Genomic DNA, 57,352 nt, shown 5'->3' on the forward strand with positions numbered 1-57,352 from the left:
ATGGTGGATGGGAGAGCTGTATTAACGGACTTACAACTTATTTAAAACAAGAAGTGAATGCAGGATAAAATCACTCAGGTATTTAAAGCTATTGCCGATCCAACAAGGCGTGAGATTTTCCACGCCTTGGTCATAGCAAGTTCCGCCTTATCAATTACACAAATCGCGAGTCAGTTTGATATGAGCCGACAAGGCGTCACCAAACATATCAAAACCTTAGAAGGTGCTGGTTTAGTATCCCTCGACACTCAAGGGCGAGAACGCTTTTGTAATGCTAATGCAAAACCGCTTAAAGAAATTAATAAATGGATGACGTTCTATGAGCAATTCTGGGATGACTCATTAGAAAACCTAGGCAGTTATTTAGATGATAAAACCTCTTAAGATGGTATGGTATCTTGATGCTTTAACTGGAAATAACCATAAATTAAACTAGCACCACATACTAAAGTCATCAAATGATCTATAAAGGCATCTCCGTTGAACAATCCGTAAAAGGCTGCAGACAAACCTGCAATACCAACAAATAATAACGCATATCTTGTCGCTTTCATATCTGTAATTGATTTACTTTTTGATAGGTAGCGATTTAGAGGATATTGTTACATTTAATTCAACTTATACATCACATCGTTGCTTTCTAATTCCTGTAGCAATTCTTGAGAAATCTTGATTTTTTGCTTACGACTCGGCATGTTTAGTTTAATTTTTTCAAGATTGTCATAAATCACAAAATTAAGTGCTTTGTCACCTTGATGTATTCTAAATAAATCTTTAAGAGCCGTAATACGTTCTTGCTGTAAGTCCTTTATATTTAATTGTATTGATAGCTTTTTTGCATATGTATCCATGACATCATGAAGTAGTTGAAAACTATTAAACTGTAATCTTGGATCACTCTTTTTTCCTGTATCTCTATTTACCCAGCCTTCTCTAATAAAAGCTTTTACATATACAAAACTGTTTTTTACCAAAAAGTGTCGGTACTTGAGGTACTCTTCTCCAAATATCCTAAACTCATAACTATCGGTATAATCTTCAACCATAAACAAAGCCCAGCCTTTACCTTGTTTACTCACACGATGTTGTACATCGGTAACAACACCTCCAAAGGTGATTTCACGATTGACATAGTTTTCCAACTCGTTAAAAAGTGCCAGATTTCCATTACAAAAGGTTTTCATTTCTACTTTAAAATCATCTAAAGGATGACCAGAAATATAGACACCAACAACTTCCTTTTCCTGAGCTAATTTTTCCATAGTTCCCCATTCTTCACATGGAGGAACAACAGGCTCAGCAATTTGAACTTCACTGGTAGCTCCAAACAAACTCACCTGTGCCGAATTCTCGTTTTCCTGGTGTTTTGCTCCATATTTGATGGCTTTTTCTAAAAAGGTAATGCCATCACCATCATCATGGAAATATTGAGCACGATGGGTATCTCCAAATCCGTCAAAACCTCCAGCCAAAGCTAAATTTTCAAAGGCTTTTTTATTAGCAGCCCGCAAATCGATACGTTTGGCCAAATCAAAAATCGATTTATAATGACCGTCTTTTTTACGATTTTCAACTATGGTCATTACAGCGCCATGTCCAACACCTTTAATCGCTCCCATTCCAAAACGAACCGCATAATCTTGATTTACCGAAAACTTATAATATGACTCATTAACATCAGGTCCTAAAACATCTAAACGCATGCGTTTACACTCTTCCATAAAGAAGGTGACCTGCTTAATATCGTTCATATTGTTAGATAGAACGGCAGCCATATATTCGGCAGGATAATGTGCCTTTAAATAAGCGGTTTGATAAGCAATCCATGCATAACAAGTAGAGTGCGATTTATTAAAGGCATAACTAGCAAAGGCTTCCCAGTCTTTCCAGACTTTTTCTAAAATTTTAGCATCATGGCCATTCGCACTAGCCTGCTCAATAAACTTTGGCTTCATTTTATCCAAAACCGCAATTTGCTTTTTACCCATAGCTTTACGCAAAACATCGGCTTCACCTTTTGTAAAACCAGCAAGCTTTTGAGACAAAAGCATCACCTGCTCCTGGTATACTGTAATTCCGTAAGTTTCTTTGAGATACTCTTCCATTGCTGGTAAATCGTAAGCAATCTCCTCGTCACCATGTTTTCGTCTGGTAAAACTCGGAATGTATTCCATAGGTCCCGGACGATACAATGCGTTCATAGCAATAAGATCCTCAAAAACTGTTGGTTTTAACTCTTTTAAATGCTTTTGCATTCCGGGAGATTCATATTGAAATACACCAACCGTTTCTCCTCTTTGGAATAACGCATAGGTTTTTTCATCATCTAACGGAAAGCTATCTGGATCAAGCTCAATACCGTGTTTTGCTTTCACAATTTTAACGGTATCTTTAATTAAGGTTAAGGTCTTTAATCCTAAGAAATCCATTTTTAACAATCCAGCATCCTCAACCACCGAGTTATCAAATTGAGTGACATACAAATCTGAATCTTTTGCTGTTGCCACAGGGACAAACTTAGTAATATCATCGGGTGTGATAATCACACCACAGGCATGAATACCTGTATTTCGAACAGAGCCTTCCAGTGTTCTGGCCAGATTTACCGTTTCAGATTCTAAATCGCTACCATCTGCAATATTGAGGAGTTGATTAACTTTTTCTAAATCTTCAGCTCTAAATTTCTTCCCTAATTCCTTTTCATCTAGACCAAAAATTTTATTGAGTTTAGACATGGTCGGAATCAACTTAGCAATTCTATCGGCATCAAATAAAGGTAAATCTAAAACCCTTGCCGTATCTCTAATAGATGACTTTGCGGCCATGGTTCCGTAGGTAATAATTTGAGCGACCTGATTACTGCCGTATTTTTTAATCACATAATCCATAACACGACTACGACCTTCATCATCAAAATCGATATCAATATCTGGCATGCTTACACGATCTGGATTTAAAAAACGCTCAAAAAGCAAATCATACTTTAAAGGGTCGATATTTGTAATCCAAAGACAATAGGCAACTACCGAACCAGCTGCCGAACCACGTCCAGGTCCAACCGACACATCCATATTTCTTGCCTCTCTAATAAAATCTTCAACTATTAAAAAGTAACCAGGATATCCCGTGTTTTCAATAACACTCAGTTCAAAATCAAGACGTTCTATGACTTCTTCAGAAAGTTCTTCACCATAACGTTTTTTAGCACCTTGATAGGTTAAATGTTTTAAGTAAGCATTTTCTCCACGTTTTCCGCCATCGTCTAAATCGGCTGCATCTTTAAATTCTTCTGGAATATCAAAAGCAGGTAATAATACATCACGAGCCAATTGAAAGGCTTCAACTTTATCAACAACTTCCTGAATATTAATAATGGCTTCAGGAATGTCTCTGAAAAGTGCTTTCATCTCTTCCGAAGACTTAAAATAGTACTCCTGATTTGGTAAGCCATAGCGATAGCCGCGACCTCTTCCAATAGGAGTTGCTTGTTTTTCACCGTCTTTTACACATAGTAAAATATCATGAGCATTGGCATCATCTTGATGGCAATAATACGTATTGTTGGTAGCAACGAGTTTCACATCATGCTTTTGAGCAAGCTTAATTAATACTGGGTTAACACGGTTTTCATCCTCTTGATCGTGTCGCATAAGTTCTACATAAAGATCATCTCCAAATGTAGATTTCCACCATATTAAAGCTTCTTCGGCTTGATTTTCTCCAACATTTAATACTTTGCTTGGCACTTCACCATACAGGTTTCCTGTCAAACAAATTAAATCGTCTTTATACTGTTCAATGAGCTTTTTGTCAATTCGCGGTAAGTAGTAAAACCCATCTACGAAAGCATGAGATGACAACTTTGCTAAATTGTGATATCCGTTTTTGTTTTTAGCAATAAGAACAATTTGGTAGCCATTATCTTTTCTAGTCTTATCGGTATGATTTTCACACACAAAAAACTCACAACCTAAAATTGGCTTAATTTCTCTTAAGTTAGATTGTTCGCCTTTAGCTTCTGCTTCTGAAATTTTAGCTTTAACCGATTTGTTATGATTGTTAACAGCTTTTACAAAGTGAAAAGCTCCCATCATATTAGCATGATCGGTAAGTGCCACAGCTGGCATATTGTGCTCTGCTGCTACAGCTACTAAATCTGTAATACTAATTGTAGATTGTAATACTGAAAACTGAGAATGATTATGAAGATGAACAAAATCGACGGTTTTTAAATCTGAAATGTTCTCTTTTATTTCAGCTTCTGAAATATCATTAGTTTGAAGCTTTTGGAGTCGCTCATTTATTTTAGCACTTTCTCTTTTGAGATTGATATGCCGTAACCCGATAAGTTGGATGGGTTGAGGATTCGCCTTATTGAAGTTTTCAAAGTAGTTTGGCTGAACATCTAATTGTTCTTTGGTATACTCCCCTAATCTAACCAATTCAAAAAAGCAACGTGTTGTGGCTTCAACATCGGCTGTCGCATTGTGAGCTTCGGCAAAAGGAATGTTAAATAAATGCTGGTGTAATTCGGTTAAGGTAGGAAGTTTAAACTTTCCGCCTCGTCCACCAGGAATTTGACAAAGCTCTGCTGTATGTTCTGTACAGGTATCTAAAACCTGAAGCTCCTGAAGTTGATTAGCAATATCTTCTCTTACAAATTCGGCTCCCATAATATTGAGATCGAAGGTCACATTTTGACCAACTACAAATTTGGTTTTAGATAATGCGTCATTAAATTTTTCTAATACCTCTTGAAGTGGCACACCTTGCTCTTGAGCTAATTCGGTAGAGATTCCATGAATCTTCTCAGCATCATAAGGGATGTTAAATCCTTCAGGCTGCACTAAATAATCCTGATGATCGATACAGTGTCCCATCGCGTCATGAAGTTGCCATGCAATTTGTATGCATCTTGGCCAATTATCAACATCTGTAATTGGTGCATCCCAGCGTTTAGGTAGTCCTGTGGTCTCGGTATCAAAAATTAAATACATGTAATTCTATTTCAATTTTAGTTGAATTCTTTAGCTAAAAGAATCAAAAAGTAAGTCAATAAAATTACGAAGAAACTCGGCTTTTTTAAAAGGAAAGTTATAAACAGTTTTAAACAAAAAAAGTCAGCTTATAAAAGCTGACTTTTAACTATTAACTTATAGGTATTAGGATACTAATTCCTCATGAACTTTCTCTGTATTAATTGCTGATTGAATTGCATTTCTATGTTTCAATAGCATACGATCAATTGTTGGAGGCAAATTAGGCTCGTTAATCAGTTCGTTATAAACTTCTAAACTTGCTTCCTCACCGCGAATAGCCTCTTCTAAAACCGGCTCTTCACTATTAGAACTGAACGTCGATTTTAAAGTCGTCCAATTACGATGCATTGTACCTTTAAAACTACCTGAATCTTCTGGGATTTCTCCATATTGTAAGATTTCGGTTCTCAACTCCTTAGCAAATTCGCTTCGCTCTGAAGCCCTTCGTTTAAAAAACATTTTTAATTTATCACTTTCAACATTATTAATGGCATTTAAATACCCTTTCTCGGCATCATAGTTTTTTACTAATAATTCATTTAACTTGTTTGAAATTTTTTCTGAATACTTCATATTATCTTTTACATTTTTAAATTTCAATACCTTCTTTTGGGATGCGTATTGTTTCACATCTTGTTATATATAGTATACTAAAAATTGTAGGAAAAATCAAACAAATTAACATCTTTAACAAAGACTTAAGACTATTTAACAAAAAAACCCAGACAACTGTTGTCTGGGTTTCATATTATAATCGTTTATAGCAGATAATTACATATCATCTAAATAGTCTGGCAATCCATCCATGTCTGTGTCTAATGCATCAGCAGGATCTCCATCAAGGTTAGGATCGGCATTTTCATTGATGGTTAAAATAGTATCATCATCATCATCGGTATCTAAATAATTAGGAATCCCATCGCCATCAGTATCACCTGGTTCAAATTGTGTAAACAGTCCGTCACCATCATCATCATTATCTAAATAATCTACATCAGTATCACCATCAGTATCGATTGGATTTCCATCAGCATCTTTAGCTTCATCTATAGTTAAAACACCGTCACCATCATCGTCATCATCAAGATAATTAGCAATCCCGTCATTATCTGTATCATCATTTGTTAAATCACCATCACCATCAAAGTCTTCAAAAGCATTTGGTACGCCATCATTATCATCATCACCGCAATCTAAATTATCTAGAGCCAATTGAATACTTCCATCGTCATCTCCACAAGTTTCTAATTGTTGTTCTAAGTAAAATCTATAATTATCACAAGCTACAGCGTAGTTAGCAATAGTTGCTGCTTCGATAGCTGCTTGTGCTGTATTTCTGTTTTGTGTAGCGAAAGTACATCTAAACGGACACACGTTTAATTCATCTATAGCTTGCTGAAGTTCACCATCTAAATCACCACAATAGTCACGTTGAACTCTTAGAGCTTCTCTGTACGTATTACAAGTACTTTGGTAAGTATCTTGATCTATATATTCTAAACTAGGATCAAAAGAAGCCAGCCAATTCGCTCTTGCTTCAAGTGCAATTTCTTCGGTATCATCACAAGTTATCACTACAGCAGGAATACTTCCAGACACTAATGGAACTCTATAAAAGATTCCACCAGTTATTGGATCTTGTTCTGTAATGCCTCCAAAATTTATCACATTTAAGCCAGATTCATCAAAAGCATTAAATTCAAAACTACCAGTAAATGTATTGTTATTAATTTCATCCAATTTCACAAAGCCGTATTCAGGATATATTGAGACTGTTGGATCAGGTCTGTTATTCGTAGAGTAAACCGTTCCGTTAGCATCGACATAACGTCCTTCCATAGAATTCACGTCACCAAGAATATAAGTTCCAACAGCAACCGAAGGTATTGTAAGCGAAACTGTTTCTACATTATTTCCGGCATTGATTGTTAAATATCCGTTTTCATCGATAGATGCGTTAGTAAATTCAGCTTTCCAAAGCACTTCATTTCTATTGCCTTGAAATGCAGGCGAGTTGAATTCTACTTCATCACCACAGCTTACTAAAGTTAATACAGTTATAAAAAGTACAGCTAATCTTTTCATTGCTTTATTTTTCTACCTCAAAATATAAAGAGGTACATTTTAGGTTAAACATAACGTTTTAGAACTCCCAAAAGTATAATAAAATTTCAATATGTCTTAATTTGAAATAAAATGTTGAGAATTAAATTATTGTATTATCTTTGCGCCTCATTAATAATCGAGGTCGAGAACCTCACAAATTAATTACACATATGCCTGTAAAAATTAGATTACAAAGACACGGTAAAAAAGGGAAACCTTATTATTGGATCGTTGCAGCAGATGCAAGATCAAAAAGAGATGGTAAATACTTAGAAAAATTAGGTGCTTACAATCCAAACACTAATCCAGCAACTATTGAATTAAATGTTGATGGAGCAGTACAATGGCTACAAAATGGTGCACAACCAACTGACACAGCCAGAGCAATTTTATCTTACAAAGGTGCATTGCTTAAAAACCACTTAGCTGGTGGAGTTACTAAAGGTGCTTTAACTGAAGAGCAAGCAGAAGCTAAATTTAATGCTTGGTTAGAAGATAAAGCTGCTAAAGTACAAGCTAAAGAAGCTGGATTATCTGATGCTCAAGCGAAAGCTAAAGCTGAAGCATTAGCAGCTGAAAAAGCTGTCAACGAAGCTAGAATTGCAGCCGCAGCTCCTGTTGTTGAAGAAGCAACTGAAGAAGCTGAAGGTGAAGGTGAAGTTACAGCTTCAAACGAAGAAGAATAGAAATTTATTTTTTTATACTTTTAAACTCCGATACGCTGTGTCGGAGTTTTTTAGTTTTATAACTTATATGTTCCAATACTTAGGAAAATAAAATTACACGCTACATGCAAAAAAAAGACTGCTTCTTTCTTGGTAAAATTGTAAAAAAATACAGTTTTAAAGGTGAGTTACTCGTTAAGCTAGATACCGATGAGCCTGAGCTTTACGAACAGATGGACTCTGTATTTGTAGAGGTTAGAAATAATCTCGTTCCGTTTTTTATTGAGTCCTCTCAATTACATAAATCTGAATTGTTACGAATTAAGTTTGAAGATGTTGATACCGAGGCAGATGCAGATGCTCTTATTAAAAGCGAATTGTATTTACCTCTGGAATTCTTACCAAAACTAGATGATGATAAGTTTTATTTTCATGAAATTATCGGCTTTAAAGTCGAGGACAAAAATTTTGGACATGTAGGCATTATTACATCTGTTAATGATTCTACGGCGCAATCCCTTTTTGAAATTGACAGAGATGGTATTGAAATCCTGATTCCGATGAATGACGAGTTTATCTCTAAAGTCGATAAACCAAATAAGACCATTTTTGTTGATACACCTGAAGGTTTGATAGATTTGTACTTGGAAGAAAACTAGTTTTTGTCATGCTGAATTTATATCAGCATCACATCACGCATAACAATAATGAGATACTAAATCATGTTCAGGACAACATAATGAATAAACCTTTTCAATTCAAACAATTTACGGTTAATCAGGATCAATGTGCCATGAAAATTGGTACTGATGGTGTTTTGTTAGGTGCATGGACTTCAGTAGAACAACATCCGTTTTCAATTTTAGATATTGGTGCAGGCACTGGTGTTTTATCCTTAATGTTAGCACAACGAAGCCATGCTGAAGTTATAGAAGCTTTAGAAATTGACGATAGCGCCTATGAGCAATGTGTTGACAATTTTGAGCAATCCCCTTGGAATGATCGCCTTTTTTGCTATCACGCCTCTTTAGAAGAATTTGCCGAAGAAATTGAAGACCAATACGATGTCATTATTTGCAATCCGCCTTTCTATTCTGAAACCTTTAAAACCAAGAGCAAGCAACGTGACTTAGCACGGTTTCAAGATGCGATGCCTTTTGAACACCTCATAGAAAGTGTTGCTGTTTTACTTTCAGAAAGCGGACTGTTTTCGGTAGTAATTCCTTTTTCTGAAGAACAACAATTTATAGCAATGGCTTCAAACGCTGGTCTTTTTCCGAAGCGAATCACACGAGTTAAAGGAAGTCCGGCTTCAGAACTTAAACGCAGTCTTATCGAATTTACATATTCAAAAACCGAAGTTGAAACGTCAGAATTAATCATTGAAACTGAGCGTCATCACTATACGAAAGACTACATTGAACTTACCAAAGATTTTTATATGAAAATGTAAGATAGCTTTTGCTCTATGAAAACGTTTTCGTTACTTTTGCTTTAAACTTTGCAAACAACAATATGAAGCCAGATTTATTCGAAGCACCAGATTATTACAACTTAGATGAATTACTAACTGAAGAGCACAAATTAGTGCGTGATGCAGCCAGAGATTGGGTAAAACGCGATGTCTCTCCAATCATTGAAGAGGCTGCCCAAAATGCTGAATTTCCTAAATCAATTATTGGAGGTTTAGCTGAAATTGGCGCATTCGGACCTTATATTCCTGTAGAATATGGAGGTGCTGGTTTGGATCAAATTTCTTATGGATTAATCATGCAAGAGATTGAACGTGGTGACTCTGGAGTACGTAGTACAGCCTCAGTACAATCCTCATTAGTGATGTACCCTATCTGGAAATATGGAAACGAAGCACAACGTCAAAAATATTTACCAAAATTAGCCTCTGGAGAATGGATAGGTTCCTTTGGTTTAACCGAACCAGACCATGGAAGTAATCCTGGCGGAATGACTACTAATTTTAAAGATATGGGTGATCATTATCTTTTAAATGGTGCAAAAATGTGGATCTCTAATGCTCCTTTTTGTCAAATCGCAGTGGTTTGGGCTAAAAATGAAGAAGGTCGAATTCACGGCTTAATTGTTGAACGTGGCATGGAAGGCTTTACAACGCCTGAAACACATAATAAATGGTCGTTGAGAGCATCTGCTACAGGTGAACTTATTTTTGATAATGTAAAAATTCCTAAAGAGAATTTACTCCCAAACAAATCTGGTCTTGGCGCACCACTTGGATGCCTAGATTCTGCACGTTTTGGTATTGCTTGGGGCGCCATTGGTGCTGCAATGGATTGTTACGATACCGCACTTCGTTATAGTAAAGAGCGTATTCAATTTGGAAAACCCATAGGACAGTTTCAATTACAACAAAAGAAATTAGCCGAAATGATTACCGAAATTACGAAAGCGCAATTATTAGCTTGGCGACTCGGTGTGATGCGTGAAAACGGCACAGCAACATCTGCTCAAATTTCTATGGCGAAACGTAATAATGTTGATATGGCAATTAACATTGCTCGTGAAGCAAGACAAATGTTAGGCGGCATGGGAATTACAGGAGAATACAGTATTATGCGTCATTCAATGAACCTGGAAAGTGTAATTACTTATGAAGGAACTCACGATATTCATTTATTGATTACTGGTTTAGATATTACAGGTCTAAACGCATTTAAATAAACTTAGCGTCTTAGTTGCTTATTTAACTAAATATGCTTTAAAAATTTTTATGCCTCTCTACTTGGAGAGGCTTTTTTATGACAAGCATTTTAATCGTATCTTTATAAGAATGAAAAACACCTATATCCTTTTTCTTCTTTTAATGTTTTCGTTATCCTGTAGTTCAACAGATATTACAAATAGCGATATAGTAACTATTGAAGAAACCGAAACTACAGACACTGAAGACACAAATGAAGATACTGATTCTACATCAGAAACCTCAAAAAGCTATAAGCTTCTTTCGCTTGGAGACAGTTATACTATTGGACAAAGTGTTTGCGCTACTTGCAGATTTCCGGAGCAATTAAAAGACAGCTTGCTTAATCGTATAAACAATAGTGAATTCTCCCTGAATGTTATTGCGCAAACTGGATGGACAACACGTAACTTAATAGAAGCTATTGAAAGTAACCTATTGGATAACGATTATGATATAGTCACGTTATTAATCGGTGTCAATAACCAATATCAAAACAAACCGTTTTCATTGTATCAATCTGAATTTCCACTATTAGTTCAAACAGCTATTACAGCAGCTCAAGGTGATAAAACAAATGTGGTTGTACTATCTATTCCAGATTATGCCTATACTACTTTTGGACAAAATAACGGCAATCCTGAAGAAACCTCAAGCGAGATTGATATGTACAATGCTTTTGCTGAAAACTATTGTAATCAGCAAGACATCATATTTTTAAATATTACCGATATTACAAGGCTGGGTTTAGAAAATACCAGTTTAGTAGCTTCTGATGGCTTACACCCTTCTGAGTTAGCTTATAGTAAATTTGTTGAACGTCTGCTTCCCATTGTTATCGAAAAAATTGAATGAGATATTACAGGTTGACTAATTTCTGCTTATTTTAGTTGAAAGTTTATTCATGTCATCAAAATCCAGACTAGATCGCGCTTATAAAACTGCAAAAGTTGTCAACTTTGACGACTCTAGTAAAATTGTTCTGTTTAGTGATTGCCATAGAGGCGATAATAGTTTCGCTGATGATTTTGCTAATAATCGCAACATATATTTTCATGCTTTAAAGCATTATTATGCTGAAGGTTTTAGCTATTGTGAATTAGGTGATGGCGATGAACTCTGGGAAAACCTTTCTTTTGAATCTATATTAAACGCTCATAAAAATGTGTATATGCTTATGAAGTTATTTCATGAGCAAGATCGCCTCCATATGATTTGGGGAAATCATGATATGGTGTATCGCGATCCTAAGTATGTAGAAAAAAACTTATCGACTTATTTTGATCCAAAAATAGGTGAAGATGTAGAACTGTTTTGCGATATTAAATATCATGAAGGTGTGGTTTTAAAACATTCGGAAACAGGACAAGAATTATTTTTAACGCATGGTCATCAAGCCGATTGGTGGAATTATCTCTTTTGGAAATGGAGTCGTTTTATGGTTCGTATTCTGTGGAAACCGTTAAACGTCATGGGCATTGCCGATCCTACCAGTCCAGCTAAAAACTACAAAGAATTAATTAAAGTTGAGCGTCGCACAAAAAAATGGATTATTGAAAATAACAACCTTATCACCATAGTTGGTCATACTCACAGACCACGTTTTCCGGAGCCTGGGGATATCGCATTTTTTAACGACGGAAGTTGTGTACACCCTCGAAGTATTACAGGTATTGAAATTGAAAATGGTGAGATTTCTCTCATTAAATGGCAAATTGCAACCACAGATGATGGCACGTTAAAGATAGTTAGAGTGTTATTAGAAGGTCCGCGAAAATTGATAGATTATAAAACAGATTAGCTTTCGGGAGCTAGTTCTACTTCTAAGCCTTCCATATCTGGAGTCATTTGAATTTGACAGCCTAAACGCGAGTTGTCTTTAACATAAAAGGCTTCACTTAGCATCGCCTCTTCATCATCTTGCATTTCTGGTAATTGGGTATCACTCAATACATAACACTGACAAGACGCACACATGGCCATTCCGCCACAAACACCAATTGTGCCTTCAGGAGCAAGCTCGTATGAACGTACAACTTCCATAAGGTTCATAGCCATATCTGTAGGTGCCTGAATCTCATGAGTCACGCCTTCCCTATCGGTTATTTTTATATTGATGTCTTGTTCCATGAGTTATTCTATTGCTTTTACAACTGCTTTTGGTGCTTCTTTTCGCGTGCCATCAAATCCGTCTACTCCTGCAACCGTCGTGTATTTCATTACATAGCGTTTTCCTGGGTTGATTATTTGATATGCCGCTTGACACATTAAAGTAGCTTCGTGGAAGCCACATAAAATTAATTTTAATTTTCCAGGATAGGTATTTACATCACCAATAGCAAAAATGCCTGGAATATTGGTTTGGTAATCTAATGCATTGTTAACAACAATCGCATTTTTTTCGATCTCTAATCCCCAATTTGCAATAGGGCCGAGTTTAGGTGATAAACCAAAGAGTGGAATAAAATGATCGCACTCTATTTCAAACTCTTTTTCGATATGTTGTGCTTGCTTTACTACAACCGCTTTTACTTTTTCATCACCAACAATAACAATGACCTCAGCAGGTGTTACCAGATTTATTTTCTTTTTATTTTTTAAATCCTGTACTTTTTCTACAGAATCTAAGTGCCCACGAAACTCATTACGTCTATGAATTAAGGTGACTTCTTTTGCTACATCACTCAAAAAGATACTCCAGTCTAGAGCCGAATCGCCGCCTCCAGCAATAACCACTTTTTTATTTCTATACATTTCAGGGTCTTTGATGATGTACTCCACCCCTTTGTCTTCAAAATGAGCAATATTATGAATTAAAGGTTTGCGTGGCTCAAAGCTCCCCAATCCGCCAGCAATTGCCACGACAGGCGCATGATGTTGTGTCCCTTTATTGGTTGTAACAATAAAGCTGCCATCATCTTGCTTATCGATAGTTTCGGCGCGTTCACCCAGTGTAAAACTAGGTTCAAATTGTTTGCATTGCTCTAATAACTTATCGGTTAAATCGCCAGCGAGAATCTCAGGATAAGCAGGTATATCATAGATAGGTTTTTTAGGATATATCTCTGAACATTGTCCGCCAGGTTGCGGTAAAGCATCAATTAAGTGGCATTTTAACTTGAGAAGACCCGCTTCAAACACAGTAAATAACCCTGTTGGTCCAGCTCCTATGATAAGTATATCGGTTTTAATCATAATTTAACCCACAAAAGTGGGTGTCTCTTTAATTTAACTTTGCGCTTCCAAAGTTCGTATATTCAACATGTATTTTTTATGATATTTGTCAGTTTGCGTGAAGGATTGAGCGGCTTGTTTGAGCTCCTCGAAGAGAGCGAGTAGTGAAAGCCTGACCCTTGTGGTCACGCCCAACTAAATTTCAATATTAATAACTTGTTCTATTTGAGGCGCGTATTTTTTAATGGTCATTTCGACGCCAGATTTGAGTGTCATCTGGTTGACACTACAACCAACACAAGCGCCTTGAAGCTGCACTTTAACCAGCTTGTCATCTTCAATAGATAACAGCGAAATATCTCCACCATCACTTTGTAAGAATGGACGAATTTCGTCTAACGCTTTTTCGACATTTAATCTAAGTTCTTCTGTACTCATTTATTTTTTATTTACTGCTGAACATCCAGCCATAGTCGTTATTTTAATAGCTTCGGTTGGTGGTAAATCGTCATTACGTCTAACCACTTCTTCAACCACATTTTGAGTTAATTTCTCAAAAGCCTGTTCCAGAGGTGTTGCTGTTTGCAAAGCTGCTGGTCGACCAACATCTCCTGCTTCTCTAATGCTTTGTACCAATGGTAGCTGTCCCAGAAAAGGAACTTTTAAATCTTCAGAAAGGTTTTTTGCACCTTCTTTTCCGAAGATATAGTACTTATGATCTGGAAGCTCCTCAGGTGTAAAGTAAGCCATATTTTCGATAATACCTAGTACAGGCACATTGATACTTTCTTGCTGAAACATAGCGACACCTTTTTTGGCATCTGCAAGGGCTACATTTTGAGGTGTACTAACAACCACAGCTCCAGTTATAGGAAGTGATTGCATGATACTTAAATGGATATCACCTGTTCCTGGAGGTAAATCGATAAGCATAAAATCAAGTTCTCCCCAAGCGGCATCAAAAATCATTTGATTTAATGCTTTTGCTGCCATAGGACCTCTCCAAACTACAGCCTGATCTGGTTTGGTAAAAAAGCCAATCGATAATAGTTTAACGCCATAGTTTTCAACAGGTCGCATTTTAGATTTTCCGTCTATAGTCACTGCTAAAGGTCGCTCCAGTTCTACATCAAACATAATGGGCATAGATGGCCCATAAATATCGGCATCTAAAACGCCTACTTTAAATCCCATTTTTGCCAATGTAACGGCTAGGTTAGCTGTTACAGTAGATTTTCCTACACCACCTTTTCCTGAAGCAACAGCAATAATATTTTGAATACCAGGAATAGACTTTCCTTTTATGACATTTGGAGCCGATTGTGTTGGTGCATCTACCTTAACATTTACTGTAATCTTAGCTTTTTCATACACGATGTCATGAATGGTTTTCATGATGTCGACTTCGGTTTTCTTTTTGGCTTGAAGACTTGGATTTGTGATGGTGATATCGACAATAACTTCATCGGCAAAAGTTACCACATTAGTTACTGCGCCACTTTCGACCATATTTTGTCCGTCACCAGGTGCTGATATGGTTTCTAAGGCTTTAAGTATATCTTGTTTATTTATTTTCATAGCGTTTTTTACGTTGTTTTAGAATTCATCTTATTCAGACTAATTCTAAATGCAAAGATACTGTGAATTGTTTAGAATTTGAAACCCTTTTAATTGAAATGAGTAATAGTAATAGTGAATTACATTATACTAGTTTAAAAAAAAACGTAACTTTAATAACTTGAAAATCAACCTTTATGAAATTACTTTACGCTTTACTTGTTGTCTTATCAGTTTCATTTACTTCGAATGCTCAAATTATTGATATTCCTGATGCCAATTTTAAGAATGCTTTAATTTCAATTGGAGTTGATACTAATTCGGATGGGGAAATTTCAATTGCTGAAGCAGAAGCAACCATATATATGGCTATTAGTGGGTTGTCAATTGCATCATTAGAAGGAATTGAATACTTTGTGAATTTAGAATATCTGATCTGTGAAAACAACTTATTAACTGAATTGAATCTTGTAAATAATCCTTTAATAGATGTGCTTTATTGTAATGACAATCAATTGACATCCCTAGATGTAAGTACATTAACTTATATTTCTGAGTTCGATTGTAGCAATAATCCTAATTTAACTTCAATAGCATTAGGTCAAGGCTTCGATTACCTGACTATAAATTATACTGGTCTCACTGAAATCGATTTAAATGGGGTTTCTGCGCATTATATTAATATTAGGAATAATGCCAATCTAACATATGTTCAATTAGGATATTTAGATTATTATAATTTTCACTCATATACTGTTACCGATAACCCAATACTTGAAATTATTTCATTCAAAAATGGTGTTACTCAGTTAAGCGGTATTGATTATGATTCTGGAAGTTATTACATATGTAATAATCCAAGTCTAATTTATGTTTGTGCAGATGAATCTGAAATAAATGGTTATACCTACACCAATGAAGCTATGGAAGAGGTTATTGTTGAAGGCGTTCAAGATCTTGTGAACAATTGTGGTTATTCAAATGTTGTTGTTAACTCTTACTGTTCGTTCACTCCAGGAGATGAATATTATACAATTGAAGGCAATACGATTCTAGACCTAGATAATAATAACTGTGATATCAACGATCCCATGTTTCCTAATGTAAACTTTGAAATTACTGATGGAAATGAAACCGGGAATTTCATTTCAGACACTTCTGGTGTTTATTTTATTCCTGTTGCAGAAGGCATTCATACTTTAACACCTCAGCTTGAAAATTTAGAATACTTTACTGTATCACCTTCAAGTATTACCGTTGATTTCCTTACTGATACCAGTCCGTTTACTCAAGATTTTTGTATCACACCAAATGGTATACATCACGATTTGGAAATCGTACTAATTCCTCTTGATGGCGCACGTCCAGGCTTTGATGCTGATTATAAATTAGTATACAAGAACAAAGGCACAACCACTTTAGATGGAAGTGTCGATTTGACCTTTCAAGATGATGTTATGGATTTAATCTCGACCTCTCCTACTGAAGACTTGCAATCTGGAAATACACTCACATGGAATTTTACAGGGTTAGCTCCTTTTGAAAGTCGTGAGATTGAGATCACCATGAACATCAATTCACCTATGGAAACACCACCCGTTAATGGTGATGATGTACTGGTTTTTGATACTTCAATTAGTGCTTCGGAAACCGACGAAACTCCTGATGATAACAGCTTTACATTGTATCAAACTGTGGTAAATTCATTTGATCCTAACGACAAAACCTGTTTAGAAGGCGGTGTCATTTCTCCAGAAATGGTAGGCGATTATGTACACTACAGAATTCGTTTTGAAAATACAGGAACAGCTAGTGCCATTAATGTGGTGGTAAAAGATCATATCGATAGAACCAAATTTGATCTGTCAACGCTCGTTCCTATAGATGCAAGTCATGAGTTTTTTGCTAGAATCGAAGATAATACTTCAGATTATTTTGTAGAATTCATTTTTGAAAACATCAATTTACCATTTGATGATGCCAACAATGACGGTTATATCGTGTTTAAAATTAAAACACTCGATACTTTAGTCTTAAACGATACTTTTGAAAACGAAGCTGAAATTTATTTCGACTTTAATTTTCCAATTATTACAAATGTTGCACAGACGACTGTAAGTACGCTGAGTACAGAAGATTTTGAATTTGAGAATCAAGGGTTGGTCTTATATCCTAATCCTTCATCAGATATATTACATGTAGAATCAAAGCAGGCTATTGAACAAATCGCCATATATGATAGCTCTGGAAGACTCATACAAAACATCTCATATCTTGGTTTTAAAACGAAGGTATCACTTCCAACTGAAGATTTTTCAACAGGTACATATTTTATAAAAGTTCTGGCTGAAGATAGTCAAGCCATCAAAAAATTTATTAAGGAATAATGCAAGTTGTTTGTAGCGACTAATTTTAAATTCGTGCTTACATCACTGGATGTCTTGGGTATGATGAGATTCTGAAATTGAAGATTCATGACTACTTTATTTTAAAATGAAAGCATATGAATAAACACGTTCAAAATAACACAATTACTTCAGCTCTTTTGATGGGTCCCAAAAAACAGACTCTAAATCTTGTATTTGATTGTCAACTACTGTTATGCCTTCACTCTCTAAAAGTTGTTGCATTAAATTAGTCCCTTCAAAATGATGCTTTCCGGTGAGTAACCCCTTTCTATTAACAACGCGATGCGCTGGCACGTCTTTTCCAACCGATCCGTTCATGGCATAACCAACCATTCTGGCACTACGCTTAGCACCTAAATAATTAGCTATTGCGCCATAACTGGTTACTTTTCCGTAGGGAATACGTTTAGCAACGTCATAAACTTTATCAAAAAAATTTAAAGTTTCAGGTTTCATTATAAATCCATTAGAATATTAATCAATGTAATTCCTGCAACAATTCCTGTTAAGGCTCCAATCATATAATTCATATTCTTTTGAGAAGTAAACGACTTATTCTTTATTTTATCAAAAAAGAAAATATACACATAGAGCATAACAAAAGTTCCCATTGCTGCACCAGTAACATAAGAAAGGATGCTTGTTTTTTCAAAATTAAACCATCCAAATCCAGCAATAGTAATCGTCATATACGCCTGATATGGAATAGGAAATACGTTAATCGCTGATAAAAACATCCCTTGAAAAAAGCGGCTCTGACTACTTCTTGTATGAGGCTCTATATCTGGTTTTGTAGAGGTTTTTGCAAGCAGTAAAAAATAGATGGTAATCAAAACAAATATTACAAATGCTACACGCTGTAAAATAACCACAACATCGGTATGATTATTAAGATAACGTGCAAGCATTGCTGCAATATAAGTTTGTAAAAATACAATTAAGCACACACCGATAGAGAAAATAATACCTCTGTTAGGGCCTTCTTTTAAACTTACTTTTGCAGCTGTCATATTTAATAGTCCGGGAGGTATCACACCAACTAGTGCTATGATAAGTCCGAGAAAAAAAATAACAGTAATATTCAACTTTATTTAATTTTAAACCTAATATACGTAATTGGTTTGTTTTGTTCTAAGTATTGCGACTCATAGTAGGTTTGAATGCTCGTGACTTCTTCAGGGCTGCCTTCTTGTTTATACACATTATGATTAGCGTAAAGGACTTCATGACCTTCACCATGTAACAAGCCAAGTGTATAGCCATGCATAAACTCGCTATCTGTTTTTAAATTAACAACACCATCTGGTTTTAAAATGGTTTTATAGCGTTTTAAAAAGTCTGAATTGGTCATTCTATGCTTGGTTCTCTTGTATTTAATCTGAGGATCTGGAAATGTAATCCAGATTTCATCAACTTCATTTTGGGCAAAAGCATAATCGACAAGTTCGATTTGTGTTCGTAAAAAAGCAGCATTTGATATGTCATTTTCAATAGCTGTTTTAGCACCTCTCCAAAAACGTGCTCCTTTGATATCGATACCTATAAAGTTTTTCTGCGGAAACTTCTTTGCTAATTCCACAGTATATTCGCCACGACCACAACCTAACTCTAAGACTAGAGGATTATTATTTTTAAACACTGAAGTATTCCATTGTCCTTTTAATTCATATTCTGAATTGACCAAGTCTTCTCTTTTAGGCTGATATACGTTACTAAACGTCTCGTTTTCTTTAAATCGCTTAAGTTTGTTTTTACTTCCCACTTTAAAAAATTAACAATTTCTTATTTTTACTAATCAAGCCGTAAAATTAAGGAAACATTTTAAGCTTTAACTTTGTTTTTAAAATAGACTTTAAAAATACACGACACTGAAAGACATCAAGCCTAACAAACGAATACTTATTGCGCCTCTAAATTGGGGCTTAGGTCATGCTACACGATGTATTCCTATAATAAATGCACTAATAGCGCATCAATTTGAACCCGTTATTGCTAGTGATGGTATTGCATTATCGTTATTAAAAAAAGAATTTCCGCAGTTAGAATCTTACGAATTACCATCCTATCACATTACTTACCCTAAAAAAGGGGAGCACTTTAAATTAAAAATGCTCAAAAGCTCTCCTAAAATGATGAAAGCCATCAAAGCCGAAAAAAAGATGGTGGCGACCATCATTGGAACTCATAACATTAACGGTATCATATCAGATAACCGATTAGGTGTTTATAATAAAAACTTACCTTGTGTATTTATCACACATCAACTTCAGGTTTTAAGCGGAAATACAACTTGGCTTAGCACAAAGTTGCATCAAAAAATAATAAAACGCTTTCAGGAGTGTTGGGTTCCTGATAATCTTGGCGATGCTAATTTGAGCGGCAAATTAGGTCATACTCATATGTATGAAATGCCAATTAAATTTATAGGCCCTTTAAGTCGTTTTACAAAATCTGATGTTCCTGCAACTTATGACGTCATGGTATTACTTTCGGGTCCAGAACCGCAACGTTCGCTATTGGAAGAAAAGCTTATGTCAGAATTTCTAAAGTTTAAAGGCAAGGTCATTTTTGTGAGAGGTGTGGTAGAAAATGATTGTCATAGCTATAAAAAAGGTAATCTCTCTGTTTACAACTACATGACCAGTTCACAATTAGAAACGGCCATAAATGAAAGTGCTTTAGTCGTCTCGCGATCAGGATATACTACGATTATGGATTTAGCCAAATTAAATAAAAAGGCCTTTTTTATTCCTACTCCTGGTCAATTTGAGCAAGAATACCTCGCCAAACGTTTAACGAATTTAGGCTATGTACCTAGTTGTACTCAGGATGAATTTAGAATCGAAATGCTCGAAACTGCTTCTACCTATAAAGGTTTGAGTGTCATGGACTATGAAGTAAATTATAATAAGTTATTCGGCCTTTTCTAGAGTAAAAGAAAACTCACTTCCAACATTTAATTCACTTTCAATATAAATTTTTTCGTCGTGAGCTTCAATTATATGTTTTACTATTGCCAATCCGAGTCCCGAACCACCTTCTTTTCTTGAACCACTTTTATCAACTCTAAAAAACCGTTCAAATAAACGCGGAATATTTACTTCAGAAATTCCTTCACCATTATCAGTTACTCTAACTATAACTTTATTTTTTATAAGGTTCTCAATGCTAATTTCGGTAGTTCCTTTTTCCTCTCCATATTTTATAGAGTTCACAATAAGATTTGTTAAAACCTGCTGGATACGCTCTTTATCAGCCATTACCATTATAGGCTCATTATAATCCATATCAAACATTAATGATATCTTCTTTTTTGAGGCTTTCATTTCGAGCAAATCAAAAACACTTTCCACCAATTCAATAATATCAAATTTTTCGATGTTGAGTCGTAAATCACCAACTTCTAGTTTGGTAATCATATCTAAATCCTTGACTATGTAAATGAGGCGTTCTAAGCCTTTATTTGCTCTGTGCAAATATTTCTCACTAACTTTTTTATCATCAATAGCACCATCAATTAGTGTTAGCAAATAGCCTTGAACGGTAAATAAAGGTGTTTTAAGTTCGTGAGACACGTTGCCTAAAAACTCCTTTCTATACTCTTCCCTTACTTTAAGAGTTTCAATTTCTAACTTTTTATTCTTGGCGTATTTATCGATCTCTTCAGTTAAGGTCGCCATATCTGTAGTAATTGGCTGCTTGCGTAAGGATGTTGATTCGAGAAGGGTTAAATCATCATATATTTTTTTTACCCTTCTGTAGATAAATCGTTCGACACGATACTGGATAACAATAAAAGACAATAGATACGTAAATACTGCAAAAGACACCAGATATAAAATATCTACTGAGTGCAATAAATATAAAAAAACACTCGATAAGAGCGTTAAAAAAATCGTGATATATAAGGACGTTTTAAAAGCGAACTTATATGTTTTTTTTAATTTATTTTGCATTAGTCGACAAACTTATACCCAACACCTTTTATGGTTTTAAATTTTTTGTCTCCAATTTTTTCACGAAGTTTTCTGATATGAACGTCAATTGTACGGCCTCCTACAACCACCTCATTACCCCAAACTTTGTCAAGAATTTCTTCACGTTTAAAAACTTTATTGGGTTTTGTTGCTAACAAAGATAATAATTCAAACTCTTTTCTAGGTAAAACCAGTTCTTCACCTTTAATCGTAATTTTGTATTCTTCTCTGTTGATGGTTAAATTTCCTATTTTTAAAATATCCTCAGCTTTTTCTTCATCTTTTAAACGTCGGAGTAAAGCTTTAACTTTACTTACTAAGACTTTAGGCTTAATAGGTTTGGTTATATAATCATCAGCACCAGCATCAAAACCTGCCATTTGCGAGTAATCTTCACCTCTGGCTGTTAAAAATGTAATTATGGTCTCGCTTAAATCTGGTAGTTTTCTAATTTGTTCACAAGCTTCAATACCGTCCATTTCTGGCATCATCACATCAAGAATTATAAGCTGTGGTTTTTCTTTTTTTGCTTTTTTAACGGCTTCTACTCCATTTTCTGCTGTAACAATCTGGTAGCCTTCAGATGATAAATTATATCCAACAATCTCTAAGATATCTGGCTCGTCATCGACCAACAAAATTTTTATATCCCTTTTTTTCATTATTTATTTTTTGAAAAACTTAGTGATGTAAAGATAGGATTAATAACAAAAACTTACACTACGGTTCAAATTGATAACGTTATGTTAACTTAATACTTTACAACTACTATTGTTTTTGAGAGACCTATCATACAATGTTATTTAATTGTAAATTACCATTTTATTAACCAAAATATTCTTTAAAACTGTAAAAACTGAGTATATTTGTATGCTTATTTTTAAAACATTTAAAACTAAATAATTATGAAAAAACTTTACTTTTTATGTTTAACTGCTTTAATTGGTTTGACTTCGTTTGGTCAAACAACATTATACCAAGAAAGCTTTGAAACAGACACAAATGGAACTAATTACACTACTTCTGTAGCAGAATTTTCTGATGGCGCTGGAGATTTCTTTTTAAGAACTGACGGTTCTGACATCGGATCTTTTTATGAAGTTTCTGGTACCGACGGTACTTTTTTCTTCGCAGGACAAGATTTAGATGGTGAAGGTGCTACGTTACCTTTATCGTTATCAACTATTGCCATTGACGTAACAGGATTATCAGATGTTGATTTTGCCATTTTACTTGCTGAAGATGATGACGGAACAAATCAAGATTGGGATGAAGCAGATTATATGCATATCTTCTATTCTATTGATGGTGGTGCTGAACAAAACTTACTTTGGATAGAAAGCGAAGCTGCTGGTTCGAATAGTGCTCCTAGAATTGATGCTGATTTTGATGGTGTTGGTGAAGGTGCTGAAATTACTTCTGCATTTACTGAATATGTTCAAAATATTTCACTTTCAGGAAACTCTTCAATCGTATTTAGAATTGAAATGAGTCTAAATTCTGGTGATGAAGATATCGCCATTGATAACATTAGAGTAGTTGATGGTTTTGTAGCAACGCCAAGTATTACAATTACTTCTCCTGCTGGAGGACAAGAGTTTGCTCCAGGAACAACATCTGTTGATGTTGAATTTACTACAGCTAACTTAGCAGGTGGTGAAAGCGTAGATATTACAGTTAATGGTACAACAACAAACAATGTTACAAGTCCTTTTTCTGTAGCAACTGTAGATGGTCAAACTTATGATATTACTGTAGAATTAGTAAATGGTGGCTTAATTGATTCTGATATGGTATCATTTAGCGTATTAGCGTCTAACACTGTTTCGAATATCGCTGAGCTAAGAGCTGGTACTATCGGACAAGCTTATGAATTAACTGGTGAAGCAATTATATCATACATCGTTACAGATAATAACAGAAATCAAAAGTACATTCAAGATGCTACTGGAGGTATTTTAATTGATGATCCTTCTGGTACTTTAGCAACAGCATTAAGCATTGGTGATGGTATTACAGGCCTTCAAGGACAATTAGGAGAATTCTCTGGAGTATTACAATTTATTCCTGTTGCCGATTTAGCTGGTCCTTCATCTACAGGAAACACAATTACACCTGAAGTTGTAAGTGTATCTCAATTTTTAGCAGCTGGTGAAACTTATGAAAGTGAGTTGATTCAAATTACAAACGTAACTTTTGAAGATACTGGTGTATTTGAAAATAATACAAACTACAATATTGCAGATGGTGCAGATGTTACTATTGCCAGAGTTTCTTTTGCAGATGAAAATTTAGTTGGTGCAAATATTCCAACGACAACATCTTCTGTAATTGGTTTAGGTGCTGAATTTAACGGTGTATACCAAATTTTACCTCGTTATGTTGATGACGTAGCTGGTGCTTCACTTTCAATTGATGAAGTAAATGGTACGTCGTTCTCTGTGTATCCTAACCCAACTTCAACTGGATTTGTAAACATTACAAGTGCAAACAGCGATGCTATTTCAGTTTCTGTTTATGACATCTTAGGAAAGCAAGTCATTAGCAGTACGTTATCGGATAACCGTTTAAATGTATCTGAATTACAAACAGGAGTTTACATCTTAAAAATTTCTCAAAATAACGCATCGGTTACTAAAAAATTAGTGATCAAATAATTCGTTATTATAAATTATTACAAAAAGCGTCTCGATAATCATCGGGACGCTTTTTCTTTTTGCATATTTTTGCTACGATGATTAGCACAAAGGATATTTTTTCAATCTCTTCAGAACGTACATTCAATACAGTAGCATTGGATGTTTTTAAATTTCAGTTTGATAACAATCCCGTATATCGCTCATTTTGTGATTTACTGTACAAACATCCTAGTGACATCAAACGTGTAGAAGACATTCCATTTTTACCCATTCAGTTTTTTAAAAGTCATCAGGTATTGAGTTCTAGTGCTCCCGTTGAAGTAACCTTTTCCAGCAGTGGAACAACAGGTGCAATTACCAGCAAACATCACGTTACAGACTTGTCGGTTTATGAACAAAGTTTTCGTCGTGCGTTTCATCAGTTCTACGGAAATATTAACGACTATGTCATACTTGCCTTACTTCCTAATTATTTAGAACGTCAAGGATCCTCATTAGTTTATATGGTTGATGATATGATACAACAATCAGGTCATCCTGAAAGTGGTTTTTATCTCAATGATCTCGATGCACTTAAAACGCAGCTTATCACATTAGATACCGAAGGCAAAAAAGTTCTACTGATAGGCGTTTCTTTTGCCTTGTTAGATTTAGTTGAACTGCAGCAGTTCCAATTAAAAAACACCATCATTATGGAAACAGGTGGCATGAAAGGCCGTAGAAAAGAATTAGTGCGAGATGAACTTCACGACATTTTAAAATCTGGGTTTGGTGTATCACAAATTCATAGCGAATACGGCATGACCGAACTCTTAAGTCAGGCCTATTCCTTAGGCAACGGACGCTTTAAATGTCCTAATTGGATGCGTATTTTAACCCGAGATCCTGAAGATGCTTTAAGTCTTCAACACATAAATAAAACTGGAGGCATCAATGTGATTGATTTGGCTAATATCAACTCCTGTTCATTTATTGCTACCCAAGATTTAGGTCGTGTTTATGATGATAGAAGTTTTGAAATCATTGGTCGCTTTGACGCCAGTGATATTAGAGGCTGTAATTTGATGGTCTTGTAATCTTTATCGTTTCCTACCGACTACTTCATCATGAAGTTATCATTTTTAAATCTTTTATTAGTTTTCGGAATACTTAATACCTCCGCACAAACTATTGATTATAATACTAAAGCAGGTTATGTTGCCAAAGGGTATGATGTTGTTGCTTATTTTAATAATGAAGCAATCAAAGGGCGAGATACCTTTCAAACGACTTATGATGATGTAAAGTTTAAATTCTCTTCTGAAGCTAACTTAAATACTTTTAAAAACAATCCCCAAAGATATATCCCTCAATATGGTGGTTATTGTGCTTATGCCGTTGCTGTAGACTCAAAAAAAATAGATATCAATCCTAAAACCTTCGAAATTAGAGATGGAAAGCTGTATTTATTCTACAATTCCTGGTTTAACAATACATTAACGTCATGGAAAAAAAATAATGTGAAAGGTTTACAAGAAAAAGCCGACCAACATTGGGAAGTAATAAAAATAGAATGAAAATTCTATGAAAAAGAAAAAATTACTTCAAATAATAGTTGATTGGTTAATGTTAAGCGTCCCATCTCTCGATGGGACGTTTTTCTTTGTAAAAAAGTTTATGATTGTGATTGTGTCGCCCTGAATTATTTCAAGGTCTCATTGTCAAAATGGTTGTATTCGTGATGTGGTTCTGAAACACGTTCAGAATGACACTACAGTTTATATAAACCAAAACAACAATTAATCTAAGACACTTTTATGATATACGTATTCTTCTTTCCTTTGTTAAGAATGATGTATGTATCATTAATTAAATCATCTGACGATAACTGGTAATCTTCAGTTACCTTTTCCTTATTGACTGATACCGCATTTTCCTTTAGAGCACGTCTTGCCTCGCTATTCGATGCTAAAAAATTTGTTTGAGCAGCAAGTGCTCCAATCATATCAAGTTCTGATAATTCTGCTCTAGAAATTTCAGCTTGAGGCACACCTTCAAACACATCTAAAAAGGTCTTTTCATCTAAAGTTTTAATATCTGCTTTAAAGGTTTTACTGAATAAAATATTTGATGCTTTTTCGGCATTTTCAAAATCAGATGCAGAGTGTACCATTGTAGTAATTTCTTGCGCCAAACGTTTTTGGAGCTCGCGTCGATGTGGCGCTTCTGAATGTTCTCTTATAATGGTTTTAATCTCTTCTTCGGTTAAAAAAGTAAAGATTTTTATATACTTTTCAGCATCTTCATCACTGGTGTTTAACCAAAACTGATAAAACTTATAAACTGATGTTTTTTCAGCATCAAGCCATACATTACCACCTTCACTTTTACCAAATTTTGAACCGTCTGCTTTTGTAATTAACGGACACGTCATAGCGTATGCTTTGGCATCTTCTCCAACATTCATTCGTCTTACAAGCTCTGTCCCTGTGGTAATATTTCCCCATTGGTCGCTACCACCCATTTGCAATAAGCAATGATGCGTTTTATATAAATGGTAAAAATCATACCCTTGAATTAACTGATAAGTAAACTCTGTAAAAGACATCCCTACATTACCTTCATCTCCACTTAAACGTTTCTTTACAGAGTCTTTTGCCATCATGTAATTTACCGTAATACGTTTACCAACATCACGAGCAAAATCTATAAACGAAAAATCTTTCATCCAGTCGTAGTTATTAACTAATACTGGAGCATTTTTTTTATCTGAATTGAAATCTAAAAATCGGGCTAGTGTATTTTTTATTCCTGCAACATTGTGGTTTAAGGTGGCTTCGTCTAATAAATTACGCTCGTCACTTTTCCCTGAAGGATCTCCAATCATTCCTGTTGCTCCACCAACTAAGGCGATAGGCTTATGTCCAGCCTTTTCCAAATGCATTAATAAAATAATAGGAACCAAACTACCAATATGTAAGGAGTCTGATGTTGGATCAAACCCAATATAAGCTGTGGTCATTTCTTTTTGCAATTGCGCTTCTGTTCCTGGCATGATATCATGTACCATTCCTCGCCACGTTAATTCTTCTACTAAATTATAGTTCATTTTTTGAGTATTAATCTAAAGTGCAGCAAAGATATGTTTATCAAACAAAAGAGAAAAGCGAATACCAAAAAAGACTATTTTTGTTTTATGATTTTAGTTACAGGAGGTACTGGCTTAGTTGGTTCGCATGTGCTGTTCAAATTAGTGAGCAGTAACAAACCTGTTAGAGCAATTTATAGAAGAGCCCATAAATTAGAGTCTGTTAAAAAAGTATTTGGTTACTATACTCAAGATGTCGACACACTGTACAATTCAATTGAATGGGTTGAAGCTAACATTAATGATATTCCGGCGTTAAATATTGCATTTAAAGGCATTACTCAGGTATATCACTGTGCTGCCTTTATCAGTTTTGAACCCGATAAATATCATGAACTTCGAAAAGTCAATATTAAAGGAACTGCTAATATTGTCAATCTTTGTATTTCAAATGCTATTGAAAAATTATGTTATGTGAGTTCAATTGCAGCTATTGGACATGAACCTCATCCAGATACATTAATTACTGAAACTACCGAATGGAATCCTGAACAGGATAATAGTGTGTATGCCATTACCAAATATGGTGCAGAAATGGAAGTTTGGCGAGGCACTCAAGAAGGTATTAATGCTGTTATTGTAAATCCGGGAATCATATTAGGTCCAGGATTTTGGAAAGGTGGTGGCAGTGGCAGTTTATTCAGACAGATTTATAAGGGTTTAAAGTATCATCCAAAAGGTAGTTCGGCTTATGTAGATGTTTGGGATGTTGTAACGACAATGATTGAACTTATGGAGAGCGATATTATTAATGAACGCTATATTATTATTTCTGAAAACCTAACATTTAAGGCCTTTCAGCATAAAGTGGCTAAGATGTTTAATGTTAAGCCATCCTCTAAAGAAGCGTCTCCGTTATTATTAGCCTTGGTATGGCGATTGGATTGGTTAACACATAAACTTACAGGAAAACGGAGAAAGCTCTCTAAACAACTGGCTAAATCCATTTCAGTTAAAACAGTCTATGATAATTCTAAAATAAAACAGGATTTAAATTTCGAATTTAAACCTATAGATAACGCTATTGCTCAGGTCGTAACTTATTATTTAGACGACTCGTCTATATAATCTTTATAATCGACTTTCTTTTCTTTCTGAACCGGCTTTTTAATACTCTTAATCTTTGTAGAATCACTTAGAGCTCTAATAGAATCTCTTTTTCTCTGTTTATCTTTTTCTTCTTTTTCAGCCAGAGCTTTATAGGTTATCTTATCGTTGTCAATTCTTTTTTCTACACGTGCGATAATAGATTCGTACTCTTCGACATAAAAACCATAATAATCATTACTTAAAGCAAACTGTAAACTATCAATATTGTATTTTTCAAACACATAGTTTTCAGGATATATTCCTTGCGCTTCTAAAATACTTTTGTTTGATCCTTTGGCAGCATTTAAAATAAACACATCATATAAGATATTGGCCATCTTATCCTTTGAAATAAGGTTCTCTGGCTTTTTGGGTTTACTATCAGAATAGCATCCAAAAAATGATATGATTACTAAAACAATGAGTGTACGTTTCATCTGTCAAAAGTTAATCGTTTAGCAGCTTTCACGTCTAATACTTTAAAATTATTGTACACTAAAGTTCCATTTAAAAACGTGTGTGTAATACGTGATTTAAAAGTCGTTCCTTCAAAAGGTGACCAGCCACATTTGTATAAGATGTTGTCTTTTTTTACAGACCAAGGGTTATTGATATCAACAATCACTAAATCGGCAAAATAGCCTTCTTTGATATAACCTCGTTTTTCAACCTGAAATAAAATTGCAGGATTATGTGCCATTTTTTCAGCAATTTTAGGTAATGAAATTTTATCCTTGTGATACATTTCAATCATGGCGACTAAGGCATGCTGTACTAATGGACCGCCAGACGGAGCTTTAGTATACACATTATTTTTTTCATCCAAAGTATGAGGTGCGTGATCGGTTGCAATCACATCTATTCTATCATCTAAAAGTGCTTTCCAGAGTTGCTCTCTATCTTTTGCAGTTTTTACGGCTGGATTCCATTTAATATGTGTGCCTTTTTTAGCATAATCCTCATCACTAAACCAAAGGTGGTGAATGCAAACTTCGGCTGTGATTTTTTTATCCTTTAATGGTTTCTTATTGTTGAATAAATTTGTCTCTTTACCTGTTGACAAATGAAAAACATGTAATCTTGCGCCTGTTTTTTTAGCAAGTTCAATCGCTCTGGATGAGGATATATAACAAGCATCTTCACTTCGTATTACAGGGTGTTTTTCAATCGGAATATCTTCACCATAAATATCTATATGCTCTTGCAGGTTTTTTCTAATGGTAGCTTCATCTTCGCAATGTACAGAAATCACCATATCTGTACTTTTAAAAATTTTCTCCAGAATTTCAGGGTCATCAACCAGCATATTTCCTGTTGAAGATCCTAAAAACAATTTCAAGCCTGCGACTGTTTTTGGATTCACTTTTAAAATCTCCTCCAAATTATCATTGGTACCACCAAACATAAACGAGTAATTAGCGTACGATGTATTTGAAGCAATTTCAAACTTCTCTTCTAACTTCTCATAGGTTGTTGTTTGCGGATTGGTGTTGGGCATTTCAATAAAAGAGGTGATTCCTCCAGCAAGCGCTGCTCTAGATTCTGTTTCTATGGTCGCTTTATGTGTTAAACCAGGTTCCCTAAAATGCACTTGATCGTCTATGCAACCCGGAAAAACATAATTTCCTTCAGCATCTATAATTGTCACATCAGCAGATTTAGCACTAATGGTATCTGCTATTTCTTTAATAATCTCGCCTTCAATTAAAAGATCACCTTCGGTAACCTTTCCTTCATTTACAATTTTAGCATTCTTAATAAGTATGGTCTTGTTTTGCATCTTATTTACTGAATAAACTTTTAAATTTCATGTTAATTACACCAAAAATAGCTTCAGAAATAATTCCGCCACTCATTTTTGATTTGCCTTTAGTTCTATCTGTAAAAATAACAGGAACTTCAACTATTTTAAACTTTTTAAGGTAAGCTTTGAATTTCATTTCAATTTGAAACGCATAGCCTACGAATTTGATGCCATCTAAATTAATGGTTTCTAACACTTGTCGTTTATAACATACAAAACCAGCTGTGGTATCGCATATCTTCATACGTGTAATTAATCGAACATATTTTGAAGCACCATAAGATAATAATACTCTACTCATTGGCCAGTTAACCACATTTACACCATCTACATATCTCGAACCAATAGACAAATCGGCTCCATCAATAGCACAAGCATTATAGAGGTGAATTAAATCATTGGGATTATGCGAAAAATCGGCATCCATCTCAAAAATATAACTGTAATGTTTTTTTAAACTCCATTTAAAACCTTCAATATACGCAGTACCCAAACCTGTTTTATTCGCTCGACTAATCAAAAAAAGCTGATCTGGAAATTCACCTTGAAGCGTTTTTACTTTTTCTCCAGTACCATCGGGAGAGTTATCATCAACTACTAAAATATCAAAACCCTTTTCTTGATTGAAAACAGCTCTAATAATGGCTTCAATATTTTCAATTTCGTTATAGGTTGGTATAATGACGATAGCATCTTGCATATACTATGATCTCAGTTTTTGATTGTTATATTTCAGCAAAAGTAAGTGTTTTATCAATTAAATTGTAGTGTAAAATCATAAACAATGTTAATCTTGTAATAATGATTTGGAGTTACTTCATAAAGCATATCATTTCGTCAAATATTCTTCATAATTTTGTGTCATGCTTAGAGACGTTACTTCTAATGATTGGTTTACAATATTCTTGGTACTTGGACTGTTGTGCATTACCATATCAAAATATGTCTTTGCCCATAGGTTTAAAGACTTTTTAGCGGTAATTGGTAATTCTAAGTATCTTAAAATATATGCCAGGGATCAAAAATTTATAGATGGTTTTGATGCCCTGCTTTTTTTTAATGGAATTATTTCTGTATCCATTTTTGCATTAATAAGCTATTCTACCTTAGTAAATCCTTCAGAATTTAATCTTAATTTATTTTTTAAATTGCTCTTTGGTGTTGGTGTACTCTTCCTAATAAAAGTATTATTAGAGCGATTAATAGGAAGTATTTTTGATATTGACGACCTCATTGACTCGTATCTTTTTCAAAAAACGACGTTTAAAAATTATACTGGTTTTCTATTATTTCCAATCAATTGCATCCTCATTTACAGTTTAAACCCATCCAAAACTATTATATATGTAATTTTCGGACTAATAATTATGATAAATCTAATTGGGTTTATAAGTTCATTTAAGAATCATCAAAAATTACTTTTAAATAACATATTCTATTTTATTTTGTATCTTTGCGCACTTGAAATTGGACCCTATCTAATTTTATATAAGCTAATTAAAGATTTCAACACTTAAAATACTTTAATGAATATGACGAAAGTGAAAACAATTTTAGTATCTCAACCAGAACCTAAAATAGAAAATTCGCCTTACTTTGATCTTCAAGAGAAACAAAAAGTAAAAATTGATTTCAGACCATTTATTCACGTTGAAGGTGTAGAAGCCAAGGAAATAAGACAACAAAAAGTTGATCTTTCCAACTACTCTGCTATCATATTAACAAGTAGAAACTCTGTAGATCATTTTTTTAGAGTAGCTGAAGAAATGCGTTTCAAAGTTCCTGATACGATGAAATATTTTTGTCAGTCTGAAGCAGTAGCTTACTACCTTCAAAAGTATGTTGTTTACAGAAAGCGTAAAATTTATGTTGGTAAACGTACCTTTGCAGATTTATCACCTTTAATTAAAAAGTATAAAGACGAAACATTCTTATTACCTACAACTGATAAATTAAAACCTGAAGTTCCTGAAATTTTAGATAATTTAGGAGTGAAATGGACACAATCGGTATTTTACAAGACCGTTATTAGTGACTTGTCTGATTTGGCAAATGTGTATTATGATATTTTAGTTTTCTTTAGCCCATCTGGAATTGAATCTTTGTTTCATAATTTCCCAGAGTTTAAACAAAATAGTACACGTATCGCTGTTTTTGGAAACACAACAATTAAAGCTGTAGAATCTCGCGGACTACGTGTAGATATAGCTGCTCCTACTCCTGAAACACCATCAATGACTATGGCATTAGAAAAATATATTGACAAAGTAAATAAAGGAAAATAGTTCCCTTATAACGTATATAAAAAAAGCGTCCTGATAATTTCAGGACGCTTTTTTTTGTAATGATATTATTATAAGTTAAAACGAATAGCGTTGTGGTCCTCCTCTTCGAATTTCCTCGCTTGCGAACTCTTCAAACTTTTTAAAATTTTCCCTAAAAGCATTAGTTAACTTAAAAGCTGTCTTGTAATATGCTTCATCATCTCCCCAAGTAGTTCTTGGACTTAAGACTTCTTTTGGCACTCCTGGACAAGTTCGTGGTTGTGCTACTCCAAACACAGAGTGAATATGATAATCTTCATAAGTATATGAACCCAATTCTCCATTAAGAACGGCATTAATCATAGCTCTCGTATATTTCAATTTCATACGTGTTCCCACTCCATAAGGTCCACCTGTCCAACCTGTATTAACCAGCCAAACATTAACGCCAGACTCTTTCATTTTATGGCTCAACATTTCAGCATATTTTGTTGGATGTAAAGGCATAAAAGGAGCTCCGAAACAGGCCGAAAAACTAGGCACTGGCTCAACTACTCCAGCTTCTGTTCCAGCAACCTTAGCCGTATAACCAGAAATAAAATGGTATGCTGCCTGACTAGGAGTTAATTTTGAAATTGGAGGTAAAACTCCAAAAGCATCAGCTGTTAAAAAGAAAATGTTCTTAGGGTTTTTTCCAATAGAAGGAACTCTAATATTCTCAATATGATGAATTGGATAACTTACTCTTGTATTTTGTGTTATTGAAGTGTTTTCAAAATCAACATCACCTTTGTCATTCATGATAACATTTTCAAGGATTGCTCCTTTTTTTATAGCATCATAGATTTCTGGCTCTTGTTCTTGTGATAAATTAATCACTTTTGCATAACAGCCACCTTCAAAATTAAATACAGTATTTTCATTTGTCCAGCCGTGTTCATCATCGCCAATCAAGCTACGTTCAGCGTCGGTTGACAGAGTCGTTTTTCCGGTTCCGGATAATCCAAAAAAGATAGCCGTATCTCCATCTTTACCAACATTGGCACTACAGTGCATTGGTAAAGTATTTTTAAATACAGGTAAAATAAAGTTTAACGCAGAAAAAATACCTTTCTTAATTTCACCTGTATAACCTGTACCTCCTATCAGTGCAATCTTACGTGTGAAATCTAAAATTGCAAAATTATGTTGTCTTGTTCCGTCTATTTCAGCGTCGGCCATAAAACCTGGCGCATTAATAACCGTCCATTCTGGAGTAAAATCTTTCAATTCTTCTTCGGTAGGACGTAAAAACATGTTATACGCAAACATGTTGCTCCATGGATATTCATTAATAACTCTGATATTTAATCTATAGTTATCATCAGCACATGCATAACTGTCTCTAACAAACACTTCTTTTTCAGAAAGATAAGCAGTGACTTTGTCATATAACTTTTGAAATTTATCTGAATCAAAAGGAATGTTTATGTTTCCCCACCAAACTCGATCTTTGGTAATATCATCTTTTACAATGAATCTATCCTGAGGTGAACGACCAGTAAACTCACCGGTTTTTACCGCTAAAGCACCTGAAGACGCTTCCTCTCCTTGTCCTTTGGAAATAGTAAGTTCGTGAAGTTGGTCTGAAGATAATTGATATCTTACTTGAGCATTTTTGATACCGTAGGCATCTAACGAAATCGTTTTCGTGATTTGTGTATGGTTTACCATAATTTGTTTGTGTTGTTTAAAGTGCAAAATTAAACTTTATTTTAAAGTAGACTGCTTATTTTAAGAATTATCAGTCTTGTTTTTAAAAAAGTTTATCAACAATACCAACCAAGCCATAATTAATAATAGTCCGCCAATAGGTGTAATGAAACCTATATGCTTAAAATCAAAACTTGTGAGTTCATTTGTTGCTAATCCATAAATAGATCCAGAAAAACATAAGATTCCAAAAATAGTAAGGTAAAGAATAATTCGCTTTGCCTTTTCTGTAAGCAACGCTAAATTTCCAATACACAAAAGAAATAAGGCATGATACATTTGATAACGTACACCTGTCTCAAAAGTTTGCTGAGCATCACTAGAAATTAAAGACTTAAGGCCATGAGCTCCAAAAGCACCAAGAACAATTGCAACAACTCCTAAAATACAAGCTGTAATCAGAATTTTTTTGTTCATATATAAATTGAATTTAGGTTTTTATAACCCATTGTATTTAGTAAATTCGTCTAAAATTGCTTTGAAGTGGTTTAAAACTTAATAGGTAACTTTAGCTATATTTTGAACTTCAAAGATTTTAATAACAAAATTACTCAACTCAAACCATTATGCGAAAGATTTTAGTCATAGGTTCTGGAAAATCTACATCCTACCTTATAAAATATTTACTAGAAAAATCTACTGAAGAAGAACTTCATATTATTGTAGGTGACATTAATATACAAAATGCAAAAAAATTAATTGGCGAACACGAAAATGCCAATGCGATTACCTTAGATGTTTTTAATAAGTCCTCTCGTCAAGCTGCAATTGAAAATGCCGATATTGTGGTTTCTATGCTTCCTGCCAGATACCATATAGAAGTTGCGAAAGACTGTATCATGTTTGGAAAAAATATGGTTACAGCATCTTATGTTAGTGATGATATGCAAAAACTCAATAAAGCAGTAACTGAAAAAGGACTGGTCTTTATGAACGAAATAGGTGTTGATCCTGGTATTGATCATATGAGTGCCATCAAAGTGATTGACAGTATTAGAAGTAAAGGAGGAAAAATGATTTTATTTGAATCGTTTACTGGTGGATTGGTAGCACCTGAAAGCGATAATAATCTATGGAATTACAAATTTACCTGGAACCCAAGAAATGTTGTTATTGCAGGACAAGGTAGTGCTGCTAAGTTTTTACAGGAAGGATCCTATAAATACATCCCTTATAATAGATTGTTCAGGAGAACAGAATTTTTAGAAATTGATGGTTTTGGTCGTTTTGAAGCTTATGCCAACAGAGATTCGCTTAAATATCAATCGGTTTACGGATTAGATTCCATTAAAACTTTATATCGTGGTACGATGCGTCGTGTTGGTTTTAGTCGTGCGTGGAATATGTTTGTTCAATTAGGAATGACAGATGACAGTTATACCATTGATGATAGTGAAAATATGAGCTATCGCGATTTTGTAAATGCTTTTTTACCCTATAGCCATACAGATTCCGTAGAATTAAAGTTTAGACATGCGCTCAAAATTGATCAAGATGATATTGTATGGGACAAATTAGAAGAAATTGACATTTTTAGTAAGACAAAAATGGTAGAACTTAAAAAAGCAACACCTGCACAAATACTTCAGAAAATTCTAATGGATAGCTGGACACTTCAAGAAGATGATAAAGACATGATTGTTATGTATCATAAGTTTGGGTATGAACTCAACGGTGAACAACACCAAATAGATTCGACAATGGTAACTATTGGAGAAGACCAAACTTATACAGCTATGGCAAAAACTGTAGGACTACCTGTAGCTATTGCGACATTAGCTATTTTAAATGAAAAAATCACAACACCTGGTGTACAAATTCCTATTACCAAAGAAGTTTATGAACCCATTTTGAATGAATTAGAAGATTTCGGAATTCAATTTTCAGAAAAAGAAGTTCCTTATTTAGGTTATAATCCATTAAACGTCTAGATAACTTGCCTATGAAGATGGTTAATCAAAATATTCAAATTGATGGTATTGATAAAAAAATACTGAGAGCATTGATGTCTGATGCTAGAACACCTATTTTAGAAATTGCGAGACATGTAGGTATTTCGGGTGCTGCTATACATCAAAGACTTCGGAAATTGGAAAAATCGGGTTTAATTTCTGGTTCTAAATTTGTAATTAATCCTAAAGTTTTAGGCTATACAACGATGGCTTTTATTGGAATTTATTTAGATAAGGCAATCAGTAATCCTGAAGCTGTAAAACAGTTGCAAAAAATACCTGAAGTTTTAGAATGTCATTATACAACCGGAAACTGGAGTATCTTCATAAAAATTCTATGTAAGGATAATGAACATCTAATGCATGTACTCAATCGCGATATACAGTCTATTACAGGTGTATCTAGAACAGAAACTTTCATTTCATTAGATCAGCAAATTGAACGTCAGATAAAAATTTAAAACCAATAAAAAAAGCAACCTTTGAGGTTGCTTTTTTTTTTGTAATAATTTCAAGGGTATTTATTGAATAATAATCTTTTTTACTGTGGAAGCTGTATCCGAAGAGATTGTTACAAAATAGAGTCCTGATGACACTACATCACTTAAATCTAGTTCTTTATCCTGAGTAACACCATTTAAATTAAACGATTGGATGGTTCTACCATTAATATCTGTTAGTATTGCTGTTTCTAATGCAATACCAGAGTTTTTAATGGTTACTATACCATTAGAAGGGTTAGGCGAAATGAATATCGAATTCCCTAAATCAAACTCATCAACTGATAGCGCCAATATGGTAAACTTTTCAGGCATACCAGCAACCAGTCCATTATATGGAGCATCAGTTATAGCATTGACTCCAACGAAATTTGCTGGATCTGTAACCGCTATTTTAGCATCTGCTACTGTTGCAAATGTATAACCTCCTGTATATACTGCATTATCCCATTCTTGAGAAGGTGCTGGACCAGAACCTACAGCCACAGCCGTTCTTGGCAAACCAGTATCTATTAAGCCTGTGAATAAATTAGTTTCTGTTGTACTTACACTATCATCACCCGAAAATGTTGTTGAAGAACCGCTTAACATAAAAATAAAATTTGGACTAGAAGGCGTTCCTTGTAAAACAGTAATGTGATCACCTCCAGTTGAAAGCGCCATACCAGTTGTTCCTGTAATTACTGCATCTCCTGCAAAATCAACAAAATCAACTCCAGGCAGACTATCATCATAAGTAACTATTTCTCCTGCTAATAGTCCTGATGCAGGAACAGTATATACAATTGCACCTTCTCCGCAACCAGCTGGATCAAAAGTACCAGCAGGTACTGCTCCACAATCTGTAAAAATAATTTCAGTTCCAGCGTCTAAATCTACAAATGTCGCAAAGGCAAAAGAATCTGGTGTATCAGCCTGATACCAGATTATAGCAATATCGCCTGGCAACAATACTGTTTGGGCTTGAGTGTGTTGGATGCTCAATATTGAGCTCATTAAAAATGTCAATAAAAGTAATTTTGTTTTCATAATAGCTAAGTGTTTTGGATTAATTAATTAAATGTATTGATTAACAGATGAATACAACTATTATTCAATGTGTTTTCTATGAATTACTTAATTTAACGATAATGAACCCCTCAAAAGACTTAAAGCTCAGACAGCAATAAGAAAAAAGCAACTTAGGTAAGTAAGTTGCTTTTTTAAATATTATTCAATAATAATCTTTTTAACGACAGATCCATTTTCAGAAGAAATCGTCATGAAGTATAATCCTGATGATACTACCGAAGTTAAATCAAGTGTTTTATCTAATGCCGACCCATTTAAATCATACGACTTAATTGCTCGACCATTTATATCTGTAATTACAGCAGTATGTAATGCAATACCCGAATTTTTAATGGTTACAATACCTTGCGATGGATTTGGAACTATTGAAATAGAATTCTCCAAATCAAGAGATGGTGTTGACAATGTCATACCTGCTGTAAAAGAAATGGCATCAAGTCCTAACTCTTCGGCTGCAGAGTTTGATGAAAACTCAATAACTAATTGCGCTTTACATCCAGCATATGCTGTTAAATCAGCATTTAAAGTATTCCAGGTATCTTCAATACCAAGGTCATCTATATCAAGTCCAAGAGTATCAATTAACGTTAATGTAGGACTTGCACAGTCTGTAAATTGAATGGTTACTCTTAAAAAATCTTCTGCTTCCCAACTTGTAGCTTCTAACACATATTGCATGCTAAACTGAGGATTTGTTGTTCCTGCTAAATCTACAATATCAAAAGTCATTGTAATATCTCCATCAGGATCTTCCATAAAAAACCCTTGACTGCCTTCTGGTGGTGATAATGCAATTTCAGTATTGAAAAAAGCACTAGTTCCAACACCAAAAAAATCTCCATCACTAAATCCAGATGGTCCATTAGGAGATGTAGGATCTAGAGTAATAGAATACCCTAGAGTTGCTCCCGACGACGGCTCTGTAACATAAATTAAACCGCAAGGCGCATTGTAATTGGCAAGTGTATGAATTGTAGTGGTATCAAAATCAAAATATTGACAAGAACCGCCTGATGCATTAAATGTTACGCCTGGTGTATTCTCAAAGCCATTTCCCACTTGCGCAAAAATAATTGTAGGTAATAAGAAAGTTAGTAAAAGTAGTTTTGTTTTCATAATAATTCTTTTTTTAGATTAAGAAGCCTAAAGTACTGTAAATAAATACAATACTTTAGGGATTCTTTTAAAATTCGATGAATGACGCCTTTAGCTTCTTGGTGGATAAAGACCTTCCATACAAATGATATAATAGGTCCCTAAAAATGGGTTTTGAATATCAAATGGTTGGTTTCCTCCTTGTAATCCTGTATTTCCAGAAACTGATCCTCCTCCAAATGTAGCATCATTAGCTGCCGAGTTGTAAGGGGTTCCAGATCCTGCAATACCGATATTGCGTCCTGATGGCTCATTATTATCACCATCATCTTCGTTACATGATAATGTAGCTGTTAATGTACTTCCATCATGACTATGAGAAGGTAACTGTCCTGTAGTAAGTGTTACTTGTTCACGACCTGCTCTTTCTCCTAAAGTAACAGGCTGAAGTCCTGGTCCATTACCAGGATGCTTTGGCACACGTCCTCTTAAATCTGGTAAGGCAAAAGTTGTTCTACCATCACCTCCATAAGTTGTTCCTAAAATTGAAAATAAAGCCGAATAGTTTGAAATTGGCAATAACTGACCGCTACAAAACGCCCAACCTCTTGGAGCAAAATTACCTCCAAACATCATTACTGTTCCTATATATGCATCATCCATAATATTATATTTTTTAAGTTGATTATTAATTAATTTAAATTGATTTTAATTTAGCTTCTCGGAGGAAAAACACCTTGAAGTGCAATAATGTAATTGATTCCTAAGAAAGGGTTTTGTATGTCTACAGACTGACCATTACCTTGTGGACCTGTATTACCAGAGACCGTACCTCCGCCAAACGTAGCATCATTGGCTGCCGAGTTATATGGTGTTCCAGATCCTGCAATACCGATGTTTCGTCCTGAAGGCTCATCGTTGTCTCCATCATCTTCATTACAAGATAACGTAAGGCTTAAGCTACTTCCATCATGACTGTGCGATGGCATATTGGCTACAGTTATAAGCGTTTCTTCTTTACCGCCTTTTTCACCCCAAGTTACTGCTTGAAGCCCTGCACCATCTCCAACACCTTTTGGAGTTCTACCTCTTAAATCTGGCAAAGCAAATGTAGTTCTACCATCTCCTCCATAAGTTGTTCCTATTAAAGAAAACAATGCCTGATTCTGGGAGATTGGCAATAATTGTCCGTTGCAAAACGCCCAACCTCTGGGGGCAAAATTGCCAGCAAACATGATAATTTGTGCAATAAATGGATTCATAATAATCTGTTTTTTTATAATTGGTTAATAATTAGAAACAAATGTCTACTTAAACACTAAAGCATTTAAGCGCAAAACCACTATAAGTCAAAATCACGTAGAATTACCTGTTTTTAAAAACTAAGCCTGTTTTTAATTTCTATTTAATTAGCTTTAAGGATTATTAATCAACTTTAAATTTAAATATCATGAAAGAAAGTTCGCTTACTGCTAAAAAAAACCCCATTGATATTAACGACGCAATTAACTACGCTAGAAATTGGAGAACAGCCCAGCCTAAAAATTGTAAAGCTTTTTTAATTCCTGCTGAAGATTTAATCGACACACTTGAAGAAATGGGCGTCATCGCAAAAGAAACTGATGGTCATTACTCCGTAAAAAATGTCAAAAACTCAGGTGTTAGAGCCTATATGGGAATTGATCCTAGCGAGCCTGATGGTGGTGGAGAAAAACTGTTACTTGTTGGTACAAGCATTGATTGTAATGGCAAACATAGAGACATCGTTCAAGGAGAAAAATCACCAGGATGTCCTTCAAATTTTGTTATGCCAAACCCAATAGGGAGTGGTGTATATGATTTAACAACACCATGTCCTAGCGAATGTGACACATTAAGCCCTTTGGAAAATGGTTAAAATATTAACTGATGAATAAAATTGATGATTTTTTTGAATACCTAGGTGTTTTACTGCTTATCATTAATTCTTGCTTATACATTTGGAGCTACAGTGTTTTTAAAAACATTGTAGCTCTAAAATATTTTATAATTTATATTGTGAGTATATGTATCATTCAAGTTATAGGACATATTTATGCTCACAACCTACAAAATAATTTACATCTATCACATTTTTATTTTATCATTCAATTCATATGTCTGTCTTTTTTTTACAAAACAATGTTCACGAAGATTCAGAAAAGAATGGTATACTATTTATTAGGTGGTGTATTGATTATTCTGGTTATTCAATATTACAAAAACCCAGAATTGTATTTTCAATTTAATAGTTTAGAAATATTTATTACCAGTCTACCCCTTATCATTTATTCAATTGTTCATATGTACAACTCATTGAATAAGTCTCCAGAATATATGTATATTAACGCTGGGATATTGATATACATTACGACAAGCACATTGATTTTTTTATTGGGTGTCTATTTATCCTCATTTAGAAATAATGATGCAGTAAAAAATATTTGGTTCATAAATAAGATACTTTATACAGTGTATATGGTATTAATACTAATAGAATGGAAAATGAATTTTCGGCCAGTCAAGCAGAAATCATAGGAGCGCTTGTTTATGGAATTATTTTTTTAGTCTTAGTTACCTTAGGACTCATTCTGTTTTTCTATTACTCCAGAAGAAAAATTGTAGAAAAAGAAGTAGAAAAAATTAATATTAAACTCGATCATCAAAAAAAAATATTACAAACAACGATTAAAGTTCAAGAGGAAGAACGTAATAGAATAGCTCAAGATTTACATGATGCCATTAGTTCAAAATTAAACGTGGTGAGTTTAACAACAAATGTTTTAATTGATGATGATTCTATAGCTGAAGAACATAAAGAAGCTTTGAATCACATTCTTGATATTACCACAAGAACCTTAGAAAGTTCGAGAAAAATAGCGCACGAGTTAATGCCTCCTATTTTAGATAAATTTGGATTAAAAGTCGCACTCGAAGAATTATTTGATGAGTTTACATCAAATACAGATATTAAAATAAAACATCATATTGAGTCATTAAACGACCTTGACAAGAGTAATGAACTACATGTATTTAGAATCGCTCAAGAACTCATAAGTAATGCTCTTGTGCATGGTAAAGCCAATCAATTAAAAATGGAGCTTAAAAAGGAGAAAGAGGGATTTGCTTTAGTTTTTAAAGATAACGGTGTTGGGTTTGATGTTAATGATATTAAAAAGAAATCCGGTATCGGATTACAAAATATAAAGAGTAGAGTTGCGATTTTAAATGGGCAGCTTTTTGTTGAGAGCTCGAAAAAAACAGGAAGTATATTTACTATTAATTGTCACTCGTATGGATACTAAAATAACATTAGCAATAGCAGATGATGAACTATTGTTTAGACAAGGGCTCATCTCTATTTTAAGTAAAGAAAAAAACTTAAACATTCTTTTTGATGCCGAAGATGGCAACCATCTTATGGATCAATTACGATCGGCAGCTGAAATTCCTGAGATTGTCATCACCGACTTAAAAATGCCAGGACTCAATGGAGTGGAAACCACCAAACTTATTAGAAAAGAATTTCCAGATATTAAAATTATCGCACTAACCAGCTACTTTAGTAAACCGTTTATTATCAATATGATTTCTATTGGAGCTGTTGCCTATTTGGCTAAAAACAGTACACCTAAACTGATGTTAACGACTATTAATGAGGTCGCAGATAAAGGCTTTTATTATGATGAACAGGTTATGAAATTTATTCATGAAGGTTTATTAAATAATAACGATCAAATTAAAAAATCTAATTTTGACACCACCTATTTCACCAAACGTGAAAAAGAGGTTTTAGACCTTATTTGTAAGCAGTTTACCACCAATGAAATTGCCGAAAAACTGTTTATAAGTCCTAGAACAGTCGATGGACATCGCAATAATTTACTCTTAAAAACTGAAGCTAAAAATCTTGCTGGCTTGGTTGTGTATGCGATTCAGAATAAACTTGTGAATTTAGAAGAACAATTTTAAACAAAAAAAGCATCCTTTTCAGAATGCTTTAATATCATATTTTTAAAATTTAGTCTCTAGACATGAAGATTTGTAATACATACCAGAATAATAACATCAATGATGCAAATAAGCCTAATGATGCTGGTATATAATCATCTTCAGAGTATTTATGTACCAGATTAGACGTTTGGTATAAAATAGAACCTCCAGCCAGTAAACACATGCCTACAGAGAACCATAAACCAAGGTTAAATCCAAAAAGTGTTCCTGCGATGATGAGTCCGATAGCAATAAAAAATCCAATGGTCAAACCTGTCCTCAAAAAAGAAAAATCTTTCTTAGTCACAAATACAACAGCAGACAATCCTGTAAATAATGCCAGAGTCACAATAGCTGCTTGATTAAGTAATTCAGGACCAGACTCCATATAATATGCTGCAATGTAAATTAAAGGCACAAAAATGAAGGCTTCTGCCAAAATATATAAACCATAGGCTAAATATTGCTTGTTTTTATCTTGTGTTTTTAAGGCCATGCCTTCAGCATAATTGGTAATAAACATAAAACCTCCAAGCATGATAAGCCATCGCCAGCCTTGTGTCATCGACATCGCAAAATTCACAATAGTTTCGCTTTGTAAGAGCATCCATTCAAATAAAATGAATACCAACACGCCTCCTGCGACATGTGCATAAGTTTTTTTATAAAACGCTACACGATCGGCGTCAGATAACGCACTAATTAATAGTTTTCCGTCCTCAAAATTATCGAAAGGACTTGGGTTTGAGTTTTCCATAAGTAATAATTGATTTAGTAATAGCAAATTAGTAAAAGAAAACCGAATAACGTGTAAATAAACGTAATTCGGTTTTAATATCTATGTGTTGTAAGGCGTTTAGTCGCGACTTCCAAAAACCTGAAGCGCCCAATATAAAAGCGATGCTAAAGCACCAATGGCAGCAACCAGATATGTTCTGGCAGCCCATTTCAAAGCGTCTTCAGATCCCTTATACTCTTCTGGAGTTACCATGTTTTTATTTTTTAACCAGGCTAAAGCTCTGTTACTTGCATCATACTCCACAGGAAGTGTGATAAAACTAAATAAAGTTGCAAATCCCATAAAGACTAAACCTGCAACAGCCACCCAATATCCTAAACCAACACCAGCAGCAGCTCCAAGAACAAGACCACCAATGACTAACCATTGTGACATTCCTGACGTAACACTAACGATAGGTACTAATGCCGAACGCATCCCTAAAGCACTATAAGCTTGTGCATGCTGAACAGCATGACCAACCTCATGTGCCGCAACAGCTGCCGCTGCAGCATTACGCTGATTGTATACAGCTTCACTTAAGTTTACGGTTTTATTCTTAGGGTTGTAATGATCTGTTAACTGTCCGGCTACAGAAATCACTTCTACATCAGAAATACCATTATCTGCCAGCATTTTCTCTGCGATTTCTCTTCCACTCATACCGTTACGCAATTGTACCTTAGAGTACTGTGCGAATTTTCGTTTTAATTGACTACTTACTAACCAACTCACCAATGCAATGGCACCAATTAGTACGTAATATCCCATCATTCCATTCATATGTTTTAAAATTAAATTGTTAGTAGTATAGCAAAAAGTACGCCATATTAAAGATAGGAAAATTTGTCAGTTATTGATACCTATCCCTCTCTATAGATTTTTCAAGCGGTTCCTTTTTATGAAGCACTTTTTGCACGCTATTATTGTCAAAAAAGATTATGAGTCGGTCGCCAAGATGATCTTTAAAGCTAGGCGATTTTCCCATTTTATAAATGATATAGTTTTTAGAATCTTCAGTGAAAATTTCAGGTTCACCTAAGAGAGATATCACCTCTTCCTTTGTTTTTCCTACAAGTAATTTATTATCGATAATATCATCTGCTAACTTATACCGTTTTGCCGGATTTGAATGCCATAAACCTTCATCAAATCGTTCTTCAAAATACCAGGTAAGTGAACTTGTGACTACAAATGCCACGAAAAAAAACATAAGTACTTTATCATATTTTTTTAGGCCTATCATTTAGTCTATTAAATCTATCGAATTCACTTTAAAACGACCATCGACAACTTCTCCTGACACCTCAGCAGTTCTGACAACCTCGCAAAATCCTGAATCTTTATCATGAGCGTCACCATAATCATCTATATCAGCACCATCAACAAAATATGCCTTGTCATCAATACGAACAGCTAAATCACATCCCTTTTGACTTGTCAATCCAAATTGACATTGTCCACAAGACACCTCAGCAGTTTGCTTTTTGTTTTGACTACAAGCAAAACATACATACAAAACACCTATAAGTAGTATTTTTTTCATGACAATCTTTTTTTATTAGCCTACAATATTGACAATTTTTCCAGGAACCACAATTACTTTTTTAGGCTCGCGACCGTCTAACTGTGCGATTGTTTTTTCGTGAGCCATTACTGTTTTCTCAATCTCATCCTTGCTCATATCTAATGGTAATTCTAAGGTAAAACGCATTTTTCCATTAAATGAAATAGGATAGTTTTTACTACTTTCTACAAGGTGTTTCTCTTCAAACTTCGGAAATGAAACCGTCGAGATAGAGTCGTCATGACCAAGTCTGTTCCATAGTTCTTCAGCAATATGAGGCGCATAAGGAGAAATTAAAATCAGTAGAGGTTCAAGAATGGCTTTGCTGTTACATTTTTGAGCCATTAACTCATTAACGGCAATCATAAATGTAGACACAGAGGTATTGAACGAAAAATTCTCGATATCCTCTTCGACTTTTTTAATGGTTTTATGAAGCGTTTTCAGACTGTCTTTTGAAGGTTCGGTATCACTGACTTTTAAACCATTGTCATCAACATACAATTTCCAGAGTTTTTTAAGGAAACCATGCACGCCTGTAATTCCTGCGGTGTTCCAGGGTTTGTATTGCTCTAATGGTCCTAAAAACATTTCGTATAAACGAAGGCTATCGGCTCCATACTGTTCGCAAATCGCATCTGGATTGACAACATTGTACTTAGACTTCGACATTTTTTCGACTTCTCGACCTACTTTATAAACTCCATTTTCTAGTATAAATTCAGCATCAGAATAATCGTCACCAAATTCACTATCACTTTTTAAACCATCAATATCTAATTCATCTGAAGCATTAACATATTTTACTTTCACATGAATTGGAATCACATTTTTATCTTGTATAAGACCAGATGATATATAACGATTAGTCCCATCTTCCCTATAAACAAAAGCACTTGTCCCCAAAATCATTCCCTGATTTATCAGCTTTTTAAACGGCTCTTCAACATTGACGAAGCCTCTGTCTTTTAAAAACTTCACCCAAAAACGTGAGTAGAGCAAATGTCCTGTAGCATGCTCGCTTCCACCAATATATAAATCGACACTCTCCCAATAATCAAGAGCTTCTTTACTGGCAAAAACCTCATCACGCATAGCGTCTTCCATATATCTAAAGAAATACCACGAGCTTCCTGCCCATCCTGGCATAGTGTTGAGTTCTAAAGGAAAGACATGTTCATTATCAATCAATTCATTTGAGACCACACTATGAGTTGTCGTGTCCCAAGCCCAAACATCGGCACGTCCTAAAGGTGGCTCACCTTCTTCGGTTGGTAAGTATTTTTCAACTTCTGGCAAAACAATAGGCAGGTGTTTTTCATCTATCATTTGCGGCTTATCATTGACATAATACACAGGAAATGGTTCGCCCCAATAACGCTGACGAGAAAACACCGCATCACGTAATCTATAGTTGGTTTTACCTTCACCTTGACCCAATTGCTCCAATTCGTAAATGGCGCGTTTGGTAGCTTTTTTATAGTTCATTCCGTTAAGGAAATCACTATTCGCAAGTTTCACATTGTCTTTTGAAGCATAGGCCTCTTCAGAAATATCGACACCTTCAAAAATATTAGGAATCGGAATATCGAAATGCTTTGCAAAATCATAATCGCGTTGATCACCACACGGAACCGACATCACTGCACCTGTTCCGTAACCTGCCAATACATAATCACCAATCCAAATCGGAATTAGCTCTTTTGTAAACGGATGCTCTGCATAAGCACCTGTAAAGACTCCAGAAATGGTTTTTACATCTGCCATACGATCGCGTTCACTTCGTTTTGCTGTGGCTTCTATGTAGGCATCGACGTCTGCTTTTTGAGCTTCGGTTGTAATTTTTGACACCAATTCGTGCTCTGGTGCCAGCGTCATAAACGACACACCATATATGGTATCAGGTCTTGTTGTGAAAACTTCGATCTTGTACGGATGAGATTCCGAAACAAGTTCGGAATGACGTTCACTTATGTCATGCTGAACGTGTTTCAGCATATCACTCGTCATGTTGACATTGAAAGTCACAGATGCTCCAACCGATTTCCCAATCCAGTTACGCTGAATATCTTTTAATGAATCGGTCCAGTCTAAATCTTCAACATTATAATCAATTCCATGAAGTAAGCGTTCAGCATAGGCCGAAATTCGCATACTCCATTGGGTCATTTTTTTTCTAATCACAGGATGTCCACCACGTTCTGACACACCATTGACAATTTCATCATTAGCTAACACAGTTCCGAGCGCAGGACACCAGTTTACTTCGGTTTCGGCCAAATAAGTCAATCGGTATTTGAGTAAAATATCTTGCTGTTCTTCCGAAGCATAACCAGACCAGTCTTCTGCAGTAAAATACGTCACATCATCATCACAAGCAGCATTAATTTGTGCATTTCCTTCCGTTTCGAAATCGGTAATTAATTCTGAAATCGGCCTTGCCCTATTCGAATCTTTACAATAGTACGACTCAAACAATTGAATAAAAATCCATTGTGTCCATTTGTAATACTCAGGATTACTGGTACGTACTTCTCGGCTCCAGTCGAATGAAAACCCGATTTGATCCAGTTGTCGACGGTAAGTTTTTATATTGGTTTCGGTCGTAATTGCTGGATGCTGACCTGTTTGAATGGCGTACTGTTCAGCAGGCAAACCAAAACTATCATATCCTTGAGGGTGTAAGACATTAAAGCCTTTATGACGTTTGTAACGCGCATAAATATCACTGGCAATATAACCTAAGGGATGACCAACATGCAGCCCTGCTCCACTAGGATAAGGAAACATATCTAAGACATAGTATTTAGGTTTATCTCTATTGTTTTCGGCCTTAAATGTTTGTTTATCGGCCCAATAGTTTTGCCATTTCTTTTCGATCTCGTTAAAATGATAACTCATGGTTTGTTTGCAAATTTAGACCGCAAATTTAACGGTATTACAACACAATTAAAAGTTTAAGCGTTGTAAACCTTATACAAACAAATTGTTTTTTATTTTTACAGCATTAATCCAATACTTTTATGAGTACATCTTTTGACAGATATCAAAAACGAAAATTAATTTCATCATACTTTTCTGTAGTGATCAGTATCGCCTTGGTATTATTTTTATTAGGTTGCTTAGGCTTATTGGTATTAAATGCTAAAAAGGTTGCCGACCATTTTAGAGAGCAAGTTGTGGTGACCATTTATTTAAACGATTCTGCTAAGGATGTAGAAGTTAAACAGCTTCAAAATACTTTGGCCATGGCTGAATACACAAAAGAAGCAAAATATGTGTCTAAAGAAGAAGCTGCTCAAATTGTTAAGTCTGATATAGGTGAAGATTTTATGGAGTTTTTAGGGGCTAACCCATTGCAAAACTCAATTGATGTTTACCTTAAAGCCGATTATGTTACGAACGAAACTTTAGATGGCATTACTGCCGAATTATCTAACAAAGCTTTTATTGAAGATATCAAATACGACAATGATCTGGTGGAAATCATGAACAATAACGTAAAAAAAATCACATTTTGGGTATTGATACTAAGTGGCATCTTTACGTTTATTGCTGTATTACTTATTAATAGCTCGATTCGACTGGCAGTATATTCAAAGCGCTTTATTATTAAAACGATGCAAATGGTTGGAGCGACAAAACGCTTTATCAGGAAGCCATTTGTATTTAAAAGCATTCAATTAGGCATCATAGGTGCCATTGTAGCGCTCATCGGTATGGCTTTTGTACTATATTACCTCGATAAAACATTCCCTGAAGTTGAGCTTTTACAAAACCCTGTATTGATAGGTGCCTTATTTATTGGCATTTTCCTTTTAGGAATCCTAATTACATGGATTAGTACATTTATAGCAACACAACGTTTCTTAAATTTAAAGACCGATCAATTATACTATTAATATTTAATTAAGAATTTGAAGTAAAATTTCATTTATATTTACACCAGATTTAAATCATGGGAGAACAAAAACGCAAAGAGACCACTAATCAAGATTTTATCTTCGGAAAGAAAAACTATAAGTTTATGCTTATTGGTTTAGCATGTATTGTACTTGGATTTATTTTAATGTCTGGTGGCGGAAGTGATGATCCTAATGTATTTGATCCTTCTATTTTTAGCTGGAGACGTATTCGACTAGCTCCAACTTTAGTCCTTATTGGTTTTGGGATTCAAGTGTATGCGATTTTATTGAATCCGAATAAAAGTTCGAAGTCTTAACAACATCCTTAGTAACAAATTCTGAATGTTTTTATCAATAGATACGTCTATTTTGATATTTTTGCCGCATGGATATTTTAGATTCAATTGTATTAGGAATTATTCAAGGACTCACCGAGTTTTTACCAGTCTCATCTAGTGGTCATCTCGAATTAGGTAAGGTCATCTTACAAGATGAAAATCTGGGAGCAGAAGACAGTCTGCTATTTACAGTGGTATTACACTTTGCAACGGCACTCAGCACAATGGTTATTTTTAGAAAAGATATTCTGGAGATTATCAAAGGTGTCTTGAAACTTGAGTGGAATGAAGATCTTCAGTTTATTTCTAAAATTGCCTTATCTATGATTCCTGCTGTGATCGTCGGTCTCTTTTTTGAAGAACAACTCGAAAGCCTTTTTAGCGGAAACATCAGACTCGTTGGCTTTATGCTCATCGTAACTGCCGTGCTTCTATTTTTGGCTGATCGTGCCAAAAACACAGATAAAAAAGTGACTTTTTCTAATGCCTTTATTATTGGAATTTCTCAAGCCATAGCAATGCTTCCTGGAATTTCCAGATCTGGAGCAACCATTTCGACATCTGTATTATTAGGAAACGATAAAACCAAAGCAGCTCGCTTTTCGTTTTTGATGGTCGTTCCACTTATCTTCGGAAAAATTGCCAAAGACGTTTTAGGTGGAGAAATCACCTATGACAGTGCAAACTTTACAAGCTTAAGTGTAGGCTTTATTGCCGCATTTGTTACTGGCTTATTTGCATGTACCTGGATGATTGCTTTGGTTAAAAAAAGTAAGCTATCCTATTTTGCATTTTACTGTATCATTGTTGGTATCATCGCGATCATCTATTCTTATAACTTAGCTGTATGACCGCTGAAGATTTCAAAAATGGTCAAGTCTTGCTCATTGACAAGCCTTTAAACTGGACTTCTTTTCAGGCAGTTAACAAACTGCGTTGGGAAATACGTCAGGCTTTCAATATCAAAAAAATAAAAGTTGGTCACGCTGGAACATTAGATCCTTTAGCTACGGGATTACTCATTATTTGCACAGGTAAAATGACCAAACAAATTCACACTTTTCAGGGTCAGGATAAAGAGTACACCGGAACTTTCGTTTTAGGCAGCACAACACCTTCCTATGATTTAGAAACTGAAATTGACCAGAGTTTTCCCACCGAGCACATTTCCGAAGTTTTAATTCATGATACTACCAAAATATTTATTGGAGATATTGAGCAATTTCCACCTGTATTTTCAGCTTTAAAAAAGGACGGAAAACGTTTATACGAGTATGCCAGAGCCGGAGAACAAGTAGACGTAAAATCGCGAACTGTGCACATTTCAGAATTTGAAATCACAAATATAGAAGGGAATACCATTGACTTTAGAGTGGTTTGTAGTAAAGGTACTTATATTCGCTCTCTCGCTCATGACTTTGGAAAAGCACTTAACTCAGGAGCGCATCTTTCGGTCTTACGTCGTACAAAAATTGGTGATTTTGACGTCGCCAACGCAACTTCTCCTGAAGATTTTATTCAATCCTTGTCTTCGGAATAATTTTTGATACTTCCTTTGCTTCTAAACCTAACTAAATGAAGCCATACGCTACACTACTTCTACTTTTGGTATTTGCAAATGTGTATGCACAAGATGATAATAAATCTAGTGGGCTATTTTATAAAATATCGCTAGCTACCACATTAACTGTTAACGAAGATTTTACCTTTGGTGATGACACTACTGAACGTTTTTTTAGAACAAGTGCTTTCTTTTTAAACAATACTGTTGGTTTTCAATTTGATAATCGTTCTTCACTAGGTTTAAACACTGAATATAATTGGCATTCTGAAAGCGGCTTACAATTTTTTCCAGTGCACTTAAGCTTTCAATATAACATTTTCGATTTTGATGATACATTATTTATTAGAGGTAGTTACGGACGCTTAGTTGGTGTTACTAATGATTTTGAAAAAGGAACACTTTATAAAGTTGGTGTTGGTGCTCGATTGTTTGACGACAACTATAAAAACTCATGGCTTATTGGTGTTGACTTTACCAGAAAACGTTTCGGATTTAGACAATTGGAGAAGCTTTCTAGTGTTTCATTTTTTCTTGAGTTTATGCTGTTCTAATCTTTTTTTGTTAATTTGACGTATATAAAAGACCAACTTGAATTAAAATTAGGCCTACTTGAATTTTATTGAAAAACATAAAGCACTTATTATAACGACCTTAATTGCAGGCACGTTATTGCTTGCTATGTTTAGTTTAAGCATCAAGAAAAAAGCTGAATTTATTGCTGAAAGTTACTACGAAATTGAGCCTCAGACTGAAGAAGAAATTAAAGAATTAGAACGTATCAAAGCTTTAGAGGAATTAGACAATGCTACTCCTAAAACCAATCAAGCTTTTAATGAAGATGAGGAGTTTAAAGAAATGATGCGTAATTTCAAATCTATGAACTCTCATCATGAAGAAGAAGCGCAGGAAACACCTGAAGAGACTTCAGAAGACGCCTCTCAGGAGCCAGAAGAACTTATGAGTTCTAACGCACCTTATAACAGTTCAAAAACCTATGCACTTAATGATAAAGAACGTAAAACTTTTAATAAAGCTAATGATGTATTAGCCATGCATTCTGCTAAAAAAGACGCTAAAAACAGCAAAGGGAATTCGGCCAGTAGTGTCTCATTTTCATTGTCTAAAAGAACCAAAGTAAAACTTCCGCCTCCAGTATATTTATGTGAAACTGCTGGTAAAATTATTGTAAATATTACAGTAAATGCTCAAGGACAAGTCACAGACACCTATATCAATTCTTCATCGTCTAGTGATAATCAATGTCTTATTGACACCGCTTTAGAGTATGCAAAAAACGCACTGTTTTCGGGTGCAGAACGTAAAAGTCAGATTGGATCTATCACCTATTATTTCCAAGGAAAATAGAATATTCAAAAAAATTTCAATCCAGAATTGTAATACGACTAAACGCTATCTAATAGCGTAAGTATATCGTCCACAATATTTTGGCCTTTATCCTTATTATACCACACTTGTAAGTCTTCTTTAAATTCTGGCGTCAAAGCTCCATGTTTGGTTTTATACGCATTAACCAGTTGTGTCGCTTTACTTGGTCTTGGCCCGAAAGTATTAAGAACCTCACCTGAGTTATTATCAATCATGATTAACTTTGCAATAGCGCGTCCGCCATTAGTTAAAAATTGATCCATTAACGCTTCGTTTTCATCTCTAAAAACTAATTTCAGGTCGATATTTTCAGAAAGTTCAGCAAGTTTATTAAGCACCGGAATCACATGAGCTGCATCACCACACCAACTCTCAGTAATAACTAACCAGGTTACTTTTCGGTTAAAACGGGCTACCTTTTCTTTTGTCTCTTCGGAAATTTTAACCGTTTTATCCCAGCGTCTCATGCGTCGGTCATTAAGCATCGTATAGTTGACTAAAGCTTCGGTTTTATCTTGTCCGGAAGTTGATTCTTCTGCTACTAACTGTGTCACTAATTCACGATATTCCTGGTAAGAAATCGCTTTTTTTAAGCTTTCGTTTATAATGTCTTTTACGGATATAGTTGTCAATGTATTCATCTTATTTAGGTTTGCAATTTAAATGATTCTATTCGTGTACAACATGATTTAAATCATCTATTTTATATTATTTAATAGTTTCTCAGACGAACTATTGTGTAAAAACTTACTATTTTTAAAGTTCTATCAACAATAGGATGACTTATGGAAAAACATAAATGCGGTTGGTGCTTAGGCGATGACTTATACGAAGCATATCATGATAAAGAATGGGGTGTTCCTGTTCGTGACGATGATACGTTATTCGAGTTTTTAATTTTAGAAACCTTTCAAGCGGGTTTAAGTTGGATTACGGTTTTAAAAAAACGTGAAAATTTTAGAACAGCATTTGATCATTTTGACTATAAAAAAATTGCTCAATACGACCAGAAAAAAGTAGATCGTTTACTCCAAAATGAAGGAATTATCAGAAATAAATTAAAAGTCAACGCCACTATTACTAATGCACAGGCTTTTATGAAAGTACAAGAAGAGTTTGGATCCTTCTCAAAATATATTTGGGACTTTGTCGATGGAAAACCTATCAAAAATAAACTTAAAGATTATAAAAATGCGCCTGCTAATACACCTCTAAGTGATGCGATTAGTAAAGATTTAAAAAAACGCGGTTTTAAATTTGTGGGTTCTACAGTCATTTATGCGCACATGCAAGCTACAGGAATGGTAAATGACCATGAAGTTAATTGTTTTAGATATGATGAAGTTTAGACTTGTTTTAATAATCTGCATATGGTTTTCTTGTTTTAACCTGGAGGCTCAAACTAAAAACGAAAAGGAATCCAGAATACAACTCAGTCATTTTCCTGAGCAGGCTCAGTCGGTTTTAAATACGCTTACAACACAAGCAAAACGCATTCGCTATTACAAGGAAACTGATGGCAACAAATTGAGTTTTGAAAGTAAATTTAAGTACAAAGGTCATTGGCATAGTGTCGAATTTAGCAACTTAGGCGCTCTAGAAGATATTGAAGTTTTAGTAAAGGAAAAACAATTAGCAAAATCTGTTAAAACTGCCGTCAGATCCTATTTAAAAACGAATGCTACTAAATATGATATTATTAAAATTCAGGAGCAATATGTGTATTCGGGCAATCATAGTGGAGTTGCATTTTTAAACTCAATTTTAGAGAACAGAAAAACATTATCATCAAACTATGAGATTATTGTTGCAATGAAATCTCAAAAATCATGGAAACTGAAAGAACTTACATTTGATGAACATGGGGCTTTTATAAACGCTCGTAATTTACAACAAGACAGCTATGAATATATCATGTACTAGACTTCTAGTCGTGCTGTTTGTATTTGTATCCATCAGCACTAAAGCACAAGATCACACTGAAGTTTTTCACGAACACGAGTTTAATTTTAGACATAGTTTTAGTCAAAAGTACAGCGCTAATTTTGGATTGAGTTCTCGTGCTTATGTATATACTAATGAAGATGTTTTATATAACTTACGACAGGTGCAAATTAGTCATTTTTCAACTTTAAAATTAGACTTAAAGCACAGTATCGCTTTAGGTTTGATGTACAGAAATCGAGATGCCTTTGAAAACTCAAATAATGAAATTAGAGTAACTCAGCAATTTAATAGAAAATCTTTATTTAAAACCTTGCGAGTTGGTCATCGATTACGAAGTGAACAACGTTTTTATGACAGCTTTACGGCGTTTCGGTTTCGGTACCGTTTAGCACTTGATATTCCATTACAAGGTTTAAAACTTGATGTTGGTGAAACCTATTTTGTAGTTACTAACGAAGGTTTACTAACCAGTTCAAAAGTTCATAAACCTGAACTAGAATATCGAATTTCGCCTTCGATAGGCATTTTACTATCGGAAGCTTTAAATATAGAATTTGGAGTCGAACTTCGATTAGACCAATTAAATATTAATACCGAAGACTCTCTGTTTTTTAATACGTCTGTTGATATTAAAATTTAATCCAAGTAACTCAAAAACTCATTTCTTGGGATTTCTTCAGCGCCTAAACTTTCGAGATGATTGGTGTAAACCTGACAATCAAATAGCTTGTAATTTGTGTTTTGAACAAAAGTAATTAAAGCAGCTTTGCTGGCATTACTAACCAGACTGAACATACTTTCTCCACAAAACACACCATTATTGACATCGACACCATACAAGCCACCAACCAATTCATTGTTAAGCCACACTTCTACAGATGTTGCAAGGCCTAACTCATGTAACCTTATATATGCCGATTTCATATGTTTAGTAATCCAAGTCCCTTTTTGACCATCGCGTTTTACAGAAGAACAATGTTCAATAACAGCTTTAAAATCTTTATTTACTGTAATTTCAAAGTCACTGTTTCTCAGAATTTGTGTCATGCTTTTAGAAACTTTGAGCTGATTTGGAAACAAAACAAACCGTGGATCTGGTGACCACCAAACAATGGGCTCATCATCATCAAACCATGGGAAAATACCACTTTTATAAGCTAATACTAAACGTTCGGGAGACAAATCACCACCAATAGCTAAAATACCCTCTTTTGAAGCTAAGTGTACTGGAGGAAACTCGATATGTCTATTGAGTAAGTGCATTTACATCAAATGATTGGGATTCAAAAACGTATGTTAAATCTAAGTATTAACTTTGAAAATCTTCTAATTTTCTCCATATTTGAGATGACCTTTGTGAATTAAATTTTGTTCATCATTGCTTTTTTTGAGTTTGTTTGTAAAGGTCAAACCTAAAACCACAATACTAAGTCCCAAAGAAATTTGGGACTTTTTTAATCAAAAAAACCTCAATAAAAATTGAGGTTTTTTTGATTTTAAATATGATTTAGAACGGCAGATCGTCGTGATCTTCTTCGTTTAAATTAGTTGCAGGTTCAAAGGCTTGAGCTGGTGCAGCAGGTGGAACATTTCCAGCTTCAGGTTGAGCTGCTTCAATTCTCCAGCCTTGTACAGAGTTGAAATATTTTGTTTCCCCTTGAGGGTTAACCCATTCTCTACCTCTTAAATTGATATTTACTTTAACAGCTTGACCTACTTGGTAACTGTTTAATAAATCGGTTTTATCTTGAACAAATTCAACCAAAATATGTTGTGGATATTGTTCTTCTGTAGTTACTACCAATTCTCTCTTTCTAAACCCATTACTTCCAAACGTTTGAGTTTCTCCAATCATTTTGATTTTTCCTTGTACTTCCATTTTTGTATGACTTAAATTTAATTTTTATACTGTTTTTGATTACGATAGTAACAATTTCCATGCACTATCAACATCACCATAACTCAAATAGTTTCTGGCAATTTTATGTTTCTCATGATGCGCCATATCCTTGATATTAGGATAACGCTCACTTACATTACTTATAAATTCATCAATCTCATCTTGCTCAGGCAAAGCTTCAACATTACCCAACATTCCTAAATCGTTACCAGTTAATACCATACTGTTTTTTACGACATTGGGCATATTATCGACACCAATACCTAAAGTTGATAACGGTTTCGGAATTTCAAAAAACCCCTTTTTGGCTCTATTGTAATAATTCCCTCCAGCTCTAGCTACTAAATCCAGTTTTTCTTGTACAATAAGGTTTTTATCATCAAGAACATCATCTGATATATGCAATTTTACCACCTCACAAATAACAAGGTTTCCCGCACCTCCTTCTGTTCCCAGATGTATAATATCATTGACTTTACACTCCAATTGAACAGGTGATTCTGCAACTCTAAAAGGCTGAACTACATCAGACTCTAACATGGTTAATCCCGCTTTTTCAAACTCGTTAACACCTTTATCATACTCTGTACTACTTAACGACATTTGTTGTACAATATCATAGTTAACCACATTAATCACCACTTCTTTAGTTGCTTCTACATTTTCTAATGTATGCTTTGTTGTGTTATTTCTAACGCGTCGTGCAGGAGAAAATATGAGAATTGGCGGGTTGGCACTAAAAACATTAAAAAAACTAAAAGGTGACAAATTAGGATTGCCATTAACATCTACAGTGCTCGCAAATGCAATAGGCCTAGGAGCCACAGCACTTAATAAGTAACCATGTAATCGTCCTGTTGTAAGATCTTTTGGATTAAAAGATGCCATCTTTTTTGTTTTCTGTTAATTGTAACGGTTTCAAGATAATGAAATGCAAATGTAACTATATTGCACATGCTATAAAAATGAATTCACCCTCTGACTAGACAATATTATTAACATAAATCGTTTATATTTAAAAATC

At 34.6% G+C, this 57,352-nt stretch carries 62 protein-coding genes (1 of these 62 cut by a window edge); 30 read left to right on the forward strand and 32 right to left on the reverse strand.

The window, feature by feature from the left end:
• Positions 1-68, forward strand: the 3' portion of a protein-coding gene (locus H7350_RS01785; RefSeq protein ID WP_204344156.1) for an SRPBCC family protein. Its footprint begins 364 nt before the window's first position; 68 of the gene's 432 nt are visible here — the last part of the coding sequence; the start codon falls outside the window, past its left edge; it ends in the stop codon at positions 66-68.
• Positions 58-384 (forward strand): ArsR/SmtB family transcription factor, encoded by a 327-nt coding sequence (locus H7350_RS01790; protein ID WP_204344157.1) that lies wholly within the window; start codon positions 58-60, stop codon positions 382-384. The genes H7350_RS01785 and H7350_RS01790 overlap by 11 nt, the downstream gene beginning before the upstream one ends.
• On the opposite strand, the gene H7350_RS01795 is transcribed toward H7350_RS01790, so the two are convergent.
• From H7350_RS01795 to H7350_RS01810, 4 genes are all read right to left on the reverse strand, one after another.
• Positions 381-554 carry a hypothetical protein gene (locus H7350_RS01795; RefSeq protein ID WP_204344158.1) on the reverse strand — a complete coding sequence of 58 codons (174 nt, stop codon included), beginning with the start codon at positions 552-554 and terminating at the stop codon, positions 381-383. The genes H7350_RS01790 and H7350_RS01795 overlap by 4 nt on opposite strands.
• 54 nt (positions 555-608) lie before the next feature.
• Entirely contained in the window at positions 609-4,997 is a 4,389-nt protein-coding gene (gene dnaE / locus H7350_RS01800; RefSeq protein ID WP_204344159.1) for a DNA polymerase III subunit alpha, read from the reverse strand.
• Positions 4,998-5,162: 165 nt separating this feature from the next.
• Positions 5,163-5,612 (reverse strand): ferritin-like domain-containing protein, encoded by a 450-nt coding sequence (locus H7350_RS01805; protein WP_204344160.1) that lies wholly within the window; start codon positions 5,610-5,612, stop codon positions 5,163-5,165.
• Between the two features lie 198 nt (positions 5,613-5,810).
• Complete coding sequence (locus H7350_RS01810) at positions 5,811-7,124, reverse strand: DUF6252 domain-containing protein (RefSeq protein ID WP_204344161.1); 1,314 nt, start codon at positions 7,122-7,124, stop codon at positions 5,811-5,813.
• 191 nt (positions 7,125-7,315) lie between these two features.
• On the opposite strand from H7350_RS01810, the gene H7350_RS01815 reads away from it, so the two are divergent.
• The 6 genes from H7350_RS01815 (at position 7,316) to H7350_RS01840 (ending at position 12,324) form a co-directional block, all read left to right on the forward strand.
• Positions 7,316-7,831: a 30S ribosomal protein S16 gene (locus H7350_RS01815; RefSeq protein ID WP_204344162.1), complete on the forward strand. Its 516-nt coding sequence runs from the start codon at positions 7,316-7,318 to the stop codon at positions 7,829-7,831.
• Between the two features lie 104 nt (positions 7,832-7,935).
• Positions 7,936-8,469 (forward strand): ribosome maturation factor RimM, encoded by a 534-nt coding sequence (gene rimM, locus H7350_RS01820; protein ID WP_204344163.1) that lies wholly within the window; start codon positions 7,936-7,938, stop codon positions 8,467-8,469.
• 80 nt (positions 8,470-8,549) lie between these two features.
• Positions 8,550-9,263, forward strand: a complete 714-nt coding sequence (locus H7350_RS01825) for a tRNA1(Val) (adenine(37)-N6)-methyltransferase (RefSeq protein ID WP_204344932.1) — start codon at positions 8,550-8,552, stop codon at positions 9,261-9,263.
• Positions 9,264-9,325: 62 nt separating this feature from the next.
• Positions 9,326-10,504 (forward strand): acyl-CoA dehydrogenase family protein, encoded by a 1,179-nt coding sequence (locus H7350_RS01830; RefSeq protein ID WP_204344164.1) that lies wholly within the window; start codon positions 9,326-9,328, stop codon positions 10,502-10,504.
• A gap of 109 nt (positions 10,505-10,613) precedes the next feature.
• A complete protein-coding gene (locus tag H7350_RS01835) occupies positions 10,614-11,378 on the forward strand; it encodes an SGNH/GDSL hydrolase family protein (RefSeq protein WP_204344165.1) in 765 nt (254 codons plus the stop codon).
• A 49-nt stretch (positions 11,379-11,427) separates the two neighbouring features.
• Positions 11,428-12,324, forward strand: a complete 897-nt coding sequence (locus H7350_RS01840; protein ID WP_204344166.1) for a metallophosphoesterase family protein — start codon at positions 11,428-11,430, stop codon at positions 12,322-12,324.
• Here the strand turns inward: H7350_RS01840 and H7350_RS01845 are convergent.
• From H7350_RS01845 to H7350_RS01860, 4 genes are all read right to left on the reverse strand, one after another.
• A complete protein-coding gene (locus H7350_RS01845; protein ID WP_204344167.1) occupies positions 12,321-12,653 on the reverse strand; it encodes a 2Fe-2S iron-sulfur cluster-binding family protein in 333 nt (110 codons plus the stop codon). The genes H7350_RS01840 and H7350_RS01845 overlap by 4 nt on opposite strands.
• Positions 12,654-12,656: 3 nt before the next feature.
• Positions 12,657-13,718 carry an NAD(P)/FAD-dependent oxidoreductase gene (locus tag H7350_RS01850; protein WP_204344168.1) on the reverse strand — a complete coding sequence of 354 codons (1,062 nt, stop codon included), beginning with the start codon at positions 13,716-13,718 and terminating at the stop codon, positions 12,657-12,659.
• A 174-nt stretch (positions 13,719-13,892) separates the two neighbouring features.
• A complete protein-coding gene (locus H7350_RS01855; protein WP_204344169.1) occupies positions 13,893-14,135 on the reverse strand; it encodes a NifU family protein in 243 nt (80 codons plus the stop codon).
• Entirely contained in the window at positions 14,136-15,275 is a 1,140-nt protein-coding gene (locus H7350_RS01860; protein ID WP_204344170.1) for an Mrp/NBP35 family ATP-binding protein, read from the reverse strand.
• 176 nt (positions 15,276-15,451) lie between these two features.
• Here H7350_RS01860 and H7350_RS01865 point away from each other — a divergent pair, with 176 nt between their 5' ends.
• Positions 15,452-17,641 (forward strand): T9SS type A sorting domain-containing protein, encoded by a 2,190-nt coding sequence (locus H7350_RS01865; protein ID WP_204344171.1) that lies wholly within the window; start codon positions 15,452-15,454, stop codon positions 17,639-17,641.
• Positions 17,642-17,785: 144 nt separating this feature from the next.
• Here H7350_RS01865 and H7350_RS01870 read toward each other — a convergent pair whose 3' ends face one another.
• Genes H7350_RS01870 through trmB form a run of 3 tightly spaced genes read right to left on the reverse strand, consistent with a single transcriptional unit; the run spans position 17,786 to position 19,424 of the window.
• Positions 17,786-18,118, reverse strand: coding sequence for an MGMT family protein (locus H7350_RS01870; RefSeq protein ID WP_204344172.1), 333 nt, complete (start codon positions 18,116-18,118; stop codon positions 17,786-17,788).
• Complete coding sequence (locus H7350_RS01875; protein ID WP_204344173.1) at positions 18,118-18,747, reverse strand: lysine transporter LysE; 630 nt, start codon at positions 18,745-18,747, stop codon at positions 18,118-18,120. The genes H7350_RS01870 and H7350_RS01875 overlap by 1 nt, the downstream gene beginning before the upstream one ends.
• A 2-nt stretch (positions 18,748-18,749) precedes the next feature.
• Positions 18,750-19,424: a tRNA (guanosine(46)-N7)-methyltransferase TrmB gene (trmB, locus tag H7350_RS01880; RefSeq protein WP_204344174.1), complete on the reverse strand. Its 675-nt coding sequence runs from the start codon at positions 19,422-19,424 to the stop codon at positions 18,750-18,752.
• Positions 19,425-19,791: 367 nt separating this feature from the next.
• On the opposite strand from trmB, the gene H7350_RS01885 reads away from it, so the two are divergent.
• Complete coding sequence (locus H7350_RS01885; protein WP_338105751.1) at positions 19,792-20,592, forward strand: glycosyltransferase; 801 nt, start codon at positions 19,792-19,794, stop codon at positions 20,590-20,592.
• On the opposite strand, the gene H7350_RS01890 is transcribed toward H7350_RS01885, so the two are convergent.
• Both H7350_RS01890 and H7350_RS01895 read right to left on the reverse strand, forming a co-directional pair.
• The gene (locus H7350_RS01890) at positions 20,575-21,618 is read right to left on the reverse strand and encodes a sensor histidine kinase (RefSeq protein ID WP_204344175.1); all 1,044 of its coding nucleotides are present in this window, start codon (positions 21,616-21,618) and stop codon (positions 20,575-20,577) included. The genes H7350_RS01885 and H7350_RS01890 overlap by 18 nt on opposite strands.
• Positions 21,618-22,301 carry a response regulator transcription factor gene (locus H7350_RS01895; RefSeq protein WP_204344176.1) on the reverse strand — a complete coding sequence of 228 codons (684 nt, stop codon included), beginning with the start codon at positions 22,299-22,301 and terminating at the stop codon, positions 21,618-21,620. The genes H7350_RS01890 and H7350_RS01895 overlap by 1 nt, the downstream gene beginning before the upstream one ends.
• Positions 22,302-22,544: 243 nt before the next feature.
• Between H7350_RS01895 and H7350_RS01900 the strand changes: the two genes are divergently transcribed.
• The 3 genes from H7350_RS01900 (at position 22,545) to H7350_RS01910 (ending at position 25,834) form a co-directional block, all read left to right on the forward strand.
• Positions 22,545-24,296 (forward strand): T9SS type A sorting domain-containing protein, encoded by a 1,752-nt coding sequence (locus H7350_RS01900; RefSeq protein ID WP_204344177.1) that lies wholly within the window; start codon positions 22,545-22,547, stop codon positions 24,294-24,296.
• Between the two features lie 77 nt (positions 24,297-24,373).
• Positions 24,374-25,354 (forward strand): LuxE/PaaK family acyltransferase, encoded by a 981-nt coding sequence (locus tag H7350_RS01905; protein WP_204344178.1) that lies wholly within the window; start codon positions 24,374-24,376, stop codon positions 25,352-25,354.
• A gap of 30 nt (positions 25,355-25,384) precedes the next feature.
• On the forward strand, positions 25,385-25,834 hold the full coding sequence (locus H7350_RS01910) for a YHS domain-containing (seleno)protein (protein WP_204344179.1): 450 nt from the start codon (positions 25,385-25,387) through the stop codon (positions 25,832-25,834).
• Positions 25,835-26,061: 227 nt separating this feature from the next.
• On the opposite strand, the gene tyrS is transcribed toward H7350_RS01910, so the two are convergent.
• Positions 26,062-27,366 carry a tyrosine--tRNA ligase gene (gene tyrS, locus H7350_RS01915; RefSeq protein ID WP_204344180.1) on the reverse strand — a complete coding sequence of 435 codons (1,305 nt, stop codon included), beginning with the start codon at positions 27,364-27,366 and terminating at the stop codon, positions 26,062-26,064.
• A gap of 87 nt (positions 27,367-27,453) precedes the next feature.
• Here tyrS and H7350_RS01920 point away from each other — a divergent pair, with 87 nt between their 5' ends.
• Positions 27,454-28,473 (forward strand): NAD-dependent epimerase/dehydratase family protein, encoded by a 1,020-nt coding sequence (locus tag H7350_RS01920; protein ID WP_204344181.1) that lies wholly within the window; start codon positions 27,454-27,456, stop codon positions 28,471-28,473.
• On the opposite strand, the gene H7350_RS01925 is transcribed toward H7350_RS01920, so the two are convergent.
• The 3 genes from H7350_RS01925 to H7350_RS01935 are packed head-to-tail and all read right to left on the reverse strand — an operon-like array spanning position 28,449 to position 30,998.
• A complete protein-coding gene (locus tag H7350_RS01925) occupies positions 28,449-28,931 on the reverse strand; it encodes a DUF4296 domain-containing protein (RefSeq protein WP_204344182.1) in 483 nt (160 codons plus the stop codon). The two genes, H7350_RS01920 and H7350_RS01925, sit on opposite strands and share 25 nt — an antisense overlap.
• Positions 28,928-30,274: a dihydroorotase gene (locus H7350_RS01930; RefSeq protein ID WP_204344183.1), complete on the reverse strand. Its 1,347-nt coding sequence runs from the start codon at positions 30,272-30,274 to the stop codon at positions 28,928-28,930. The genes H7350_RS01925 and H7350_RS01930 overlap by 4 nt, the downstream gene beginning before the upstream one ends.
• A 1-nt stretch (position 30,275) precedes the next feature.
• Positions 30,276-30,998 (reverse strand): polyprenol monophosphomannose synthase, encoded by a 723-nt coding sequence (locus H7350_RS01935; protein ID WP_204344184.1) that lies wholly within the window; start codon positions 30,996-30,998, stop codon positions 30,276-30,278.
• Between the two features lie 163 nt (positions 30,999-31,161).
• On the opposite strand from H7350_RS01935, the gene H7350_RS01940 reads away from it, so the two are divergent.
• Both H7350_RS01940 and H7350_RS01945 read left to right on the forward strand, forming a co-directional pair.
• A complete protein-coding gene (locus H7350_RS01940; RefSeq protein WP_204344185.1) occupies positions 31,162-31,815 on the forward strand; it encodes a DUF4271 domain-containing protein in 654 nt (217 codons plus the stop codon).
• A gap of 9 nt (positions 31,816-31,824) precedes the next feature.
• Positions 31,825-32,583: a uroporphyrinogen-III synthase gene (locus H7350_RS01945; RefSeq protein ID WP_235989242.1), complete on the forward strand. Its 759-nt coding sequence runs from the start codon at positions 31,825-31,827 to the stop codon at positions 32,581-32,583.
• A 75-nt stretch (positions 32,584-32,658) separates the two neighbouring features.
• Here H7350_RS01945 and pckA read toward each other — a convergent pair whose 3' ends face one another.
• Both pckA and H7350_RS01955 read right to left on the reverse strand, forming a co-directional pair.
• Positions 32,659-34,275 carry a phosphoenolpyruvate carboxykinase (ATP) gene (gene pckA / locus H7350_RS01950; protein WP_204344186.1) on the reverse strand — a complete coding sequence of 539 codons (1,617 nt, stop codon included), beginning with the start codon at positions 34,273-34,275 and terminating at the stop codon, positions 32,659-32,661.
• A 60-nt stretch (positions 34,276-34,335) separates the two neighbouring features.
• Entirely contained in the window at positions 34,336-34,731 is a 396-nt protein-coding gene (locus tag H7350_RS01955) for a DUF423 domain-containing protein (RefSeq protein ID WP_204344187.1), read from the reverse strand.
• 149 nt (positions 34,732-34,880) lie between these two features.
• On the opposite strand from H7350_RS01955, the gene H7350_RS01960 reads away from it, so the two are divergent.
• Together H7350_RS01960 and H7350_RS01965 are read left to right on the forward strand one after the other, a co-directional pair.
• Complete coding sequence (locus H7350_RS01960; protein WP_204344188.1) at positions 34,881-36,245, forward strand: saccharopine dehydrogenase family protein; 1,365 nt, start codon at positions 34,881-34,883, stop codon at positions 36,243-36,245.
• Between the two features lie 11 nt (positions 36,246-36,256).
• Positions 36,257-36,727: an Lrp/AsnC ligand binding domain-containing protein gene (locus H7350_RS01965; RefSeq protein ID WP_204344189.1), complete on the forward strand. Its 471-nt coding sequence runs from the start codon at positions 36,257-36,259 to the stop codon at positions 36,725-36,727.
• A gap of 60 nt (positions 36,728-36,787) precedes the next feature.
• On the opposite strand, the gene H7350_RS01970 is transcribed toward H7350_RS01965, so the two are convergent.
• From H7350_RS01970 to H7350_RS01985, 4 genes are all read right to left on the reverse strand, one after another.
• Complete coding sequence (locus H7350_RS01970; RefSeq protein WP_204344190.1) at positions 36,788-37,795, reverse strand: T9SS type A sorting domain-containing protein; 1,008 nt, start codon at positions 37,793-37,795, stop codon at positions 36,788-36,790.
• 180 nt (positions 37,796-37,975) lie between these two features.
• Positions 37,976-38,953 carry a T9SS type A sorting domain-containing protein gene (locus H7350_RS01975; protein ID WP_204344191.1) on the reverse strand — a complete coding sequence of 326 codons (978 nt, stop codon included), beginning with the start codon at positions 38,951-38,953 and terminating at the stop codon, positions 37,976-37,978.
• Positions 38,954-39,043: 90 nt separating this feature from the next.
• Positions 39,044-39,595, reverse strand: a complete 552-nt coding sequence (locus H7350_RS01980; RefSeq protein ID WP_204344192.1) for a phage tail protein — start codon at positions 39,593-39,595, stop codon at positions 39,044-39,046.
• Positions 39,596-39,645: 50 nt separating this feature from the next.
• Complete coding sequence (locus tag H7350_RS01985; RefSeq protein WP_204344193.1) at positions 39,646-40,194, reverse strand: phage tail protein; 549 nt, start codon at positions 40,192-40,194, stop codon at positions 39,646-39,648.
• 188 nt (positions 40,195-40,382) lie between these two features.
• On the opposite strand from H7350_RS01985, the gene H7350_RS01990 reads away from it, so the two are divergent.
• The 3 genes from H7350_RS01990 (at position 40,383) to H7350_RS02000 (ending at position 42,922) form a co-directional block, all read left to right on the forward strand.
• Positions 40,383-40,829: a hypothetical protein gene (locus tag H7350_RS01990; RefSeq protein ID WP_204344194.1), complete on the forward strand. Its 447-nt coding sequence runs from the start codon at positions 40,383-40,385 to the stop codon at positions 40,827-40,829.
• Between the two features lie 619 nt (positions 40,830-41,448).
• On the forward strand, positions 41,449-42,255 hold the full coding sequence (locus H7350_RS01995) for a sensor histidine kinase (protein WP_204344195.1): 807 nt from the start codon (positions 41,449-41,451) through the stop codon (positions 42,253-42,255).
• Positions 42,245-42,922, forward strand: a complete 678-nt coding sequence (locus tag H7350_RS02000) for a response regulator transcription factor (RefSeq protein ID WP_204344196.1) — start codon at positions 42,245-42,247, stop codon at positions 42,920-42,922. Before H7350_RS01995 ends, H7350_RS02000 begins: the two co-directional genes overlap by 11 nt.
• 49 nt (positions 42,923-42,971) lie before the next feature.
• Here H7350_RS02000 and H7350_RS02005 read toward each other — a convergent pair whose 3' ends face one another.
• The 5 genes from H7350_RS02005 to leuS all read right to left on the reverse strand — a co-directional run bounded on the left by H7350_RS02005 (position 42,972) and on the right by leuS (position 48,189).
• Entirely contained in the window at positions 42,972-43,700 is a 729-nt protein-coding gene (locus H7350_RS02005) for a Bax inhibitor-1/YccA family protein (protein WP_204344197.1), read from the reverse strand.
• Between the two features lie 99 nt (positions 43,701-43,799).
• Positions 43,800-44,495 carry a zinc metallopeptidase gene (locus tag H7350_RS02010; protein WP_204344935.1) on the reverse strand — a complete coding sequence of 232 codons (696 nt, stop codon included), beginning with the start codon at positions 44,493-44,495 and terminating at the stop codon, positions 43,800-43,802.
• Between the two features lie 79 nt (positions 44,496-44,574).
• Positions 44,575-44,934, reverse strand: coding sequence for a hypothetical protein (locus tag H7350_RS02015; protein ID WP_204344198.1), 360 nt, complete (start codon positions 44,932-44,934; stop codon positions 44,575-44,577).
• Between the two features lie 33 nt (positions 44,935-44,967).
• The gene (locus H7350_RS02020; protein WP_204344199.1) at positions 44,968-45,267 is read right to left on the reverse strand and encodes a DUF6370 family protein; all 300 of its coding nucleotides are present in this window, start codon (positions 45,265-45,267) and stop codon (positions 44,968-44,970) included.
• A 15-nt stretch (positions 45,268-45,282) separates the two neighbouring features.
• On the reverse strand, positions 45,283-48,189 hold the full coding sequence (gene leuS / locus H7350_RS02025; RefSeq protein WP_204344200.1) for a leucine--tRNA ligase: 2,907 nt from the start codon (positions 48,187-48,189) through the stop codon (positions 45,283-45,285).
• A 122-nt stretch (positions 48,190-48,311) separates the two neighbouring features.
• Between leuS and H7350_RS02030 the strand changes: the two genes are divergently transcribed.
• The 6 genes from H7350_RS02030 to H7350_RS02055 all read left to right on the forward strand — a co-directional run bounded on the left by H7350_RS02030 (position 48,312) and on the right by H7350_RS02055 (position 52,460).
• Positions 48,312-49,190, forward strand: a complete 879-nt coding sequence (locus H7350_RS02030; RefSeq protein WP_204344201.1) for a cell division protein FtsX — start codon at positions 48,312-48,314, stop codon at positions 49,188-49,190.
• Between the two features lie 56 nt (positions 49,191-49,246).
• Entirely contained in the window at positions 49,247-49,510 is a 264-nt protein-coding gene (locus H7350_RS02035; RefSeq protein ID WP_204344202.1) for a DUF3098 domain-containing protein, read from the forward strand.
• 68 nt (positions 49,511-49,578) lie between these two features.
• Complete coding sequence (locus tag H7350_RS02040) at positions 49,579-50,382, forward strand: undecaprenyl-diphosphate phosphatase (RefSeq protein WP_204344203.1); 804 nt, start codon at positions 49,579-49,581, stop codon at positions 50,380-50,382.
• Positions 50,379-51,071: a tRNA pseudouridine(55) synthase TruB gene (gene truB, locus H7350_RS02045; RefSeq protein WP_204344204.1), complete on the forward strand. Its 693-nt coding sequence runs from the start codon at positions 50,379-50,381 to the stop codon at positions 51,069-51,071. Before H7350_RS02040 ends, truB begins: the two co-directional genes overlap by 4 nt.
• A 35-nt stretch (positions 51,072-51,106) precedes the next feature.
• Positions 51,107-51,646: a hypothetical protein gene (locus tag H7350_RS02050; protein ID WP_204344205.1), complete on the forward strand. Its 540-nt coding sequence runs from the start codon at positions 51,107-51,109 to the stop codon at positions 51,644-51,646.
• Positions 51,647-51,704: 58 nt separating this feature from the next.
• Complete coding sequence (locus H7350_RS02055; protein ID WP_204344206.1) at positions 51,705-52,460, forward strand: energy transducer TonB family protein; 756 nt, start codon at positions 51,705-51,707, stop codon at positions 52,458-52,460.
• A 38-nt stretch (positions 52,461-52,498) separates the two neighbouring features.
• Here H7350_RS02055 and H7350_RS02060 read toward each other — a convergent pair whose 3' ends face one another.
• Entirely contained in the window at positions 52,499-53,122 is a 624-nt protein-coding gene (locus H7350_RS02060) for a thioredoxin family protein (protein ID WP_204344207.1), read from the reverse strand.
• A gap of 144 nt (positions 53,123-53,266) precedes the next feature.
• On the opposite strand from H7350_RS02060, the gene H7350_RS02065 reads away from it, so the two are divergent.
• Genes H7350_RS02065 through H7350_RS02075 form a run of 3 tightly spaced genes read left to right on the forward strand, consistent with a single transcriptional unit; the run spans position 53,267 to position 55,068 of the window.
• Positions 53,267-53,830: a DNA-3-methyladenine glycosylase I gene (locus H7350_RS02065; protein ID WP_204344208.1), complete on the forward strand. Its 564-nt coding sequence runs from the start codon at positions 53,267-53,269 to the stop codon at positions 53,828-53,830.
• Positions 53,790-54,404 carry a hypothetical protein gene (locus H7350_RS02070; RefSeq protein ID WP_204344209.1) on the forward strand — a complete coding sequence of 205 codons (615 nt, stop codon included), beginning with the start codon at positions 53,790-53,792 and terminating at the stop codon, positions 54,402-54,404. Before H7350_RS02065 ends, H7350_RS02070 begins: the two co-directional genes overlap by 41 nt.
• Positions 54,385-55,068, forward strand: coding sequence for a DUF2490 domain-containing protein (locus tag H7350_RS02075; RefSeq protein WP_204344210.1), 684 nt, complete (start codon positions 54,385-54,387; stop codon positions 55,066-55,068). Before H7350_RS02070 ends, H7350_RS02075 begins: the two co-directional genes overlap by 20 nt.
• On the opposite strand, the gene aat is transcribed toward H7350_RS02075, so the two are convergent.
• From aat to H7350_RS02090, 3 genes are all read right to left on the reverse strand, one after another.
• Positions 55,065-55,691, reverse strand: coding sequence for a leucyl/phenylalanyl-tRNA--protein transferase (gene aat, locus H7350_RS02080; protein ID WP_204344211.1), 627 nt, complete (start codon positions 55,689-55,691; stop codon positions 55,065-55,067). The genes H7350_RS02075 and aat overlap by 4 nt on opposite strands.
• A 244-nt stretch (positions 55,692-55,935) precedes the next feature.
• Entirely contained in the window at positions 55,936-56,307 is a 372-nt protein-coding gene (locus H7350_RS02085; protein ID WP_204344212.1) for a DUF3127 domain-containing protein, read from the reverse strand.
• Positions 56,308-56,346: 39 nt separating this feature from the next.
• The gene (locus tag H7350_RS02090) at positions 56,347-57,216 is read right to left on the reverse strand and encodes a flavin reductase family protein (RefSeq protein WP_204344213.1); all 870 of its coding nucleotides are present in this window, start codon (positions 57,214-57,216) and stop codon (positions 56,347-56,349) included.
• Between the last annotated feature and the right edge of the window lie 136 nt (positions 57,217-57,352).

Origin of the sequence: Psychroserpens algicola, from assembly GCF_014526325.1 — a bacterium.
Lineage (GTDB): Bacteria > Bacteroidota > Bacteroidia > Flavobacteriales > Flavobacteriaceae > Psychroserpens > Psychroserpens algicola.

Bases quoted from the DNA above. Each gene is read 5' to 3' on its own strand.
- H7350_RS01790 (WP_204344157.1), top strand. From the start codon at position 58: ATGCAGGATAAAATCACTCAGGTATTTAAAGCTATTGCCGATCCAACA.
- H7350_RS01795 (WP_204344158.1), bottom strand. From the start codon at position 554: ATGAAAGCGACAAGATATGCGTTATTATTTGTTGGTATTGCAGGTTTG.
- dnaE (WP_204344159.1), bottom strand. From the start codon at position 4,997: ATGTATTTAATTTTTGATACCGAGACCACAGGACTACCTAAACGCTGG.
- H7350_RS01805 (WP_204344160.1), bottom strand. From the start codon at position 5,612: ATGAAGTATTCAGAAAAAATTTCAAACAAGTTAAATGAATTATTAGTA.
- H7350_RS01810 (WP_204344161.1), bottom strand. From the start codon at position 7,124: ATGAAAAGATTAGCTGTACTTTTTATAACTGTATTAACTTTAGTAAGC.
- H7350_RS01815 (WP_204344162.1), top strand. From the start codon at position 7,316: ATGCCTGTAAAAATTAGATTACAAAGACACGGTAAAAAAGGGAAACCT.
- rimM (WP_204344163.1), top strand. From the start codon at position 7,936: ATGCAAAAAAAAGACTGCTTCTTTCTTGGTAAAATTGTAAAAAAATAC.
- H7350_RS01825 (WP_204344932.1), top strand. From the start codon at position 8,550: ATGAATAAACCTTTTCAATTCAAACAATTTACGGTTAATCAGGATCAA.
- H7350_RS01830 (WP_204344164.1), top strand. From the start codon at position 9,326: ATGAAGCCAGATTTATTCGAAGCACCAGATTATTACAACTTAGATGAA.
- H7350_RS01835 (WP_204344165.1), top strand. From the start codon at position 10,614: ATGAAAAACACCTATATCCTTTTTCTTCTTTTAATGTTTTCGTTATCC.
- H7350_RS01840 (WP_204344166.1), top strand. From the start codon at position 11,428: ATGTCATCAAAATCCAGACTAGATCGCGCTTATAAAACTGCAAAAGTT.
- H7350_RS01845 (WP_204344167.1), bottom strand. From the start codon at position 12,653: ATGGAACAAGACATCAATATAAAAATAACCGATAGGGAAGGCGTGACT.
- H7350_RS01850 (WP_204344168.1), bottom strand. From the start codon at position 13,718: ATGATTAAAACCGATATACTTATCATAGGAGCTGGACCAACAGGGTTA.
- H7350_RS01855 (WP_204344169.1), bottom strand. From the start codon at position 14,135: ATGAGTACAGAAGAACTTAGATTAAATGTCGAAAAAGCGTTAGACGAA.
- H7350_RS01860 (WP_204344170.1), bottom strand. From the start codon at position 15,275: ATGAAAATAAATAAACAAGATATACTTAAAGCCTTAGAAACCATATCA.
- H7350_RS01865 (WP_204344171.1), top strand. From the start codon at position 15,452: ATGAAATTACTTTACGCTTTACTTGTTGTCTTATCAGTTTCATTTACT.
- H7350_RS01870 (WP_204344172.1), bottom strand. From the start codon at position 18,118: ATGAAACCTGAAACTTTAAATTTTTTTGATAAAGTTTATGACGTTGCT.
- H7350_RS01885 (WP_338105751.1), top strand. From the start codon at position 19,792: ATGATGAAAGCCATCAAAGCCGAAAAAAAGATGGTGGCGACCATCATT.
- H7350_RS01890 (WP_204344175.1), bottom strand. From the start codon at position 21,618: ATGCAAAATAAATTAAAAAAAACATATAAGTTCGCTTTTAAAACGTCC.
- H7350_RS01895 (WP_204344176.1), bottom strand. From the start codon at position 22,301: ATGAAAAAAAGGGATATAAAAATTTTGTTGGTCGATGACGAGCCAGAT.
- H7350_RS01900 (WP_204344177.1), top strand. From the start codon at position 22,545: ATGAAAAAACTTTACTTTTTATGTTTAACTGCTTTAATTGGTTTGACT.
- H7350_RS01905 (WP_204344178.1), top strand. From the start codon at position 24,374: ATGATTAGCACAAAGGATATTTTTTCAATCTCTTCAGAACGTACATTC.
- H7350_RS01910 (WP_204344179.1), top strand. From the start codon at position 25,385: ATGAAGTTATCATTTTTAAATCTTTTATTAGTTTTCGGAATACTTAAT.
- tyrS (WP_204344180.1), bottom strand. From the start codon at position 27,366: ATGAACTATAATTTAGTAGAAGAATTAACGTGGCGAGGAATGGTACAT.
- H7350_RS01920 (WP_204344181.1), top strand. From the start codon at position 27,454: ATGATTTTAGTTACAGGAGGTACTGGCTTAGTTGGTTCGCATGTGCTG.
- H7350_RS01925 (WP_204344182.1), bottom strand. From the start codon at position 28,931: ATGAAACGTACACTCATTGTTTTAGTAATCATATCATTTTTTGGATGC.
- H7350_RS01930 (WP_204344183.1), bottom strand. From the start codon at position 30,274: ATGCAAAACAAGACCATACTTATTAAGAATGCTAAAATTGTAAATGAA.
- H7350_RS01935 (WP_204344184.1), bottom strand. From the start codon at position 30,998: ATGCAAGATGCTATCGTCATTATACCAACCTATAACGAAATTGAAAAT.
- H7350_RS01940 (WP_204344185.1), top strand. From the start codon at position 31,162: ATGCTTAGAGACGTTACTTCTAATGATTGGTTTACAATATTCTTGGTA.
- H7350_RS01945 (WP_235989242.1), top strand. From the start codon at position 31,825: ATGAATATGACGAAAGTGAAAACAATTTTAGTATCTCAACCAGAACCT.
- pckA (WP_204344186.1), bottom strand. From the start codon at position 34,275: ATGGTAAACCATACACAAATCACGAAAACGATTTCGTTAGATGCCTAC.
- H7350_RS01955 (WP_204344187.1), bottom strand. From the start codon at position 34,731: ATGAACAAAAAAATTCTGATTACAGCTTGTATTTTAGGAGTTGTTGCA.
- H7350_RS01960 (WP_204344188.1), top strand. From the start codon at position 34,881: ATGCGAAAGATTTTAGTCATAGGTTCTGGAAAATCTACATCCTACCTT.
- H7350_RS01965 (WP_204344189.1), top strand. From the start codon at position 36,257: ATGAAGATGGTTAATCAAAATATTCAAATTGATGGTATTGATAAAAAA.
- H7350_RS01970 (WP_204344190.1), bottom strand. From the start codon at position 37,795: ATGAAAACAAAATTACTTTTATTGACATTTTTAATGAGCTCAATATTG.
- H7350_RS01975 (WP_204344191.1), bottom strand. From the start codon at position 38,953: ATGAAAACAAAACTACTTTTACTAACTTTCTTATTACCTACAATTATT.
- H7350_RS01980 (WP_204344192.1), bottom strand. From the start codon at position 39,595: ATGGATGATGCATATATAGGAACAGTAATGATGTTTGGAGGTAATTTT.
- H7350_RS01985 (WP_204344193.1), bottom strand. From the start codon at position 40,194: ATGAATCCATTTATTGCACAAATTATCATGTTTGCTGGCAATTTTGCC.
- H7350_RS01990 (WP_204344194.1), top strand. From the start codon at position 40,383: ATGAAAGAAAGTTCGCTTACTGCTAAAAAAAACCCCATTGATATTAAC.
- H7350_RS01995 (WP_204344195.1), top strand. From the start codon at position 41,449: ATGGAAAATGAATTTTCGGCCAGTCAAGCAGAAATCATAGGAGCGCTT.
- H7350_RS02000 (WP_204344196.1), top strand. From the start codon at position 42,245: ATGGATACTAAAATAACATTAGCAATAGCAGATGATGAACTATTGTTT.
- H7350_RS02005 (WP_204344197.1), bottom strand. From the start codon at position 43,700: ATGGAAAACTCAAACCCAAGTCCTTTCGATAATTTTGAGGACGGAAAA.
- H7350_RS02010 (WP_204344935.1), bottom strand. From the start codon at position 44,495: ATGATGGGATATTACGTACTAATTGGTGCCATTGCATTGGTGAGTTGG.
- H7350_RS02015 (WP_204344198.1), bottom strand. From the start codon at position 44,934: ATGTTTTTTTTCGTGGCATTTGTAGTCACAAGTTCACTTACCTGGTAT.
- H7350_RS02020 (WP_204344199.1), bottom strand. From the start codon at position 45,267: ATGAAAAAAATACTACTTATAGGTGTTTTGTATGTATGTTTTGCTTGT.
- leuS (WP_204344200.1), bottom strand. From the start codon at position 48,189: ATGAGTTATCATTTTAACGAGATCGAAAAGAAATGGCAAAACTATTGG.
- H7350_RS02030 (WP_204344201.1), top strand. From the start codon at position 48,312: ATGAGTACATCTTTTGACAGATATCAAAAACGAAAATTAATTTCATCA.
- H7350_RS02035 (WP_204344202.1), top strand. From the start codon at position 49,247: ATGGGAGAACAAAAACGCAAAGAGACCACTAATCAAGATTTTATCTTC.
- H7350_RS02040 (WP_204344203.1), top strand. From the start codon at position 49,579: ATGGATATTTTAGATTCAATTGTATTAGGAATTATTCAAGGACTCACC.
- truB (WP_204344204.1), top strand. From the start codon at position 50,379: ATGACCGCTGAAGATTTCAAAAATGGTCAAGTCTTGCTCATTGACAAG.
- H7350_RS02050 (WP_204344205.1), top strand. From the start codon at position 51,107: ATGAAGCCATACGCTACACTACTTCTACTTTTGGTATTTGCAAATGTG.
- H7350_RS02060 (WP_204344207.1), bottom strand. From the start codon at position 53,122: ATGAATACATTGACAACTATATCCGTAAAAGACATTATAAACGAAAGC.
- H7350_RS02065 (WP_204344208.1), top strand. From the start codon at position 53,267: ATGGAAAAACATAAATGCGGTTGGTGCTTAGGCGATGACTTATACGAA.
- H7350_RS02070 (WP_204344209.1), top strand. From the start codon at position 53,790: ATGACCATGAAGTTAATTGTTTTAGATATGATGAAGTTTAGACTTGTT.
- H7350_RS02075 (WP_204344210.1), top strand. From the start codon at position 54,385: ATGAATATATCATGTACTAGACTTCTAGTCGTGCTGTTTGTATTTGTA.
- aat (WP_204344211.1), bottom strand. From the start codon at position 55,691: ATGCACTTACTCAATAGACATATCGAGTTTCCTCCAGTACACTTAGCT.
- H7350_RS02085 (WP_204344212.1), bottom strand. From the start codon at position 56,307: ATGGAAGTACAAGGAAAAATCAAAATGATTGGAGAAACTCAAACGTTT.
- H7350_RS02090 (WP_204344213.1), bottom strand. From the start codon at position 57,216: ATGGCATCTTTTAATCCAAAAGATCTTACAACAGGACGATTACATGGT.